This window comes from Acinetobacter sp. ABJ_C5_2 (assembly GCF_044538485.1).
GTDB lineage: Bacteria > Pseudomonadota > Gammaproteobacteria > Pseudomonadales > Moraxellaceae > Acinetobacter > Acinetobacter nosocomialis_A.
Window position 1 is genome coordinate 1 of sequence record NZ_JBIUCS010000022.1, and the last position, 50,283, is coordinate 50,283.

General features: G+C 38.4%; 46 protein-coding genes, 2 tRNA genes and 1 other RNA gene. 26 read left to right on the forward strand and 23 right to left on the reverse strand.

The genetic code is table 11. The features are described 5' to 3' along the window. Positions 1-2,015, forward strand: a 2,015-nt coding sequence (locus tag ACH8JV_RS14895) for a YadA-like family protein (RefSeq protein WP_396522131.1), incomplete at its 5' end; no start/stop codon positions are given. 56 nt (positions 2,016-2,071) lie between these two features. Further along, positions 2,072-2,854, forward strand: a complete 783-nt coding sequence (locus ACH8JV_RS14900; RefSeq protein WP_396522133.1) for an OmpA family protein — start codon at positions 2,072-2,074, stop codon at positions 2,852-2,854. A 109-nt stretch (positions 2,855-2,963) separates the two neighbouring features. On the opposite strand, the gene ACH8JV_RS14905 is transcribed toward ACH8JV_RS14900, so the two are convergent. Further along, positions 2,964-3,548 (reverse strand): 5-formyltetrahydrofolate cyclo-ligase, encoded by a 585-nt coding sequence (locus ACH8JV_RS14905; protein ID WP_396522135.1) that lies wholly within the window; start codon positions 3,546-3,548, stop codon positions 2,964-2,966. A 238-nt stretch (positions 3,549-3,786) separates the two neighbouring features. Here ACH8JV_RS14905 and ACH8JV_RS14910 point away from each other — a divergent pair, with 238 nt between their 5' ends. The 3 genes from ACH8JV_RS14910 (at position 3,787) to ACH8JV_RS14920 (ending at position 4,746) form a co-directional block, all read left to right on the forward strand. After that, positions 3,787-4,128, forward strand: coding sequence for a hypothetical protein (locus ACH8JV_RS14910; protein ID WP_311072035.1), 342 nt, complete (start codon positions 3,787-3,789; stop codon positions 4,126-4,128). A 107-nt stretch (positions 4,129-4,235) separates the two neighbouring features. Next, the gene (locus tag ACH8JV_RS14915) at positions 4,236-4,349 is read left to right on the forward strand and encodes a hypothetical protein (RefSeq protein WP_253861125.1); all 114 of its coding nucleotides are present in this window, start codon (positions 4,236-4,238) and stop codon (positions 4,347-4,349) included. Positions 4,350-4,425: 76 nt separating this feature from the next. Beyond that, complete coding sequence (locus ACH8JV_RS14920; RefSeq protein WP_396522137.1) at positions 4,426-4,746, forward strand: hypothetical protein; 321 nt, start codon at positions 4,426-4,428, stop codon at positions 4,744-4,746. 121 nt (positions 4,747-4,867) lie between these two features. Here the strand turns inward: ACH8JV_RS14920 and ssrS are convergent. From ssrS to ACH8JV_RS14935, 3 genes are all read right to left on the reverse strand, one after another. Next, positions 4,868-5,052, reverse strand: a non-coding RNA gene (ssrS, locus tag ACH8JV_RS14925) — 6S RNA. A 192-nt stretch (positions 5,053-5,244) separates the two neighbouring features. Continuing rightward, positions 5,245-5,529 carry a cell division protein ZapA gene (locus tag ACH8JV_RS14930; RefSeq protein ID WP_396522139.1) on the reverse strand — a complete coding sequence of 95 codons (285 nt, stop codon included), beginning with the start codon at positions 5,527-5,529 and terminating at the stop codon, positions 5,245-5,247. Next, positions 5,526-6,086, reverse strand: a complete 561-nt coding sequence (locus tag ACH8JV_RS14935; RefSeq protein WP_253860784.1) for a hypothetical protein — start codon at positions 6,084-6,086, stop codon at positions 5,526-5,528. Before ACH8JV_RS14935 ends, ACH8JV_RS14930 begins: the two co-directional genes overlap by 4 nt. A 64-nt stretch (positions 6,087-6,150) precedes the next feature. Between ACH8JV_RS14935 and ACH8JV_RS14940 the strand changes: the two genes are divergently transcribed. The 5 genes from ACH8JV_RS14940 to ACH8JV_RS14960 all read left to right on the forward strand — a co-directional run bounded on the left by ACH8JV_RS14940 (position 6,151) and on the right by ACH8JV_RS14960 (position 11,102). Further along, entirely contained in the window at positions 6,151-6,783 is a 633-nt protein-coding gene (locus ACH8JV_RS14940; RefSeq protein WP_031996835.1) for a UPF0149 family protein, read from the forward strand. A gap of 67 nt (positions 6,784-6,850) precedes the next feature. Next, a complete protein-coding gene (pepP, locus tag ACH8JV_RS14945; protein WP_396522141.1) occupies positions 6,851-8,173 on the forward strand; it encodes a Xaa-Pro aminopeptidase in 1,323 nt (440 codons plus the stop codon). A gap of 30 nt (positions 8,174-8,203) precedes the next feature. Then, positions 8,204-9,412, forward strand: coding sequence for a 2-octaprenyl-6-methoxyphenyl hydroxylase (gene ubiH / locus ACH8JV_RS14950; protein ID WP_311088040.1), 1,209 nt, complete (start codon positions 8,204-8,206; stop codon positions 9,410-9,412). Then, positions 9,409-10,641 (forward strand): FAD-dependent monooxygenase, encoded by a 1,233-nt coding sequence (locus tag ACH8JV_RS14955; RefSeq protein WP_396522144.1) that lies wholly within the window; start codon positions 9,409-9,411, stop codon positions 10,639-10,641. The genes ubiH and ACH8JV_RS14955 overlap by 4 nt, the downstream gene beginning before the upstream one ends. A 209-nt stretch (positions 10,642-10,850) precedes the next feature. Next, a complete protein-coding gene (locus ACH8JV_RS14960; RefSeq protein ID WP_033852997.1) occupies positions 10,851-11,102 on the forward strand; it encodes a hypothetical protein in 252 nt (83 codons plus the stop codon). Positions 11,103-11,154: 52 nt separating this feature from the next. Here the strand turns inward: ACH8JV_RS14960 and ACH8JV_RS14965 are convergent, their stop codons facing one another. Further along, the gene (locus ACH8JV_RS14965; RefSeq protein WP_396522146.1) at positions 11,155-11,556 is read right to left on the reverse strand and encodes a MerR family transcriptional regulator; all 402 of its coding nucleotides are present in this window, start codon (positions 11,554-11,556) and stop codon (positions 11,155-11,157) included. A 65-nt stretch (positions 11,557-11,621) separates the two neighbouring features. Between ACH8JV_RS14965 and ACH8JV_RS14970 the strand changes: the two genes are divergently transcribed. Continuing rightward, positions 11,622-12,263, forward strand: a complete 642-nt coding sequence (locus ACH8JV_RS14970; protein WP_396522148.1) for a cation transporter — start codon at positions 11,622-11,624, stop codon at positions 12,261-12,263. A gap of 60 nt (positions 12,264-12,323) precedes the next feature. On the opposite strand, the gene ACH8JV_RS14975 is transcribed toward ACH8JV_RS14970, so the two are convergent. Then, the gene (locus tag ACH8JV_RS14975; protein WP_396522150.1) at positions 12,324-12,926 is read right to left on the reverse strand and encodes a LysE/ArgO family amino acid transporter; all 603 of its coding nucleotides are present in this window, start codon (positions 12,924-12,926) and stop codon (positions 12,324-12,326) included. A 106-nt stretch (positions 12,927-13,032) separates the two neighbouring features. Here ACH8JV_RS14975 and ACH8JV_RS14980 point away from each other — a divergent pair, with 106 nt between their 5' ends. Continuing rightward, on the forward strand, positions 13,033-13,923 hold the full coding sequence (locus ACH8JV_RS14980) for a LysR family transcriptional regulator ArgP (RefSeq protein ID WP_396522152.1): 891 nt from the start codon (positions 13,033-13,035) through the stop codon (positions 13,921-13,923). Positions 13,924-13,939: 16 nt separating this feature from the next. On the opposite strand, the gene ACH8JV_RS14985 is transcribed toward ACH8JV_RS14980, so the two are convergent. Both ACH8JV_RS14985 and rsmI read right to left on the reverse strand, forming a co-directional pair. Beyond that, entirely contained in the window at positions 13,940-14,311 is a 372-nt protein-coding gene (locus tag ACH8JV_RS14985) for a hemin receptor (protein WP_396522154.1), read from the reverse strand. A 94-nt stretch (positions 14,312-14,405) separates the two neighbouring features. Beyond that, positions 14,406-15,242 carry a 16S rRNA (cytidine(1402)-2'-O)-methyltransferase gene (gene rsmI / locus ACH8JV_RS14990; RefSeq protein WP_396522156.1) on the reverse strand — a complete coding sequence of 279 codons (837 nt, stop codon included), beginning with the start codon at positions 15,240-15,242 and terminating at the stop codon, positions 14,406-14,408. Between the two features lie 189 nt (positions 15,243-15,431). Here rsmI and ACH8JV_RS14995 point away from each other — a divergent pair, with 189 nt between their 5' ends. The 3 genes from ACH8JV_RS14995 (at position 15,432) to ACH8JV_RS15005 (ending at position 17,489) form a co-directional block, all read left to right on the forward strand. Further along, on the forward strand, positions 15,432-15,833 hold the full coding sequence (locus ACH8JV_RS14995) for a YraN family protein (RefSeq protein ID WP_087606552.1): 402 nt from the start codon (positions 15,432-15,434) through the stop codon (positions 15,831-15,833). Positions 15,834-15,911: 78 nt separating this feature from the next. Further along, entirely contained in the window at positions 15,912-16,622 is a 711-nt protein-coding gene (locus ACH8JV_RS15000; protein WP_151818733.1) for a BON domain-containing protein, read from the forward strand. Between the two features lie 3 nt (positions 16,623-16,625). Next, complete coding sequence (locus ACH8JV_RS15005; RefSeq protein WP_396522158.1) at positions 16,626-17,489, forward strand: alpha/beta hydrolase; 864 nt, start codon at positions 16,626-16,628, stop codon at positions 17,487-17,489. 26 nt (positions 17,490-17,515) lie between these two features. On the opposite strand, the gene nudC is transcribed toward ACH8JV_RS15005, so the two are convergent. The 3 genes from nudC to dnaQ form a co-directional block, all read right to left on the reverse strand. Next, complete coding sequence (gene nudC / locus ACH8JV_RS15010; RefSeq protein ID WP_198071460.1) at positions 17,516-18,259, reverse strand: NAD(+) diphosphatase; 744 nt, start codon at positions 18,257-18,259, stop codon at positions 17,516-17,518. Continuing rightward, positions 18,259-19,902, reverse strand: a complete 1,644-nt coding sequence (locus ACH8JV_RS15015; protein WP_396522160.1) for a chemotaxis protein — start codon at positions 19,900-19,902, stop codon at positions 18,259-18,261. The genes nudC and ACH8JV_RS15015 overlap by 1 nt, the downstream gene beginning before the upstream one ends. A gap of 133 nt (positions 19,903-20,035) precedes the next feature. Next, positions 20,036-21,415, reverse strand: a complete 1,380-nt coding sequence (dnaQ, locus tag ACH8JV_RS15020) for a DNA polymerase III subunit epsilon (protein ID WP_396522162.1) — start codon at positions 21,413-21,415, stop codon at positions 20,036-20,038. A gap of 232 nt (positions 21,416-21,647) precedes the next feature. Here dnaQ and ACH8JV_RS15025 point away from each other — a divergent pair, with 232 nt between their 5' ends. From ACH8JV_RS15025 to ACH8JV_RS15050, 6 genes are all read left to right on the forward strand, one after another. Further along, positions 21,648-24,869: a LysM peptidoglycan-binding domain-containing protein gene (locus tag ACH8JV_RS15025; RefSeq protein WP_396522164.1), complete on the forward strand. Its 3,222-nt coding sequence runs from the start codon at positions 21,648-21,650 to the stop codon at positions 24,867-24,869. 15 nt (positions 24,870-24,884) lie between these two features. Further along, on the forward strand, positions 24,885-26,720 hold the full coding sequence (locus tag ACH8JV_RS15030; protein WP_396522166.1) for an extracellular solute-binding protein: 1,836 nt from the start codon (positions 24,885-24,887) through the stop codon (positions 26,718-26,720). A 29-nt stretch (positions 26,721-26,749) separates the two neighbouring features. Continuing rightward, the gene (yejB, locus tag ACH8JV_RS15035) at positions 26,750-27,802 is read left to right on the forward strand and encodes a microcin C ABC transporter permease YejB (RefSeq protein ID WP_396522168.1); all 1,053 of its coding nucleotides are present in this window, start codon (positions 26,750-26,752) and stop codon (positions 27,800-27,802) included. Then, positions 27,802-28,812: an ABC transporter permease gene (locus ACH8JV_RS15040; protein WP_396522170.1), complete on the forward strand. Its 1,011-nt coding sequence runs from the start codon at positions 27,802-27,804 to the stop codon at positions 28,810-28,812. Before yejB ends, ACH8JV_RS15040 begins: the two co-directional genes overlap by 1 nt. Next, positions 28,790-30,379 (forward strand): ABC transporter ATP-binding protein, encoded by a 1,590-nt coding sequence (locus tag ACH8JV_RS15045; RefSeq protein ID WP_396522172.1) that lies wholly within the window; start codon positions 28,790-28,792, stop codon positions 30,377-30,379. Before ACH8JV_RS15040 ends, ACH8JV_RS15045 begins: the two co-directional genes overlap by 23 nt. A 185-nt stretch (positions 30,380-30,564) precedes the next feature. Continuing rightward, complete coding sequence (locus ACH8JV_RS15050) at positions 30,565-31,809, forward strand: NADH:flavin oxidoreductase/NADH oxidase family protein (RefSeq protein WP_272402362.1); 1,245 nt, start codon at positions 30,565-30,567, stop codon at positions 31,807-31,809. Positions 31,810-31,814: 5 nt separating this feature from the next. Here ACH8JV_RS15050 and ACH8JV_RS15055 read toward each other — a convergent pair whose 3' ends face one another. After that, the gene (locus ACH8JV_RS15055) at positions 31,815-32,498 is read right to left on the reverse strand and encodes a glutathione S-transferase N-terminal domain-containing protein (protein ID WP_396522174.1); all 684 of its coding nucleotides are present in this window, start codon (positions 32,496-32,498) and stop codon (positions 31,815-31,817) included. A gap of 203 nt (positions 32,499-32,701) precedes the next feature. Next, entirely contained in the window at positions 32,702-34,816 is a 2,115-nt protein-coding gene (locus tag ACH8JV_RS15060) for a TonB-dependent siderophore receptor (protein ID WP_396522176.1), read from the reverse strand. A gap of 300 nt (positions 34,817-35,116) precedes the next feature. Here ACH8JV_RS15060 and ACH8JV_RS15065 point away from each other — a divergent pair, with 300 nt between their 5' ends. Beyond that, positions 35,117-35,704 (forward strand): DUF2726 domain-containing protein, encoded by a 588-nt coding sequence (locus ACH8JV_RS15065; protein WP_311071998.1) that lies wholly within the window; start codon positions 35,117-35,119, stop codon positions 35,702-35,704. 85 nt (positions 35,705-35,789) lie between these two features. On the opposite strand, the gene ACH8JV_RS15070 is transcribed toward ACH8JV_RS15065, so the two are convergent. The 3 genes from ACH8JV_RS15070 to pyrC form a co-directional block, all read right to left on the reverse strand. Next, positions 35,790-35,865 (reverse strand) — tRNA-Glu (locus ACH8JV_RS15070). 18 nt (positions 35,866-35,883) lie between these two features. Further along, positions 35,884-36,546: a ribonuclease T gene (rnt, locus tag ACH8JV_RS15075; RefSeq protein ID WP_204389336.1), complete on the reverse strand. Its 663-nt coding sequence runs from the start codon at positions 36,544-36,546 to the stop codon at positions 35,884-35,886. Beyond that, positions 36,531-37,565, reverse strand: a complete 1,035-nt coding sequence (gene pyrC / locus ACH8JV_RS15080) for a dihydroorotase (protein WP_001084867.1) — start codon at positions 37,563-37,565, stop codon at positions 36,531-36,533. Before pyrC ends, rnt begins: the two co-directional genes overlap by 16 nt. A 149-nt stretch (positions 37,566-37,714) precedes the next feature. Between pyrC and ACH8JV_RS15085 the strand changes: the two genes are divergently transcribed. Further along, the gene (locus ACH8JV_RS15085) at positions 37,715-38,977 is read left to right on the forward strand and encodes a diguanylate cyclase (RefSeq protein ID WP_343570064.1); all 1,263 of its coding nucleotides are present in this window, start codon (positions 37,715-37,717) and stop codon (positions 38,975-38,977) included. 60 nt (positions 38,978-39,037) lie between these two features. Here ACH8JV_RS15085 and argG read toward each other — a convergent pair whose 3' ends face one another. Further along, a complete protein-coding gene (gene argG / locus ACH8JV_RS15090) occupies positions 39,038-40,396 on the reverse strand; it encodes an argininosuccinate synthase (RefSeq protein ID WP_396522179.1) in 1,359 nt (452 codons plus the stop codon). Positions 40,397-40,660: 264 nt separating this feature from the next. Here argG and ACH8JV_RS15095 point away from each other — a divergent pair, with 264 nt between their 5' ends. Both ACH8JV_RS15095 and ACH8JV_RS15100 read left to right on the forward strand, forming a co-directional pair. Continuing rightward, complete coding sequence (locus ACH8JV_RS15095) at positions 40,661-42,691, forward strand: FAD-dependent oxidoreductase (RefSeq protein WP_396522181.1); 2,031 nt, start codon at positions 40,661-40,663, stop codon at positions 42,689-42,691. Between the two features lie 85 nt (positions 42,692-42,776). Then, a tRNA-Ser gene (locus ACH8JV_RS15100) sits at positions 42,777-42,866 on the forward strand. A 334-nt stretch (positions 42,867-43,200) separates the two neighbouring features. On the opposite strand, the gene ACH8JV_RS15105 is transcribed toward ACH8JV_RS15100, so the two are convergent. From ACH8JV_RS15105 to ACH8JV_RS15125, 5 genes are all read right to left on the reverse strand, one after another. Beyond that, the gene (locus ACH8JV_RS15105) at positions 43,201-43,800 is read right to left on the reverse strand and encodes a TetR/AcrR family transcriptional regulator (RefSeq protein WP_396522183.1); all 600 of its coding nucleotides are present in this window, start codon (positions 43,798-43,800) and stop codon (positions 43,201-43,203) included. Between the two features lie 4 nt (positions 43,801-43,804). Then, the gene (locus tag ACH8JV_RS15110) at positions 43,805-44,122 is read right to left on the reverse strand and encodes a cupin domain-containing protein (RefSeq protein WP_063098363.1); all 318 of its coding nucleotides are present in this window, start codon (positions 44,120-44,122) and stop codon (positions 43,805-43,807) included. A 791-nt stretch (positions 44,123-44,913) separates the two neighbouring features. Beyond that, a complete protein-coding gene (locus ACH8JV_RS15115; RefSeq protein ID WP_151741659.1) occupies positions 44,914-45,273 on the reverse strand; it encodes a RidA family protein in 360 nt (119 codons plus the stop codon). A 1-nt stretch (position 45,274) separates the two neighbouring features. Then, the gene (locus ACH8JV_RS15120; protein ID WP_396522186.1) at positions 45,275-46,516 is read right to left on the reverse strand and encodes a D-amino acid dehydrogenase; all 1,242 of its coding nucleotides are present in this window, start codon (positions 46,514-46,516) and stop codon (positions 45,275-45,277) included. An 80-nt stretch (positions 46,517-46,596) separates the two neighbouring features. After that, positions 46,597-47,475 (reverse strand): LysR family transcriptional regulator, encoded by an 879-nt coding sequence (locus ACH8JV_RS15125; protein ID WP_396522188.1) that lies wholly within the window; start codon positions 47,473-47,475, stop codon positions 46,597-46,599. A 115-nt stretch (positions 47,476-47,590) separates the two neighbouring features. Between ACH8JV_RS15125 and ACH8JV_RS15130 the strand changes: the two genes are divergently transcribed. Beyond that, the gene (locus ACH8JV_RS15130) at positions 47,591-49,018 is read left to right on the forward strand and encodes a gluconate:proton symporter (RefSeq protein WP_396522190.1); all 1,428 of its coding nucleotides are present in this window, start codon (positions 47,591-47,593) and stop codon (positions 49,016-49,018) included. A gap of 182 nt (positions 49,019-49,200) precedes the next feature. On the opposite strand, the gene ACH8JV_RS15135 is transcribed toward ACH8JV_RS15130, so the two are convergent. Then, positions 49,201-50,019 (reverse strand): YqiA/YcfP family alpha/beta fold hydrolase, encoded by an 819-nt coding sequence (locus ACH8JV_RS15135; RefSeq protein ID WP_396522192.1) that lies wholly within the window; start codon positions 50,017-50,019, stop codon positions 49,201-49,203. Between the last annotated feature and the right edge of the window lie 264 nt (positions 50,020-50,283).

The following is a 50,283-nucleotide window of genomic DNA, read 5'->3' on the forward strand; positions in this document are numbered from 1 at the left end:
TTACCAATGTAGCAGCAGGCACTAATGCAACTGATGCTGTTAATGTAAGTCAACTTGGTGCAGTAACTACAGCCGCGAATACCAAGACAGATGCTTTAGGTACAAGTACGGCAAGCAATCTGGGTGGTGGAGCAGTCTATAATCCGGTTACGGGCGCAGTCAGTTCACCGATCTATAGCGTGAATGGCAACAACGTGAACAACGTTGGTGACGCGATCACTGCACTGGATAAAGGCTGGACACTACAAAGCAATGGTGCCAATGCGGGTGCAGTGAAAGCTGGCGATACAGTTGACATTGGTACGGTTGCAGGCGAAAGCAACCTGAAAGTAACCAAGACTGGTAACAAGATCCAGTATGGCTTAAATCGTGATCTTAATGTTGACAGTGTAACAGCAGGCGACAGCAAGCTAGACACCAATGGTTTAACTATTACAGGTGGCCCAAGCGTAACCAAGTCTGGTATTAATGCAGGCAATCAGAAGATTACCAATGTTGCAGCAGGCACCATTTCATCTACATCAACAGATGCAGTGAATGGTAGTCAGTTACATACCCTCGATAGTCGCGTGACTAAGAATGGTGATTCTACAGCCAATATTTTTGGTGGTGGTGCTAAAGCTAATCCAGATGGTTCGATTACTAATCCTACTTACAATGTGGCAGGTACGAGTGCAAACAATGTTGGCGATGCTTTAACGGCATTGGATAAAGCAGTCACCGATGCAGGTACAGCAGCGAATGCAGGCTGGACTGTTTCAGCCAATGGTGATGCAGCGACTGCTAAAAAGATTAAACCAAATGGCAAAGTCAACTTTACAGGTGATGATAACTTAACTGTTGCTCAAAGCAGCGAAACTGATAATGAAGGTAATATCAAGGTCGCGCTGAACAAAAACTTGAAGGTTGATAGTGTCACGGCTGGTAATACAGTTATTGATACGACTGGTGTAAAAGTTGGTGATAACGTTCAGTTAGGAGCAACAGGCCTAATCATTGCGGGTGGCCCAAGTATCACTACTTCTGGAATCAGCGCAGGCAATAAGGTCATTAGCAATGTAGCTGCTGGTGTTAACACGACAGATGCAGTGAACAAAGGCCAACTTGATAGTGCAATCACGAACATTAATAACAATGTTGGTGCTTTGGCTAATAGTGCAGTTCAGTATGACAAAAATGCAGATGGTACTGTAAATAAAGATTCAGTGACATTCGCTGGTGGGGCAAATGGTACTGCACTTAAGAATGTAGCGAATGGTACTGTAGCAGCAGGTTCTAAAGATGCAGTGAATGGAGGTCAGTTGTGGAATGTTCAACAACAGGTCGACAAAAATACGGGTGATATCTCGAACCTTAAAAATGACATTAACAATGGTAAAACTGGTCTAGTGCAGCAAGCAGATAAAGACGCTGCGATTACTGTAGGTAAAGACACTGGTGGTACTCAAGTGAATGTTGCTGGAACAGCAGGTGACCGTACAGTGACTGGCGTGAAAGCGGGTGCTGTTACAGCGACTTCAAAAGATGCAGTAAATGGCTCTCAGCTTAATACGACCAATCAGGCGCTTGCTAACTATTTAGGCGGTGGGGCTGGTTATAACAATATTACCCAAAGCTTCTCAAACCCGACCTATAACGTGGGTGATAAGTCCTACAACAATGTTGGTGATGCGATAGGTGCATTGAATCAAGCTGATCAAACATTAAATACCAAAATTGATAATGTGAGCGATAAGCTGGAGCAAGCATTCTATTCAACGAATAAGCGCATTGATGACGTTGAGAAAAAAGCCAATGCAGGTATTGCTGCTGCGATGGCTTTAGAAAATGCACCATTTGTCGCAGGTAAATATACCTATGCTGTGGGCGCTGCCTATCATGGTGGTGAAAATGCTGTCGGTGTGACCTTACGTAAAACTGCTGATAATGGACGTTGGTCGCTTACAGGTGGTGTAGCGGCAGCTTCTCAAGGCGATCCAAGTGTTCGTATCGGTATTAGTGGTGTAATTGACTAATTTGACTAGGCGAGGAAGGCAAGGCCTTCCTCATTCTCCATTTCGAGAGTAAAAGTATGAAAAATACAGTTAAGGCGTTATTTATTGCTGTTCTTTCTGGCCTGGCAATGGTTGGTTATGCACAAGAAGAAGCAATATCTCAAAAAGATGTCACTTTTCCTAAAGTTTCAGATAGTTATTTGAAACAAGTAAAACGTTATGAATACCAAGATGTCGCTCGTTTAGATCAAGGCCTAAATAAAGACCAAATTCGAGCTTTACTAGGAAATCCTCAGTTTAGTGAAGGGGTGTTTGCGGTAAAAATCTGGAACTATGTATTAGATGTCCGTATTCCTAACACGAATCAGTATCAACGTTGCCAGTTGCGTATTGATTTTGATAAGCATTATCTAGCAGAACGTTTATCTTGGAAAGGTGAAGCATGTGAAGGTTTGGTTGCTTTGGGTGAAAAGAATCAGGCGCCAGCTCATAGTAATGTAATTACAGAACGTACAGCGAGTGTCTTATTTGCCTTTGATCGATTCGATGTTAATGCTATTGAAGAAAGCACTGACAGTGTTGCGAAAATTGCCGAGCAGATCAAGAAAAGCGAAACAACGACTCCTGTTATTGTTTCAGGTTTTACGGATCCGTTAGGTAAATTTAGCTATAACCAGAAATTATCATCACAACGTGCCAATACAGTTGCTGAGTTATTGGTGCAGCATGGTATTGAAGCAAGCCGAATCCAAATACACGCAAATAGTCAGACAGATTTATATAAGCAGTGTAGCGGTAACAATAGTTCACAACTTATTCAATGTTTAGCACCAAATAGACGTGTTAATATAAGTTGGTAAAACGGTCTGTCACGGCAAAGTAATCATCCCTAGGGTGGTTACTTTTTCGTTTTAAGGGACTAAAAAAGTAAAAAGATATATTTAAGGTTCTATAAATTTTCTATAAAAATCATCTTTTAAAATAATAAAAGTGCTGCGGCGTGAGTAAACCATCTAAGGGCTGATCCCAGCTTTGGCGTTCTAATGTATGTTCAATAAATTGAAACTGATGTGCCAATCCTAATCGGTAAGGTTTATGCTGAGCACTGGCCAAAGTACGGTCATAATAACCACCACCCATGCCAATACGTGTCCCATATTGATCACAAGCTAAAAGAGGCATAAGCAGTAAATCAAGCTGTGATACATGTTTTCCTCGCGTTGCCATAGGCTCTTTCATACCTAAGGGATGATGAGAAAAACGACGACTTAAATACTGGTTCTTATTGATCTTTACCCATACTAAATGTTGATTCATTGAGCAGATCATTGGTAAATAGACTTTTTTGTTCTTTTTAAAACAAAGCTTGATCAAAAGATCGGTATGAATTTCACCGAAAGCATGTAGATATAAGCCAATTTTTTTTGAAAAGTGGAAAATAGGAAGAGTATTCAGAAAATGTAATACGCTAAGCTCAGCCTGTTTTTGCTCAAACGAAGTTAAAGAACGTCTTTTAGATCTTAAATTTTTTCTAATAAAACTTAGTTCATTCATGGATAAATCTAACAAAGATTTGAGATCAGTCGTGCAAAATTATACCTATTTTTCTATAGTTTCACCGAAATTTAACTACTATAAAAAACAATCTAGTTTAATCGATAAATTAAAAATTGCTTTTCTCTAGAAAAAGACATCCCTATAAGATTTTTTAGCTTTTTTACGTATTTACAGTATTTATTTACATTTAATCAGGATAAGTATATTTAAAGATGAATATGAAAATGTGAAGTCTATGAAGCTAAAAATTTTAACAGTGATCGTATGCACGGCTTTGCTGAGTGCATGCACAAAACAGGCAGAATCTGAAGCTCCTCAAGTTGACTATAATGCTCAATTTGAAGAGTCTGACCGAAAAATTGGTGAGTTTTTAGATCAATTAGATAATCCCAAAACACCTCAAGAAGTTAAGGTTAAAATTTTATGCCATGACTATCCTGATGTATATAAAAAACAATATATGCCGGCATTAATAAAAGTTTCACCAAAGCCGTATACTGAAGAAAAATTACTGTCAGATTTGAAAAGTGCAACGGATTACTATAAAGGAACTTTAGGAATAAAATGTGATAATTAAAAATATGCTGTTTATCACATGAAAAATAATAATTGTGAATTGATTAGCATTATTTAGTTGTGCTAAATTTATTCCTGCTAATTATTTAAATTTTGATTGGATTTGAAATGCAAATCTTAAAATTTTTGCAGAGTTTTAATACGGTTGGCACCTACTTAACGCTTGCTTCTATCTTGTTAGTGGTCATGATGGTTTACTTTTATGTCATCAATCCCACCTGAACATTTTGAAAGAAAAATTTTTTTCATTTATTCGTTTTATTAAATGGACATTTAATAATAAATATAGGCTAGGGATATGAAATTTAAAATATTATTGCTAAGTTTGATTGCCTCGGGTTGCTACGCTACTGAAAACACAAATGATCCCGATATTTGTAATGTCGTAAAAAAAGTTGCTTATAACGTGATGGAAGCACGACAACAAAAAGTGCCTTCACAAGATTTACAACAAATTGCTGATGGGCTTGCAGATGAAAAGGCAAAGCAGCTTTATCAAGACTTAATTAACTCAGCTTATGCTGCCAAAGTATTTAAAACAAGTTTCTTTAAGCGTAAAGCCATCGAAGATTTTCAGACAGGGTGGTATCAAGAATGCTTAAATAGAAACGAAAAATAATATGCGTTTAATTTTTTAAGTTTAGCTAATTAATTATAAGAAATAAAAGGAATAGACTGACAGTTCTGTCTAGAGTGCTTAATTTAAATAAAAATTATATTTCTAATCATTTAATAAAAATCAATGCTCCGAAGATGCCGCTGCATGTGTCGTTACCCTGAACCCGACGAGTTCAAGGTGGACGCGACGTATACTTGCTGGGTTTCCTACTCGAAGGTAGGCATACACTCTAAATATACAGAACGCAATCCATAAGTTTAAGTATCGGCAGGGGAATAGACCCGCTGGCGAACATCCCAGAGATAGCTTAAGTATAACCTATCTTATTCAGTTGGCAATCGTCTGAGTTTATTGAACTGTAAAGTTAGTCTTCATTTGATGAAGCTTTGTACACTAAAAGTACATATAACAATCATGAGGTACATAAGAGAACCTCAATATAAAAATGCCTTGCACTATCAATGAATAGAGCAAGGCATTTTTATTATCGGAATTTGATTAAATAGTTTGTTCAACATCTTCCAAAATAGCCTGTAGTAGGCGTTCACAGTGCGTATATTCTTGCAAAGATTTATTCAAGCTTAACACTTCTTGAGTAAGCTGTAAGGCAACCATAATGACAAGTTTATTATGCTCAACGCGAGGGGCGCTACGGCGCATATCGTTGAATTTCTCATTAAGAAGTTCAGCTGCACGTTCAAGCTCATCTTTTTTATCTGATGTCGTTGCAAGCCTAAATGTTTGCTCAATCAGACGAAGCTCTACCATGACTTGTTCACTCATGATTGTGTCTCCTCACCAGCTTCAGCATTTGGGTGAGCAAGTTGCTGAATTTCTTGCGCATTTTGATCTTGAGCTGTACCTAAAATTGCTAAACGTTGAATAATTGCTTCAACTTTTGCTTTGGCAAGTTCATTTTTTTGTAACAAACGGTCACGGTCTTGCTGCAAATCATGTAACTCTTGTTGAGTTTGACGTTGGTGTGACTGAAGTTTTTCTTTAGTGACGCGTAACTCATTACGCTCAGCCAAAATTTCTTGAAAACGATTTTTTAAATCGGTCGTACTTTTTTCTAGGCGGCTGTAACGCTCTGCAAGTGTGTTAGCATCTTGATTCAATTGTTGAAATTGACCTTGTAACTGAGTGAGTTGCTCAGTTAATGTCTCAATTTCCTCTTGTTTTTTAGTGATGATGCTATTTTTTTGCACAACTTGTGCGTGATGCTCTGTTTCAGCTAGTTGTTTAGCTTCCGAGAGAGCAGAATTTTCACTCTCTAGATGATGTAAGCGTGTTTTTAAAACGCCAATATGCGCTTGTAGCCGCTGTAATTGTTCTAACATAACGAGGTCGCACAGAATTGCAATCAAAGGTAATATATACGAAGTATAGAGATTGGATAAACGAATGCAAGACGATATTTCAGGCTGGACAGAATGGAACGCTCATTTTGAAGGAATTGAAGAAATTTCAAGCCCTAGTGAGTTACATGGTTTACTAACAGGTATTGTTTGTGTGACAGAAGCACCAACGCGTGAAGAATGGACACAAATTTTAACAACACTTAATGTTCCTGATTTAAATGAAGAAGCTTTAGCGCTTTTAACTGATGAAACCGAAGATGTAGCGCATGCATTGTCGGAAGATGAATTGGACTATTTACCAATGCTTCCAGATGATGAGCATACGCTTCAAGACCGTGTACAAGCATTATCAGACTGGTGTGCTGGCGTTGTACTTGGTTTTGGTTTGGCATCCGGTCATGTACGTGCTGATGAGCGCGAATTAATTGAACATCTACAAGATGTGGCAGCAGTAGAGTTTGAAGATTCTGATAATGACGAAGAAGGCGAAAGCAGTTACGAAGAATTGTATGAATTTGTACGTCTTATTCCAGTGAGCTTATCTATTGGTAGAAAGAAAGTAACAGTTGCTGAAAGTTCATTATTGAAAAACTTTTATGCAAAAAGTAAAACTTCTGCTGTAGGCACTGCAGATCAAAATATTGTAGAAATGTTTACACCACATCGCCCAAGTTAATTGAGGCGATGTGTTATTGGCTGTGTTTAATTTTTTGACTTTAAAATTCTAAATCAAGTAGATCATTATGAAATTGCCTCAAGCTGATTTTCAACATCGCAGAAATCGTCTAGCAGAAAAAATGGGTCCAAACAGCATTGCGATTATTGCAACGCGTGAGGAAATGTACCGTAATCGTGATGCGGATTATAAATTCCGTGCCGATAGTAGTTTTTTCTATTTGACTGGTTTTGCAGAGCCTGAGGCAGTTGCTGTCATAGAAACTTTTGATGATGTTACAGACTATAGCTATAGTCTATTTTGTCGTGAACGTAATCGTGAGATGGAAATCTGGAATGGTTACCGTGCTGGAATTGATGGCGCAATTGAAGAATATGAGGCAGATGAAGCCTATGCGATTGATCTGCTTGATGAAGAAATTATTGAAAAATTATTAAATAAAGAACGTCTTTATTATCGAATCGGACACAATGCTGCATTTGACGCCAGAGTAAGCCAATGGATTAAAAAAGCAAATGCAGAGCACCGTCATGAAGCTGCTCCAGCTCAGTTAGTTCAACTTGATCGCATTGTTGATGAAATGCGTTTAATCAAGTCACCGCAAGAAATTGAGCTAATGCAAATTGCTTCAACAATTAGTGCTAAGGCACATACTCGTGCAATGCAAACTGTTCGCCCCGGCATGATGGAATATGCACTTGAAGCCGAGCTTAATTATGTATTTGGGCAAAACGGCTGTGTGCCTTCTTACAACAGTATTGTTGGTGGCGGTGCTAATGCTTGTATTTTGCACTATGTTGAAAATAACCAGTCTCTTAAAGACGGTGATTTGGTTTTAATTGATGCTGCATGTGAATATGAGTTTTATGCATCGGACATTACCCGTACTTTTCCGGTAAACGGAAAATTTAGTCCAGAACAAAAAGCATTATATGAAGTGGTATTGGCATCTCAATATGCGGCGATTGATGCAGTACGTATTGGTAATGCCTACCGTGAACCTCATGAGGTTGCGGTCAAAATTTTAACTGAAGGCTTAGTTGATTTAGGTTTGCTCAAAGGTAATGTGAGTGAGCTTATTGAAAATGAAGCATATCGTCAGTTTTATATGCATGGTACAGGCCACTGGTTAGGTATGGATGTACATGATGTCGGTTCTTATAAAAAAGATGACGAGTGGCGACAATATGAAGAGGGCATGGTCGTTACTGTCGAACCAGGTTTATATATTGCGCCAGATGATGAAACAGTAGATGAAAAATGGCGTGGTATTGGTATTCGTATTGAAGATGATGTGGTCGCAACGTCAAAAGGCCCACGAGTTTTAACTGCCGATGTAGTTAAAGATATTGCAGACATTGAACATTTAATGGCGCAAGCTAAAGCATAATTAAACGTATTCGCCAAAGGAGCAAACTCGATGCAACAACAAGTGATTATTGTAGGTGGGGGTATGGTGGGTTTGAGCCTTTCCCTCATGCTGGCGAAGGCTAATATCGCAGTCAAGCTATTAGAAGCTGTGAAATACCCAAACTATGATGATCAGAATGTTGCCCCTTACCATTCCAGTTTCGATGCACGTAATACGGCTTTATCGCGTCGTAGCGTACAGATTTATCAAAAGCTAGGGCTATGGGATGCATTACAACAACATGCCACTCCAATTTTGCAAGTTCACATTACTGAGCAAGGCAGTTTTGGTAAAGCACGTTTAGTTGCAGAACAAGAGAAAGTCGAAAGCTTTGGACAAGTCATTGAGAATGCGTGGCTCGGTCGTGTTTTATTAACTCAAGTACGCCAACAACCTTTGATTGAGCTAATTGATGGTGTACAAGTCACTGCTTTAACTCAAGACGCTGAACAGGTACATATCGAAGCTCAGCGTGGTGATGAAGTCTTAAAGCTTGAGTCAAAATTATTAATTGCAGCAGATGGGCGTGATTCTTTCTGTCGTCAAGCAATTGGTGTGGGTGTTGATGTCCACGACTATGATCAAGTTGCGATCGTTACGACTGTTCAAACTTCAAAGCCACATGAGCATGTAGGGTTTGAGCGTTTTAGTGCTTTAGGGCCTTTGGCGTTGTTGCCTTTACCGGGTGAATACCGTCGCTCAGTGGTATGGCCTGTTAAAAAGGGCACTGAAGATGAGTGGTTAGGCGAAGAAAACGACCAACACTTTTTAGATGCTTTGCAAAAAACCTATGGTGACAGAGCGGGTAAATTTGAAAAAACAGGTAAACGCTTTAGCTATCCGCTTTCACAAGTGCTTGCGCATAAACAAGCGGTTGGACGCGTTATTTTAATGGGTAATGCAGCACACACCATTCATCCTGTTGCAGGGCAAGGTTTTAATTTATGCCTACGTGATGCAGATGTGTTGCTACGTTATTTGGTAAACCAGTTAAGCACATCTGATGACATTGGTAACCCAGATAATTTACTTGCCTATGAACAAGCCCGTTTATCTGATCAACAACGAGTAATTAAGTTCTGCGATACTGTCGTTCGTGGTTTTAGTAACCAAAATCCATTATTAAAATTAATTCGTAATACGGGATTAATTGCATTTGATGTAATTCCGGGTGTTAAGCCACTGGTAGCGAACTATGCAATGGGGCTAAAAGCATGAGCGAAGTGTTAGATGTCGTTATTGTGGGTGGTGGACTAGTTGGTGGCTTAACTGCTTTATTACTTGCACAAGGTGGTGTACAGCCTACGGTGCTTGATGCTGCCCCTGTACTTGATGTTGAAAAAACATTAAGTGTGATGAACCCACGTGTTTTAGCACTTAGCCAAGCGACCATTCATTTACTTAAAACAGTGAATGTTTGGGATGATTTAGCACGTCAAATGCCTTATACCGGCATGCAAGTGTGGAACCTAAATGGCTATGGTGAAATTAATTTTGGCCATGAGTCTGTACAAAGACCAATGCCAGAACAAGCCTTGGGTTCTATGGTTGAGCCGAGCGTATTGAATGTTGCCATTCAACAAAAAATGCTTGAGCAGTTAACCGATTATCGTACTCAAGTTCGTGTTACCCGTATTGAGCAAGGTGTTGGGTCTTGGCATATACAACTGGCTGATGGATCTACACTTAAAACTAAACTGCTTATTGGTGCTGATGGTGCAAATTCATTTGTACGTGAACAAGCTTTTATTGACCTAGATGTACTAGATTACAAGCAAGCAGCGATTAGCTGTGCAATTAAAACGTCTAAGCCCCATCACTATGTTGCTCGTCAAATCTTCTTACCTACAGGGCCTTTAGCATATTTGCCAATGGCGAGTCTTGAAGAAAGTGAAAACGGCTACTGGCAGTCCATTGTCTGGACACTACCAGATGATTATGCCGATGAATATTCAGCTTTAAGTGATGCTGAGTTTATGCAACTTCTAACTCGTGAAAGCCAACATATGTTGGGTGAAGTGCTCGATGTTCGTTCAAGAGCCCAATTTCCATTGAAAGCGCGCGCTGCAAAACAATACGTTAAAGCTGGCCTAGCCCTAATTGGCGATGCAGCTCATGTTATCCATCCGCTTGCTGGGCAAGGGGTGAATATTGGTTGTTTAGATGCTGCGGTACTTTGTGATGCACTACTGCATGATTTAGGTCGTGGCGTATGGGCGCATGAACAAACCTTAATGCGTTATGAGCACCGCCGTAAAGGACAAAACGATGCGATGATGCATAGTATGTCGGCAATTGGTTGGTTAGAAAGTTCTGAGCTATTCCCATTTATTTGGGTCAGAAATGCAGGGCTTAAGCAGGTTGAACAAATTTCGTTCTTAAAAGAGCGTTTTATGCAACAAGCAAACGGTTTAGGGGCTTTACAAAACACCCTGTATAGTCGTTAAAATAATTACGAAGTTTATGCTCTACTGGTCTAAATAAATATCAGTAGATATTTTTTAAACAATCATTTATATATCATTACCAAATCGGTCAGAAAAGATACGGATTTGACCAATTTGGCTCTTTGCTAAATGCAAAGAGATTGCTAAATTTCTGAGGTCTCAAAGACCATAGCGATGATGCAATACAAATCATTGTGGGGAGTGTAAATATGACAGATATCAATGATTATGAAGATGCAGAAGATTCTGCTGTAGATGAAGATGAAGCCAAAGCGGCTGAGAGTGGCGCGGCTGATGAAGAAGCAGGCAACTTAACTGATGCTGATCTTGCTGAAGCAGAAACGCTTACCGTAACTGCGAAACAAAAACAGCGCCAAGCATTGGAAGATGAAATTGCCGCATTTTTAGCTCGCGGCGGGAGAATTACTGAAGTTCCGCCAGATGAACATAGCGACCTTTAATAATAAAAAAGCATCACATGAGTGATGCTTTTTTATTGGCTTTTAGGTTGAGTTAAAGGTTGTTTTGCAGTTCTTTTAAAATGCCGCATTCGTCTACTGTACGGTCGGTCGAGCAGTGTTGTTTTAAATCGATGAGTGTTTCTTTTAAAAGCAAAAGTCGTTCAATTTTTTCCGATACTTCAATCAAATATTTATTCACCAAATTATCAACTTCCGTACAAGCCTGTTTCGGCTGAGCTTTCATTTCTTTTAGCGTTTTAATGTCGTTGAGAGAAATATCTAATTCGCGGCAATGCTTAATGAATAATAGGTCCGCGAGTGTTTGATCTGTGTAAACACGATAATTATTTTCTGAGCGCTGAATGCGGTCCAGCACACCTACTTTTTCGTAATAACGAATAGTATCAATTGGGACATCCGCTTTTTTTGATAATTGGCCAATAGAAAGACTCATAAGACTTGACTCTGGAGCTACTCAAGGGTTTTTAATCACTATAAAAGAGTTTTTGAGGAAATAAAATGGCTGGATGTGGATGTGCTTCAACATGTTCTCCTACAAAGAAAGTAAGCCCGCGCTTTAGAAAAGCGTTATGGATTGCTCTTGTAATTAATGCACTCATGTTTGTCGTTGAAATTGTAGGCGGTTATAAAGCCCAATCTGTTTCACTATGGGCAGATGCACTAGATTTTGCCGGAGATGCAGCAAATTATGCTTTGTCTTTAGTTGTACTCTCGATGAGCCTTTACTGGCGTGCAACCGCAGCTCTTGTTAAGGGTGTTACGATGGCTGCTTTTGGTTTTTTCGTCATTGCAAAAGTAGTATGGTCATTCTTTCATGGTGTTTCACCTGAACCAATGGTCATGGGGGCAATTGGGGTAATGGCTTTAATTGCTAACGTTTCTGTTGCTTTAATGCTTTATGCATTTAGAGATGGGGATGCCAATATGCGTTCTGTGTGGCTGTGTAGTCGAAATGACTCTATTGCCAACATTGCTGTTATTTTTGCTGCTGTAGGCGTGTTTGGAACAGGCACTGTATTTCCGGATTTATTGGTGGCCTTTGTGATTGCATATTTAGGTGTATCTTCGGGCTATGCTGTGATTAAGCAATCATTACAGGAAAGAAAACAATCAAAGGTGATGTTGGGTTCAGAAGCTTAATTTTGATTGCATAAATAAAAAGTACCATGTAAGCATGGTACTTTTTAGTGTTTGAATGCATTAGATGAGAAGTGAAATTGCAATACTCCACATAACACAACCAATAAGAAAATCTAAAATTTTCCAAGCTTTTGGATTGGTAAATAGTGGTTTTAATAATCTTGCACCATAACCCAAACTGAAAAAGAAAATCCAAGAAGCAAGAATGCTGCCCAAAGCAAAACTAATTTTATCTTCTAGCTGAGTTGCAACTGAACCCATCAGTACAATTGTGTCTAAATAAACATGTGGATTTAGCCAAGTAAAGGCCAGACAGGTTACAAGTGCTTGGGTTAGTGTCTGTTTTTGACTGCCATCAAGCTCCATGCCTTGATTCGTTTTAAACGCAGCATAAAATGCTTTTGCACCGTAGACCAATAAAAACGTTGCTCCTAAATATTTAGCGACCGAGATTAAGATAGGCGATGCTGTCATAATTTCGGCAAAACCTAATACACCACAGGCAATTAAAATCGAATCAGACAGGGCACAGATTAAACATAACCAAAATACATATTGCTGTTTAAGCCCTTGCTTTAGAACAAAAGCGTTTTGGGCACCAATCGCTACAATTAGGCCGCTACCAATACCTAAACCTTTAAAAAACACACTCAGAGAAAGCATAACCATTAAGCAAAAAAATCAGATGCGGGAATTATCTGACTTTTTATTAAGAAATAAGTAAAATTAAGAATATTTAGGTTTGGCTAAAAATAATTTAGGTTTGTATATGTTAGATAGTAAGCAATGTGAAGCTTTTCTCGCAGTTGCAGAAGTCGGGAGTTTCGATGCAGCAGGAGAGCATCTATGTGTAACTCCCTCTGCTGTATCACTACGTGTACAAGCACTAGAAAAATATTTGGGTCAGATTTTAATTATACGCGGCCGCCCTTGTGTACTCACCCAAGCAGGGCAAACCTTGCTGCAGCATTTACGTCATACAAGGTTAATGGAGCAAAATCTTTTACAAGGTTTAATGGGTAAATCTTCTGAATCGGAATTTTATAAAATTGCTTTAGCTTCAAATGCAGACTCATTAGCAACTTGGCTTTTACCCACTATTCAGCAAACATTATTTAAAGAAAAAATAGTGTTAGAGCTAAAAATTGATGATCAATCACACACGCATACTTTGCTAGAAACGGGGCAGGTTAATGCATGTATCACAGCAGAAGAGCAGGTTATGGCGGGTTGCTTAGCTCAGCCTCTTGGTAAAATGCGCTATAAAATGCTGGCATCGGCCGAATTTGTAAACCACTGGTTTAGTGGTGGAATTAACCGAGAAAATTTAAGAAAAACACCAGCAGTTATTTTTAATCATAAAGATTTAATGCATTCGGAAGTTTTATTAAAAGGATATGGTTTACCGATGCAGAGTTATCCTTATAGTTTTATTCCTGCCACAGATGCTTTCGTTAAAGCAATTCAGCTGGGTTTAGGTTACGGAATGGTACCCGAACTTCAAGTTCAACCATTACTTGAAAATGGAACACTTATTGACATTATGCCTGAGGCTCAACTGGATGTTCCTTTGTATTGGCACCACTGGAAAAGACAGTCGAAGCAACTTGATGTACTGACCGAAAAGATTGTTCAATCAGCAAAACAAATACTGCGATAAGGTTAAGAGCTTACGATTATAAAAAGTTTGTAAGGTGTTGAATATAAAACTCTATGTCTTGCGCTGAATAACCTAAAAGTTGTCCGATTCTACGGTCGAGTTCTAGGCGCTCTTCAAGTTGAGTTTCCTTTATTGATTTTTCAATACATAACACGAGTTCATTTAAATCTGCTAAAGAGGCATCTTTATAGATCAGCATAATTGAAAAAGGTACAGATAAAGACGTTTCAATATCTTTACTGAGCATAGTTAAAGTACCTTGCTCAAGGTGCTTCACAAATTCAGTAGGTAATAAGTCATAAAATAAAGCAATTGGTTTCTTACCAGACAATAATAATTCTAGTTCTTGCCCTTCATGGGGGCCAAGTTTTCCAAGCTGTTCAGCCATATCAATACTCTTGTTTTTATGATTAATATTATTATGCAAAATTCATGCGCGGGATGGCATAAAGTATTTGCCATCACCGCACTTAGTTAAAAAATTAAGATTGTGTCAGTTCAAGTGCACGTTGATAAGCGACTTTTTTCTTAATACCTGTTAGATCTGCAGCAAGTTGAGATGCCGCTTTAACAGATAAATCTTGAAGTAAGCGCTTTAAGAGCTCATCTAGTTTTTCTTGTTCCAGATCGGTTTTTTCTGCTGCACCACCAACCACAAGAACAATTTCACCTTTTTCTTGGTTATGATCATTTTCAATAAAACTGACCAAATCTTTTAAAGTCATTTTTTTAATGGTTTCAAAAGTTTTGGTAATTTCACGTGCAAAACCGACAGGGCGGTTTTCACCAAATATTTCAACCATATTTTTTACGCACTCTAAAATACGGTGTGGTGCTTCATAAAAAATTAAGGTCTGAGTTTCATTTTTAAGTTTTTCGAGTTGCGAAATACGTTGAGAAGCTTTTGATGGTAAAAAGCCTTCAAAACTAAAACGGTCACTTGGTAGGCCTACAGCACTTAACGCCGCAATTGCAGCACATGCACCAGGTACAGGTATAACTCTAATACCATGCTCTTGAGCAGCTCGAACCAGTTTGAAACCGGGGTCACTAATAAGTGGTGTGCCTGCATCACTAATCAAAGCAATATTTTCACCAGCAAGTAGCTTTTGAACTAACTGATCAATTTTATTGCTTTCATTGTGGTCATGACATGCTGTAAGTGGAGTAGATATATTATAGTGCTTAAACAATTGAGCTGACTGGCGTGTATCTTCGGCAGCCACAATAGAAACTGATTTTAAGATATCAATTGCACGGAAAGTCATATCATCTAAGTGCCCGATAGGGGTGGCTACAACAAATAACTGAGCACTCATTTGGTTTTTACTCCGTACAGATAAACAATTTTAATGGGTTAGTGTACCCGAAATTATCTTTTTGGCGTGAACAATGTCATTGGGCTTTTTTACTTTTCAAGACATCTGCTTTTGATTTGCTCAATTGAAAAAAATTAAAAACGTATAGAGCAAGCATTGAGAGTATTTACATTTCTAATGGGGAAAATTATGTTAGTCGCACAGCAGCTCGGGCAATGGGCTGAACAAACAGCATTAAAAATTTTAAAAGAACAAAATTATGAATGGGTCGCTAGTAATTATCACTCTCGCCGTGGTGAGGTTGATCTGATTGTAAAACGCGGTAACGAATTGATTTTTGTTGAGGTAAAAGCGCGAGGGCAGGGAAATTATGGTCAAGCTTGTGAAATGGTCACTTTGAGCAAACAGAAAAAAATAATTAAAACGGCGATGAGGTTTTTACAGCGCTATCCATCTTATCAGGATTTTTATTGTCGTTTTGATGTGATTTGTTTTGATTTTCCACAGAAAATTGCAAAAACAGTACAGCAAGACTTTTCGAAATTCCATTATGATCTGCAATGGATCGAAAATGCATTTACTTTGGATTAAGAGTTCATTACTCTTTTGAGCAAATTAAAACCGATGTTTATGATCAAGCCAAGAAGAGATTGATAGGAGTCTGGTGGAGTGTTGAAACGTATTGCTGTAACAGCGCTTTGTGTCGCAAGTTTGTCAGGTTGCGCAAGTTTTATTTCTGGTGGAACAGGTACAGCTCCAGTTGGAACAGATAGTGGTGTACGTAGCTTAGGTCAAGTATTCATTGACTCTTCAATTAAACGTACAGCGAATATTAACCTCTATAAGCTTGATCAGCGTTTTAAACAATCTCGTATTAACATCGAAAGCTTCCATAGCACGGTATTGTTAACTGGTCAGGTGCCAGACCCATACTTGAAACAGCTAGCAGAAGACAATGTTAAAGCGATGAGCGATGTGAAAGCCGTACATAACTATATTACGGTAGGTAACAAAGTAAGCTATAACACGATCATGCAAGATGCTGGTGTAACTGCAAATACACGTGCTCTATTAATGAAAGCGCCAGTTGTATCGGACAGTAAAGTACTCGTCCATACCGAAGATGGCGTTTTATATGTGATGGGGCGTTTAAATACAGCTGAAATTAATGACTTAAACAATGTGCTTCAAAATGTGGGTAACGTGACCAAAATTGTGACGCTTATTGATAACATTGATTTAGCACCGGCTCCGGCAGCATCGACGGGCAACACAACGACTACGCCAGTAATTAATAATGTTCTTGCTCAACCAACAGTTCAAACTCCTGTTGCAATTGATCCGGACCAAGCAGATCCAGCATCATCTACTGCACAATAAAATATGAACTTAATTGAACAATTACAAAGCAAAATTGAGCAGGCGAGAACTCTTTATAAAGAGTTCCGCCTCTATGATTTGGGGAGCTTTGCTTTAAACCGTTTTACACCAAAAGATGGTTTCGAGCAGGTTTTAAATGTGCGTTATGGCTTAAAGCCTCGCCATCGTCTAGATATTTATCGTTCTACTAAGCGTTTAGCACATCGACCACTCATTGTTTTTGTACATGGTGGTGCTTGGCAACACGGTAATAAACGAGACTATTTATTTGTTGGTGAAGCCTTTACAAAAGAAGGTTATGACGTTGCTGTCATTAACTATCAGCTTGCACCCAAAAATATTTTTCCAAGTTATGTAGATGACTTAACACACGCGTTAAATTATTTGCATCAAAATCAGGAAAAACACGAAATCTCGACAGAGAATATTGTGCTTATGGGGCATTCGGCAGGTGCATTTAATGTAATGTCTGCTGTTTATCACCCTGACTCAACTAAAATTGAATGTTTAGGTAAAATTAAGGCAATAGTTGGTTTAGCTGGTCCGTATCATTTTGATTATAAGGGTGATCCGCTTGCTGAAGATGCTTTTGATCAGGACATTTCTTATAAAGAGGTGATGCCTTATTATTTTGTAAATCAAAATAATATTAAGCATTATCTACTCATGGCTGAAAATGATCAGCTCGTAAAACAACATAATACTTTGGATATGGATCAAGCTCTTAGGGAGAAGGGGAATCATAGCCATATTGCTATTATCCCTAAAACTGGCCACATCACGATTTTGGCCAGTCTATCGAGTTTTGTAAGTCACTACTTCAGAACAAAACGAACCATTTTGCATTTTCTTGAAGAAGTATTCTAAAACTATTGAGTTTTAGAAAGCGCAGATTACTTTGCTTGAGTAATCTGCGTAATCATTGCGTGTGCAATACTGCCTTTAAATGGAATTTCAGGAAGCTGATCAAATTTAAAGAATTGTGCATCGGCAATTTCATCTTCCTGCAAAGAAATCTCGCCTGACTCATATTCAGCTTTAAATGCAATCATAAGATTACTTGGAAATGGCCAAGGCTGGCTTGACATATATTGAATATTTTTAAGTTTAAGGCCCACTTCTTCTAAAGCTTCGCGTTGAACAGCCTCTTCAAGAGTTTCCCCAACTTCTACAAAACCTGCAATCAAACCATACATGTTGGTTTTATTGTGAATTGATTTTGCTAATAAGATTTCATCATCACCTTTAGTAATGATGGTAATGATGCAGGGGTTTACACGAGGGTACTGGTGATAACCACAAGCAGGACATACCATCGCATATTCACTTGAGTGTACTTCGGTGGCATGTCCACAGTGGCTGCAAAACTTGTGGTTACGTCGCCATTCGAGCAACTGTACAGCACGACTCGCCTGTAAAAATTGCTCTTTTGACCAGTTAGAAATAAGTTGACGAATTGGAACGAGTTGCAGACCTTCTGGTATAGCTTCTTCACTCAGAAGGTCACGTGCAATGACCTGTTCATCATGAGTGAAAAGCAGATCACTTGCTAACTTTTCGACTTTGGGTAATTGAAAGTTTTGGTCAACCAATAATTGTTGGTGATGAAAAATATAAGCAAGTGATAATTCAGACATTAAGCTGCCTTTTTTTGAAGTTGTTGACTACTTAGCAATGCTACATCAAACATGGATTGTAGAACAGGCTGTTTATTTTTTAAATTGTCAACTAACATATCTAGTCCAGCTAATACGTTAAAAATACAGTGAATCTGATCATGACTAAAAGCTTGGTTCTGATCGATTTGCTGCTGTACAAATTTAGCAGTTTCAAGCAAAGCATTTTGTTGAACCGTACTTCCTAAAAATTCAGCCGCACCAGCCAATTCTTTTAATGAGCCTGCAATTGCTTCAATATTTTGGGTTTGATCGTTGGCATATAAAGTCAAACTTTGACATACAAAATCGATTAAATTTTTTGTCTCATTTAATAATGTTTCATGTGCTTCATCTAAACGATCTAAAGAAATATTAGTGTTGTTCACACGAATTTGTAGACGGTTAGATGAGTAATGACGTACCAAAATACCAATCGCGTTCATGGCAGATAAAATGCTCTTCATGAGCTGCTGAGCGTAGTTTTCATTACTCAATATATTGATTTGACTTAAACTGCTTGCTTGATGAGAAAGCTCGGCTGCTGCTTCATTTAAGTTGAGTAAGTTAAAGGTATGAGCAAGCTGCATAAGGCTGCTTTGAAGTTGCTGAGCCTTTTCTGGCGACATGTTTTGGTAGTTGTATTCAATATCATTACGAACTTTGTTCATTTCGTCTAAGATCAATTGACTTACCGTTTGCATGGTATCAAAGTCTGGACCATACAAATGTTGGCTCAGTGCTTTAAGTTGAGTGTCGGTAAGGAACTCACGACCAATGTTTAGCTGCCCACGAATTTGCTGCGCAAGCTGGTCTTCTTGTCCAATCACAATACTAATAATATCTGCTAGAGCAGTTAAGTTTGCCTCAAAGCTTTCTGGCGATGCTAAAAATAGGCCTATAGCATTTTCAAGATTAATGAATACACGTAAGCGAGCATCATTTAAAACAAGTTCATCAATGTGATTAAAGGCAGAGTTAACCAATTGCCAATATTGTTGGCTTGGTTGACCATGAGCCATGCTGACTAAATAGCTACCAATCAATTTGAATGCCTGAAAGTCTCGAGCGGTTTCAGTTTTATTTAAAAATTGATGTAAAGATAATTTATAAAGCTGATGGATAAACTGAGTTTTCTCATTAATGAGTACTTCGGGTAACGGTAACTCAAGTGAAGTTGTTGTAAGGTTTGAGGCGATCTGCTGACCAGATGATGTTAATGGTTTATTTAAGGCTTTTTCTAAATTGTTTAGAGTGTCCAAAAGAAACTGGGGTACTTCAACTTCACGTAAACAAATAAATTCAATATAGCGTTTCACCATGGTCGTGCCTTCACTTAGAGCAACAACCTCATCGGTGTTGATGTGTTCTGGCTTAGCCATAATTTTTTGCATCAACTCAGTTGAATATTGAGTAATTTTTGCCAAATAGGGGATATCAATAAGACGTAATACTTGAGTGCATTGTTTAAATTGTTCTAATGCATCATCAATACCAAAAGGGAGAGCTTGTTCTTCAATTAATGTACTTACAGCACCTTCTACCAGTTTTATTGAGTTATCAATTTCATTCTTGATAATAAGTAACGCTGTTGGATCAAATTGAATCGAATTATGCTCAGACATAAAAATTCCCCTTTGCAAAAAAAATCAATTGTTATATTCGTCATGGCTCAATATTTTGAGCTAAAAATCTATACGACTAATATAACTTAACTTGCAAAAGGGGAAACTAAAAAAACACTAGAGAATCAAAAATTTATTTTGCAAAAAGGCAAGGTTCTCCATGTTTTTTCTCAAATTCTTTGACCCAAGTCTCATGTATGTTCAACTCTTCATCTGAAGGGTAAATAACGGGTAAATCAATTTGAACTCTAGCTTTAGTGGTTTTTTGCTGGTCAATTTCACTTTGTGATAAAGCATCCATATCAAAGGAAACTTGACCACCGGTCATTGCCAAGTAAACATCAGAAAGAATTTCAGCATCGAGTAACGCACCGTGGAAAGTACGGTCACGCGCTGGAATTTCATAACGTCTAACTAAGGCATCAAGTGAGTTTTTCTGTCCAGGATGCTTATTTTTGGCTAAAGCTAAGGTATCGGTAACTTCACAAACTTCTGAAAGAGCAGGTAACCCAACACGTCTAAACTCCATATCGAGGAAGTTCATATCGAAGGTTGCGTTATGAGCGATAATTTCTGCGCCTTTTAGATACTCAAACAAAGTATCAGCAATATCTGCATAGAGCGGTTTATCTTTTAAGAAATCATCACTGATACCGTGAATGTTTTCTGAATCGCCCACTGGTTTTTCAGGGTTAATATAAATGTGAATCGAACTACCCGTAAGCTTACGGTTAATCATTTCGATTGCGCCGACTTCAATAATGCGGTCGCCATCTTGGAAATAGAAACCAGTTGTTTCAGTATCGAGAATGAGCTGACGAGGGCCTTGCAATTTAAGCTTTGCTTCTGTAAGTACAATCTGTGGATGAATGTTGCTACTTTGCTGCTTTGTTTCTTGCTCTACAGCTTCAACTTCATTTACTTCTTCGTCTACAGTAATCATCTCAACTTCTTGTGATGGTTCAAGAGCGACATCTTCATCTTCGGTTGTTTCAACCAGATCAAATCCAAAAGGATCATCTAGCAACCAGTCCTGTTCAGGCTTTTTTATATCTTGCGGTGCAGCGACAGACTGTGGTTGCTTGAGCTCTTGAGCAGTTTTATCTGCACCTAAATTTGCAAGTTGGTCTGCCATTTCATTGCCAGGATGTCCTGCATGGCCTTTAATCCAATTCCACTCAATATTTCTACCTGAGCAAACAGCATCAAGTTTTTGCCATAGGTCAGGATTTTTAACATCTTTCCAATTTTTCTTTTTCCAGCCATGAATCCATTCTGTAATGCCTTGCTTTACATAATTTGAGTCGGTCCAGATAATTAATTGTGCATCAGGAGGGCAAAAAGAAACGCCCTCAATAGCAGCCATAAGCTCCATGCGGTTATTGGTTGTGTCGGGTTCGCCGCCAAATAATTTATGTTCACCCTGTTCGGTAATGACATATGCACCCCAACCGCCTAAACCGGGATTGCCACGACATGCACCATCAACATACAGTGTGATTGTTTGAGACATAAATCGAAACCTAAACTGAAAGAAAAAGAACTGAATATGGTGTATTGTATACGCAAAAAGTTCGGTTCCATCGTTACAAAGCAAGCTTTTTTTAATTTCTTGTAACATTTCCATGCAAATGACATTAAATTATTGCCTTGTCTATCTTGCATGCTTTACTACAATGGCATCGAAGACCTAGGGTTTGTGGGCAGACCCCAAGAAATATTACGCGAGTTGTTTGGAAGTTTTTATGTATAAACCAACCACATTTGTGTGGCAGCCATCTGCAGCATCATTATTCAAAATTACAGTACTTAGCTCTGCTTTAGCTGCGTTGGGTATTACAACAGGCTGCTCTTCGACTCCGCAATCTGCAAAAACCTCGAAAACAAAACAGGTCAGTGGAGCAGGCTATCTTGATGCAAGCAGTCTAGACTCGTTAGAAGATTTACTTTCAGCAACAGATATGCGTGCTGTAGAGGGTGATCGTTTACTTATTTTAAAACACGGTGACGTTTGGAAGCGTATGGCTGTGGGCTTCAAAATGGACCTCGATCACTGGGATCCGCGTATTGAAGCGCAGCGTAGTTGGTTTATTTCACGTCAGCCCTACCTTGACCGTTTAAGTGCTCGCGCAAGTCGTTATTTATATCATACTGTTAAAGAAGCAGAACGCCGTGGTCTTCCAACTGAACTTGCGTTATTACCGGTAATTGAGAGTTCATATGACCCTGCTGCAACAAGTAGTGCGGCAGCAGCTGGTTTATGGCAGTTCATTCCAAGTACTGGTCGTATTTATGGTTTACAACAAACTGGTATGTACGATGGACGTCGTGATGTTGTTGAGTCTACACGTGCTGCATATGAGTTCTTAGGAAGCTTATATAACCAGTTTGGTTCATGGGAATTGGCTTTGGCAGCTTATAACGCTGGTCCGGGCCGTATCCAACAGGCGATTAACCGTAACCAAGCTGCTGGCTTACCAACGGACTACTGGTCATTAAAACTTCCACAAGAAACTATGAACTATGTTCCACGTTTCTTGGCAGTTGCACAAATTATTAAAAATCCACGTGCTTACGGGGTTTCATTACCGCCAATTGCGAACAGACCCCATTTCCGTGAAGTGACATTATCTGCGCCGTTATCTTTAAATGAAATTGCTTCGGTCAGTGGTCTTAGTCGTGCCGAGTTATATGCATTAAACCCAGGCTATCGTGGTGAAACAGTAGACCCTGCAAGCCCAATGCGTATTTTAATTCCGGCTGATGTAAGTCCATCCGTTGATAATAAATTGAAAGGAATGAAAGCGGGTGGTGGTTCAGGTTGGTGGGCAAATGTCACTTCGCCGTCTAAACCGACAACCAGTCCTTCAAGTTCAGTCACAATTAAAACGACACCAGCGACTCAGGTTCAGCCTGTAAGACCAACGACACCTGCTAAAACAACCAGCAGCTCTGTAACTGTAAAAGGTTCAACGCCGCGTGGTTCTGATGCTTTAGCTGCTTTTGCAGCATCCGCGGATGTGCCAAGTGCACCTCGTATTCCAGTTGCAGTAACACCTGCAACCAATGTTAAGCCAGTAAGAACAGAACCACCAATTTCAGCAGTTGAGCGTGAGAAAATTTTAGCGGCGGTTCGTGCTGAAGGTGAGAAGGAAACCGTTGAGCAAGCTTTACAGCCACAGGCCACTCAAGCTGAAAAAGATCAAGTGGTTGCTGAGTTAAAGGCAATTGCACCGCAAGGTACCGAAATTGTTGATCCTTACGATGGCAAAATTAAGTTAACTGCGATTCAGACGAGCCTGTCGGTTGCTGAACAACAAGGTAAAGAGTTAAGTAAAGGTTTTGCTTATCCGAAAACTTTAACTGAAGACGCAAGCGTTGCAAACTCTGAAGAAGCACAGCGTAATAAAGATAAGCCTTATATTAAAACTGATACCGATGTTGTTGTTGTACAGCCTAAAGGTAAGCGTAGTACCTATACCGTACAACCGGGCGATACATTAGCGATTATCGCAATGAAAAATGGGGTCAACTGGCGTGATGTTGCCAAATGGAACCAGATTGATCCTGAAAAGACTCTATTTGTAGGAACTAGCCTGTATTTGTATGATGCTAAACCGCAAGAGGTTGAGTCTACGACAAAATCAGCAGCTAAACCTGATGTATATGTTGTTCAAGCAAATGACAGTTTAACAGGTGTGGCAAATCAATTTAATTTGTCAGTAAAACAGCTTGCTGAATATAACGATTTATCTGTCAGTGATGGCTTATTTGTTGGTCAAAAGCTGCATTTGAAAGAGCCTAAAGGCAACCGTAATTCTGCTAAGGCAGAGCCTAAAGCTGTTCAGGCAAGTACACGTCGTATTGCAACAAAGAGCTATACAGTTAAACGCGGCGAGTATTTGAAGTTAATTGCAGATCGTTATGCATTATCTAATCAGGAATTGGCAGAGCTAACACCAGGGTTGTCAGCTGGTAGTAATTTAATGGCTGGTCAGAAAATTAATGTACCTGCAAAAGAAGTTGCTGCTGTTGATGAATCTGATGACAACAAAGCTTCTGGGAAATATGAAAAACTTGCAGCAGGTCCGTCGTATAAGACCGAAAGTTATAAAGTACAGCGTGGTGATACCTTATCGAGTATTGCGACCAAGTCTAAAATTAGTTTAGCCGAACTTGCAGAACTGAATAACTTAAAAGCGAGTAGCCATGTACAGCTTGGTCAAAACTTGAAAGTACCTGCAGGCGTAAGTGTTCCAGACCACTATGTTGTGCAGTCAGGCGATAGTTTGCATGCGATTGCAGCTAAATATAACTTGCAAACAAGTTATTTGGCTGATTTAAACGGTTTATCTCGCACAGCAGGTGTTCGTGCTGGTCAGCGTTTAAAATTGACAGGTGAGGTTGAAACACCGAGCAAGGCTACGACTAAAAATGCCAAAGAAGAAACACCAGATACTTATACTGTTAAATCTGGTGATAACTTACGAAGCATCGCCAGCCGTTATCATTTACAGTTAGATTATCTGACTGCATTAAATGGCTTGTCTCGTAACAGCAGTGTGCGTGTCGGTCAGCATTTAAAGTTAACAGGTGATGTACCTACTGTAGAAACAGCGAAAGCTGATACAGCAAAATCATCAGCTAAACCTGTTGCAGCAGGCAAAAATACTGAAAAGTATACGGTTAAAGCTGGTGAGTCGTTAAATGCGATTGCGAGTCGTGCAGGTATTTCAGTTCGTGAACTTGCTGAAATGAATGCATTAAAAGCAAATGCTAACCTACAGCGCGGTCAAAATATTGTGATTCCAAAAACTGTAGTGGAATATAAAGTCAAACGTGGCGACACCTTAATTGGTCTTGCGAGTAAATATGGTCTAGAAACCACTTTATTGGCGGAACTCAACAACTTAACACCGTCGACTCAATTACGTATTGGCGATATCATTAAAGTGCCTAATTTATAGAATAATTAGAACTTTATGCAAAAGTTATATTCTCAACTGAGCCTGCTAGTCGGGCTCAGTGTTTTTTCACAAGTTGTATTCTCTGCACAGCAAATCACGCCTTATATCGCAATTCATTCTAAGCCTAAATACCTTGCAATGGCTGCTATGCCTTATGCCAACCCAAATGCACCTAAAGGTGGAGTGTTGAGTCGGGCTGCGCAAGGGACTTTTGATAACTTAAACAGCATGAATGGGAAGGGAAACGCGACAGAAGGTGTAAATTATCTTTTTGATACCTTAATGACTCAGTCACTCGATGAAGTTGGGGTTTTATATCCACTTTTAGCCGAGAAAGTTTCGTATGACCCAGAAAGAACCCAATCCGTTACTTTCTATTTAAATCCCAAAGCTCGCTTTAGTAATGGACAGCCTTTAACAGCAGCAGATGTAAAATTTAGTTTTGATACGTATCAGACTAAATCTAATTTTGGTCTACAAATGTATCTTGCAGACTTAGCAAAAACAGAAGTGATCAATCCACATCAAGTTAAATTCACCTTTAAGTCTAGTCATAATCCTAAAATGCCATTTGTTGTGGCGAGCTTGCCGATTTACTCAAAAGCAGATTGGATGAACCGTGACTTTACCCGTATTACCTTGCAACCTATTGTAGGTTCAGGGCCGTATGTGGTTGAGAAGATTGATGCTGGACGTAGTATTAGCTATAAACGAACCCCGAATTATTGGGCAAAAGATTTGCCTATTAATAAAGGACGCTATAACTTCGACCAATTAAAATATGTTTATTACCGAAATTGGGATATTGCATTCGAAGGTTTTAAATCTGGGCAATATACCTTGCATGAAGAAACTAATCCTAAAAAATGGGTCACTGACTACAAGTTTCCAGCGGTAAAAGCAGGTTTAGTCACTCTATATAAATTTAGACACCATAACCCGATTGCAACCGAAAGTTATGTATTTAACACACGGCGCAAACCTTTAAACGATATTCGCTTTAGACAAGCCTTAACCTATGCCTATGATTTTGAATGGCAGAATAAAGCTTTGTTTTATGGACAATATCAACGACTACAAAGTTATTTTGAAAATAGTGAGTTGGCAGCAACAGGTCATCCTGCAAAGAATGAACTGGCCATACTAAAGCCTTTATTACCAAAGCTTTCTCCAGTCATGCAAAACGCTGTCTTGGCAGACTGGAAATATCCAGTTTCGGACGCTAGTGGTTTTAACCGTCAAAACTTATTAACTGCCAGACAATTACTTATTCAGGCAGGCTATAAAATTAAAGAAGGGCAGTTATATACGCCCGAAGGCAAGCCTGTACAAATTGAGTTTCTTATTCAGCAAGATGGCAAACAACGAACACTCATGCCATTTGTAAGAAATTTAAAAAAATTAGGAATTAATATTAATTTACGGCAAGTCGATGCGCCACAATATTTAGAACGTACACGCCGTTATGACTTTGACATGACCACCATGAATTTGCCGCAATCTTTAAATCCGGGCAATGAACAGGCTCAGTTCTGGGGTAGCGCAGCAGCCATTCAAGATGGCAACTATAACTATGCTGGTATTCGTAATCCGGTTATTGATGAAGTCATTTCAAAACTGGTCACTGCTAAAGACCGTGAACAGCAAATTACCTATACTCATGTTCTTGATCGATTACTTCGCGCAGGGTATTACCAAATTCCGACTTATGGAAAAGGTGATTATTGGTATGCATACTGGAATATGTATCAGCAACCTAAAGTGAAACCCGTGCTCTCTGCTGGTATAGAGTATTGGTGGAGTAATCCAAACCAAGCCAAAAAAGTTGCCCAATATTTACATCAACAATAAAAGCACGTACCTAAAGGAAATCCTGTTATATGGGTTCATATATTCTGAAGCGACTTCTTTTAATGATTCCAACATTGTTCATTATTTTATTGATCAACTTTGTGGTCGTGCAAATTGCGCCGGGTGGACCTGTAGAACAAGCAATCCATGAGGTAGAAAGTGGCTTAGGAGCAGGGCGTATATTAGGTACTGAAATGTATTATCAGGGCGCTAAAGGATTAAGCCCTGAAATGGTTGAGCAAATTAAAGCACAGTACGGTTTTGACCATCCTCCAGTAGAACGTTTTTTACTGATGTTAAAAGGCTATTTGACTTTGGACTTTGGACAAAGCTTTTTTAAAGATAAATCAGTAGTTGAGCTGCTTTTGGAAAAAATGCCTGTATCGATCTCGATTGGGCTATGGAGCACTTTGCTGATTTATCTTATTTCAATTCCGCTTGGTATTAAAAAAGCCAAACAACAAGGTACATGGTTTGATCGTTCTACCTCTCTATTACTTGTAGTAGGTTACGCAGTACCAAGTTTTGTCTTTGCTATATTACTTATCGTTTTCTTTGCAGGTGGATCATATTTTCACTGGTTTCCATTGCAAAATCTCGTGTCGGATAATTTTCATCAATTAAGTCTTTTCGGAAAAATTACGGACTACTTATGGCACATGACGTTGCCGCTTATTACCATGGTGTTGGGTGGTTTTGCTAGCCTAACTTATCTAACCAAATATTCATTTTTAGAAGAACTCAATAAACCTTATGTCTTGGCAGCTTATGCAAAAGGTTTAGATGGCCAGCAAGTCTTATATAAACATGTATTTCGTAATGCCATTTTAGTGGTTCTTGCTGGATTGCCAGAGGCTTTAGCAGGCATTTTCTTTGTGGGAAATCTTTTTATTGAAATTATTTTTCATCTAGATGGTGTTGGCTTATTAGGCTTTGAAGCAATTGTTCAGCGAGACTATCCGGTTATTTTTGGCGTATTGTTTTTCTTCACGCTTTTTAGCCTGCTTTTACGTCTTATTTGCGATGTGCTGTATCAATGGATTGATCCACGTATTCACTTTGATGCACAAGGAGGCAAATAATGTCTTTTATTGTGCAGTCACGGCTGCAAAAGTTTAGGCAACATAAATTAGGGTGGGCAAGCTTTATCTTGTTTAGCCTCATTTTAGTGATGTCCTTGGGTGCTGAACTCATTGCTAACGACAAACCATTGTTGGTGAAATATGAGGATGCTTATTATTTGCCTGTCGTTAGAACATATCCCGAAACCACTTTTGGTGGTGTGTTTGAAACAGAAGCAGATTATAAAGACCCTGCTGTACAAGAACTTATTAACCATAAAGGTTGGGCGATTTGGCCGCTCATTCAATTTTCTTATCAGACACCTAATTTAGACTTAGCTGTACCTGTGCCATCGCCACCTTCTAAGCAGAACTGGTTAGGAACAGATGACCAAGGGCGAGACGTATTGGCACGTATTCTTTATGGACTTAGAGTTTCATTACTTTTTGGTTTAGTTTTAACAGCTTGTGCAGCACTACTAGGCATTTTTGTGGGTGCTATACAAGGCTACTATGGTGGCTGGGTCGATCTGCTGGGACAACGACTGGTAGAAGTCTGGAATGGTTTACCCATGCTGTTTATGGTCATGATTTTGGTCAGCATGTTTACCCCAAATGTATATTGGCTATTTTTTATTATGCTGTTCTTTAGCTGGACCGTACTTGTAGGAATTGTCCGTGCCGAATTTTTAAAAGCGCGTCAACTTGACTATGTGCGTGCGGCTCAGGCTTTGGGTGTAAATGATAGTGGAATTATCTTTAAGCACATTTTGCCAAATGCCATAAACTCTAGTCTGTCGCAATTACCTTTTATTTTGACCACCAATATTATTGCTTTAACAGCACTCGATTTCTTGGGCTATGGCTTACCGCCAGATGCAGCTTCCTTAGGTGAATTATTGCTACAAGGTAAAAATAACTTGGATGCACCCTGGTTGGCTTTATCAGGATTTTTTAGCCTTGCTTTCGTGTTGTCATTATTAATTTATATTGGGGAGGCGGCACGCGATGCATTTGACCCAAGAAAATAAATTGAACTCTGATACTACCTTGCTAAAAATAGAAAACCTTTCAATATCTACGCAAGATCAGACTTTATTGGAGGGTCTCAATTTACACTTACAAGCTGGTGATACGCTTGCAATTGTAGGTGAGAGCGGTTCAGGTAAAACAATAAGCTGTTTGGCGATGATGGGATTATTACCAGAAAAATTAAAAATATCTGGTCGTATTATTATTGATTCAAAAAATATTTTAGAAACAGATGAAAAGACAAAAACACATATACGTGGCCGCCAAATTGCCATGATTTTTCAGGAGCCTTCTACGGCTTTAAACCCATTGCATCGGGTTGAAAAAATTGTCGGTGAACATTTTATTCTACAAGGTTGGTCAAAACCGAAAGCTCAGCAGCAGGTAATTCAATTATTAAAAGATGTAGGAATTGCTAATCCTGAGCACATTTTAAAACGTTATCCGCATGAGCTTTCAGGTGGACAAAAACAAAGGATCATGATTGCGGCTGCACTAGCACTTCAACCTAAGATTTTAATTGCAGATGAACCAACTACTGCGCTTGATGTGATTTTACAGACGCAAATTTTAGAACTATTAAAATCTTTGCAAACCAAATATGGCATGGCGCTGATTTTAATTAGCCATGATTTAAATTTGGTACGCCGTTATGCCGATGAGCTGATTGTATTAGACAAAGGGCAAGTGGTAGAGCAAGGTCAGCTTCAACAGATTTTTGAAAATCCTGCGTCAATTTATACTAAGCAATTGTTAGAACATGATCTTGGTTTTGCTGAACCACTTTCCCCCAGTCATAAGATTTTATCTGTTCAACAACTCAATGTTAAATATCCAATACGACGTGGTTTCTTTAACCGAATTCAGGGTTATACCAAAGCGGTCGAAAATATAAATTTTGAGCTTAATCAAGGCGAAGCATTAGGCATTGTAGGTGAAAGCGGATCTGGAAAATCTTCATTGGCTTTAGCTCTGGTTCGATTACTGAAAAGTGAGGGGCAGATTAATTTTCTAGAGCAAAATATAAACCGTCTAGAACAAAAAGCTTTACGTAAGATCAGGTCAGACTTACAGATTGTTTTCCAAGACCCATTTGGTAGTTTAAACCCGCGTATGACAGTAGGGCAGATTATTGCTGAAGGTTTAAAAGTGAAAGCAGTGGCTGATAACGAGATCAAACAGCAAGTTGAATCTGCTTTGGTAAAAGTTGAGTTGGCTGAAGACTTTCAACATCGCTATCCGCACGAGCTTTCGGGTGGACAACGTCAACGCGTTGCTCTAGCACGAGCTTTAGTGGTTCAACCTAAACTTTTAATTTTAGATGAGCCAACGTCCGCCTTAGATCGAACCACGCAAAAAGCCATGATTCAATTATTGCGACGTTTACAACAAACAGAGCACCTCAGCTATATTTTTATTAGTCATGATTTAAATGTGGTCAAAGCACTGTGTCATAAAGTGATGGTATTACGGCATGCAAAAGTTGTTGAATATCAGCCGACTGAACAGTTATTTAATGACCCTAAAACTGAATATACTAAGCAGTTAATTACGGCAAGTCTTTAATTTGTTTAAATAAGTTTGTGTTTTATAAGCATAAATATTATTTAAATTTTTAATGCAAAAAGTTGCATTTCTCTATACTTTTTAAATTTGACATGTGCTATTGTCAGTTATCGATTTTCCCTTGACATGACCTATAACTCATCTAAATTAGAGTAATTGCTCTAAAGTATTAAAAGAGGTTAACCATGAGCCAGATTGCACAACCAATCACAATTCGAAATACCACATTTAAAAACCGGATTATTAAAGGTGCAATGAGTGAGGCACTTGCAAACTATGAGGGGCAGCCAAATGACTTACATTTGGGCTTGTATGGTGCATGGGCTAAAGGTGGTTTAGGCTGTGCGATTACTGGGAACGTCATGGTCAATTTCGAAGCCAAAAACGAACCAGGCGTGGTGGTGATTGAAACTGAGCGTGACCTAGAGCGTTTAAAAGAATGGGCAGCGGTCGGTAAACAATATGGAATGGTACAGCTTATTCAATTGTCTCACCCAGGTCGTCAGTGCCCTAAAGGCTTAAATAAAGAAACAGTTGCACCTTCAGCAGTTCCTTTTAGTCCAGCTTTAGCGACTATGTTTGGCACTCCACGTGCTCTTACGCATGAAGAAATTTTGGATATTATTAAACGTTTTGCGAACGCTGCTCGTATTTGTGAAAAGGCAGGTTTTGAAGGAGTACAGTTACATGGTGCACATGGGTATTTAATTAGCCAGTTTTTATCACCATTAACCAATAAACGTACAGACCAGTGGGGAGGTTCAGTTGAAAACCGTACTCGCTTTTTACTAGAAGTTTATAAAGCGGTACGTGAAGCAACTTCAGAGAATTTTATTATTTCAGTGAAGCTTAACTCTGCTGACTTCCAGCGTGGTGGTATTAGCGAAGAAGATGTAATTTCGGTATTTAAAGCCGTTGATGAAGCAGGGATCGACTTAATTGAAATTTCAGGTGGAACTTACGAAGCACCTGCAATGGCTGGTGCCAAAGCTGATAAACGTAAGGCAAGTACTATTGCACGTGAAGCATACTTTCTAGATTTTGCTGAAAAAATCCGTCAGCATGTTAAATGTAAGCTTATGGTGACAGGCGGCTTCCGTACGGTCGAAGGCATGAATGCTGCTTTGGCAAGTGGTGCATGTGACTTTATTGGTATTGCTCGTCCACTTGCAGTTGAAACAGATTTAACTGACCGTTTAATCGCAGGCCAAGATGTTCGCTACGCCGTAAAACCAATTAAAACAGGTTTACCTTTTGTCGATAAAATGGCAATTATGGAAATCATTTGGTACGCAGCACAATTTAAAGCAATTGGGCAGGGTAAAAAACCAAATCCAAAACTATCGCCTTTAATTGTGTTTTTAAATTACGCGAAGGGCAATATTAAGGCCGTTGTTCAGGGGCGCGTGAATTCACGTAAATCTGCATAAATAAATTACCAAGCAATAGCCCAGTAAGTCTGAAACGTAGAAGCAGACCATTGACCTTTAATTAGAGCATTTTTAAAGGCAGGTCTGTTTTCTATCTGGGTCAGATAACGCTGTATATGTTTAAACTGGCTGTAATTTGGTGAGCAAGCCAATAATGGAAACCACATCAAAATATCAGCAGTAGTAAACTGATCTCCGGCAAACCATAAGTGACGTTCTAAATGTTTATCGATCATACTCATGTGTCGTTCTAATGATTGATTGAGATAGCCTTGATCAAATCCATATTTTAAAAGCTTAGGAACGAAACGGACCAGAAAAGGTGTGCGCTCTGCGATTTGGTGAAAGATTTGTTTAAGTACCAGATCTGGAATGAATGTCGCCTCACAGTAATTTTTCCAATAATAAAAATTTTGAAGTTGTTGGTTTAATAAATTGTTCTGTCCCAGTTGTGGGTGTAAATGAGAGAAATAATCTAGGATTGCTGAGGTTTCAGCCAAAATTGCAGTTTGTCCTTGTTCAATAATTTCGAGCGTTGGAAATTTTGATAGTTGATGCGGTGAGTTATTATTTTTGTCTTCATCTGAATGATATTTAGTGATGAGCTCATAGTTGAGTCCTAATTCTTCTAAAAACCAAATAATGCGTTGAGAGCGTGAATTTTGTAAATGAAATAATCGAATTTGCATGTCATGTCAAATTATAGTTTTGATCTGTTTTTAGTATAGGGTAGAACATAGTTTAAGTATAATAAAATATTATAAATCATAAATTTATAATATTTTATATGAGAAAATAAAAGCCACTGTATTTTTAGACAGTGGCTTTCTTAATGACTGCTATCCCTAGTGAGATCTTACACGGTAAAAGGCTGATGTTTGGTTCTTTTAATTTAGAACGTATAGCTTATACCTAATTGAACAGTACGTGATTCACCAGGATAGGCATATAAATTGAAAGCACTTTCATCATAAACTCTGTCAAAAATGTTCTTCACATCTAAGTTAAGGCGTAATTTTGGCGTTGCCTGATAATAAGACACGAGGTCGGTAACTGCATAGCCTTTCATGGTGTAGGTACTATTGGCTGTTTGACCTGCACGTTTATCAATATATTTTTGATTGATACCTAAGCCCAACCCTTGTAAAGGCCCATCCTGAAATTCATAAATATTTAAAAGATTAAAACTATTTTTTGGAATGTTGGCTAGAGCCGTTCCTTTTTGCAAGCTATTGTCTTTAGTTACTTCTGCATCTGTATAGGCATAGCCACCAATAATTTTCCAAGCAGGTGTAAGTTGACCAGCAATATTTAACTCTATACCACGGCTACGAATTTTACCTGCTGCTACTTTATAGGCTGAATCAACAGGATCTAGGGTTAAGACATTTTCTTTATTGGCGTAAAAAATAGCGGAATCAATTGATAACATATTATCAAATGCTTGCCATTTAAAGCCTAACTCGTAAGCTAAGCCTTCTTCGGGATCAAACCCGTCTCCATTACGGCTAGCACCAGTGTTTGGCTTAAAAGATTTCGCAGCATTACTGTAGATGGAAAGATCGTCACTGGCTTTATAGATTAAACCTAAACGTGGAATAAACGCGTTATGACTGGTATTCCAATTCGCGGTATTCGGTAATAGGTTCTTATAGTCATGCTCATAATGTTCAAAACGTAAGCCTAATAGCGCGCTTAAACGCTCATTTAAATCGACTTGGTCTTGTACAAAAAGGGCAGTGGTTTTTAAGTTTTCACGGTCATGTGTGGTTACACGATAAAGCTCAGGTAGAGGTTGCCCTAAAACAGGGTTGTAGATATTAATAGGATAGCTACCGACATCTCCACTTGAGCGAATAATGTATGACTTATAATCATAGTTTTCATATTCAAGCCCAGTAACTAAGGTGTTTGCTAAACCCAAAAACTGGAATTTACCTGTTAGATTAATTTGAGCATCGGTATCTTGCCACTTTAGTTCACGGTAGTTGTAATTTCGACCTAGCGTTTCCCCGTCTTTTTGAATTCCATTTGCTTCTACTGCATAGCCATGTAACTTGCCATTTAAATATTGCACACCAGCATTGAGCTTCCAGTCATTTCCAAGCTCGTGTTCAACTCTTAATTGAGCCATATTGTTATCATTGTAAAGTCGGTTGTTGTCTTTACCCGTTTCCCATAAATAAGTGTCTGGTGAACTGATAAAAGACTTCTGACCTGCATAGCGTGTTTGGCCACGGTCAAGCGGATGTTGGTTTCTTAAAATATCGGCTTCAAATGTAAGTTTTGTTGCGTCGGAAGCCTGCCATTGAATGACTGGAGCAATGCCATAACGTTTAGATTCAACATGGTCGCGATAACTATCACCACCTTCTGCAATCACATTGAGACGATAGCCAACGTTTTCCGCATTAGGTACAGTACCTGTTGTATCGACAGTAGTGCGATATAAACCTTCACTACTGAGCTGTGCCCCTAAAGTGGTTTGTTGCTCAGACTTTGGTGTTTTAGAAATTAAGTTAAACGTACCACCTGGGTCACCACGTCCATATAAGCTAGAAGAGGGGCCACGTAAAACATCTACACGTTCAATGGTGTTGCTATCTGGCGCATTTGGATAACCACGGTTAATTGGAAACCCGTTTCGATAAAACTCACCACTGGTAAACCCACGCACGTTAAAACCAGTTAGACCTTGACCACCAAAGTTATTAGCACGAGTCACGCCGCCAGCTAAATCAAGCGCGTCAATTAAACGAGTAGCGCCAATATCTTCAATTACTTTTTGGGTGACCACACTGACCGACTGAGGGGTATCTTTTAAAGCAATTTCACTGCGTGTTGCACTACTCGAGCTATCAACTTTATAAGTTTGATCTGATGCCTGTTGGGCTTTAATTTTAATAGTGGCAAGAGTAGTTGAAGAAGTGTCTGTATCTGCAAAAGCAGAGGAGATACAGCATAGTTGAGCAATGCTCAGGGAGAGGAGGCGAAGCTTAAGATCCATTTAAAACCTTGTTGATAATAAATATCAGTATAAAAATAAGAATTATTATAATGTAACTGTGTGTAAAAGGAATATGGAATCAGTGATAAATTTGCACAAGTGTATTTTATTTGGAAATATCAATGATAAAAATTAAAAACAAAAAAGATAGGGTTAAAAAATTATAAATTACAGTCTAAAATAGAGCATTAGATACATAGAACAATAGCTTTTAAAATCATATAAATAATTTATAGCTAGCCGTTTTTAATTGTATTTTTAAAATCAAAATAGTTTTTATATTTATTTAGGGGAAATTCGATGTTTGCGATAGTTGGCATATTTTTAATAGCCATAATGATATTGGCGATTTTAAGTGTTTTAAAGAAAGGGGAAAGCAAGAATAGAAATGCAAAACGTAACCCAATCAAGGGAAAGCGTATCATTACTATGAATGAACAACCTACTTTTATGAAACTAAAGGAAGCTTTGCCGGAACATATTATTTTGGCGCAAGTTGCTTTCAGTGCTTTTATGACAGCGCAAGGATACGCGACGCGTAATTTATTTAATCGCAAAGTTGCTGATTTTGTTGTGTTAGATAAAGCATTTAATATCGTTGCTATTGTTGAACTAGACGATTCTAGTCATAAAGGGAAAGAAAAGTTTGATGCAGAGCGAGATACTTTAATTCAAGAAGCAGGTTTTAAAGTTATACGCTATAAACGAACACCAGAACTGGCACAAATACATCGTGATTTTAATATTGCATCGAGTTCATTAGCTCAAGTCCCAATAGAACCAGATTTAACAAAAACAAAGTTAATTGCTGATGCAATAATTATTGAGAGAGATGAGCCAACTATGCAACCTGCACAACATATTAATGAAGTAAAGTTGAAGTCTTGATTTTGAAAATACGGAACTTATCTCATGGATAAAATTTGAAGTGAGATAAAATAATTTGAAGCGATGATTCTTTGTAGAAAGAATATGGCGTCCCTACGGGGATTCGAACCCCGGTTACCGCCGTGAAAGGGCGATGTCCTAGGCCTCTAGACGATAGGGACGTTGAGGATGGCGGTATCTTAAGAAGCCGCCACCAAACTGTCAAGGAGATAAGGCGACAGTTTGTTCAAAATATAGCAAAACAGTTCAGCAGTCTTCTGAGTATCGTATAAAGCAGAGTGTGCTTCTTTACCATCGAACTCAATTCCAGCTTGAATACATGCTTTAGCAAGCACAGTTTGTCCAAACATAACGGCGCTTAGCGTAACCGTATCCATAACTGAAAAACTATGGAATGGATTTTGGTTTTTCGTGCTTGTACGTGCAATTGCTGCTTGTAAAAAACCAAGATCAAAATGCGCGTTATGGCCTACAAGTACTGCATGAGTACAATGTTGTTGTTTACGAACTTCATTGACCGATTTAAAAATACGACGTAACGCAGTTCGCTCATCTTCAGCCATTGCAATACGCATTGGGTTGAATGGATCAATACCAATGAAGTCTAGCGAACGGCGGTCGAGGTTAGCCCCTTCAAACGGGTTAATATGTGCATGAAATGCAGGACCAGGGACAAATTGTCCCTGAGCATCATACACAATTGGAATGCACGCGATTTCTAGCAATGCATCTGTCTGGGCATTAAAACCTGCCGTTTCAACATCGACAACAACAGGTAAGAAGCCACGAAAACGTTGGCCAATGACCGGGACAGAGGTTTCTTGTGTCACACTTTTCTCCATTGCAGCGTTTTCCCGGCATGCAGCGGGATGATTTTTTGATTATCTAAATAATCAAAAGATTCTGGAACGAGGTTATCTTCTTTAACCAAAGTAATGGTAGAAGTATTACGCGGTAGACCGTAGAAGTCTGCACCAAAGTGGCTAGCAAAACCTTCTAGGCGCTCTAATTTACCGACTTGGTCAAATGCTTGTGCATAAAGCTCAATTGCATTTGGTGCACTATAGCAGCCTGCACAGCCACAAGCATTCTCTTTTGCATTTTGTGCATGAGGGGCGCTGTCTGTACCTAAGAAAAACTTAGGATTACCGCTTGTCGCCACTTCAAGTAAAGTCGTTTGGTGCGTTTGACGTTTTAAAATTGGCAAACAGTAGAAATGCGGTTTAATACCACCAACCAACATATCATTACGGTTAAATAATAAATGCTGAGGAGTGATTGTTGCTGCAACATTACGGTCTTGTTCTAAAACAAAGTGTGCAGCATCACTTGTTGTGATGTGTTCAAGCACAACTTTAAGTTTCGGGAACTGTTTCAATAATGGTGATAATACCTCATCTAGGAAGCGTTTTTCACGATCAAAAATATCTACATGATTGTGAGTCACTTCACCATGAAGCAATAACGGCACTTGATGCTCTTCTAATTGCTCAATGACTGCATAAACTTTGCGAATATCACTCACACCATTGTCTGAGTTTGTAGTCGCACCGGCAGGGTAAAGTTTAATTGCATTTACATGTTCTGATTCTTTAATTTTACGAACTTCATCTGGTGAAGTGTGATCAGTAAAATAAAGCACCATACGAGGGTCAAAATTATTGCCTTCTGGAACATGAGCAAGAATGCGTTCGCGATAAGCTAAAGCTTCTTCTACTGTTTTTACAGGCGGCACAAGGTTAGGCATACAGATCGCGCGAGCGAATTGTTTAGCCAAATCTGGAACAGTACGTTTTAATGCTAAACCATCACGTAAATGTGCATGCCAATCATCTGGCTGGAGCAGGGTAATAGAGTTCAAGGCAGTTCAAACTTCGAAATAAAACAAATGATAATCGATAAAGTGTGAAAATGGTAACGAGAATTACGGACAAATGGCAAAATAAAGCGCAGGGAGCTTTAAAAATTAATGTTATATTTTGTTAACGCGAAATATGTAGGAATCGACTAGTGGCGAATAGGGGAAATGTTCATCAATTACTCAAATCTAAAGAAGAAATCGAGTACTTGGTCACTCTACATACCCATCGTTACGCCAATATGCCTTTGCCAAAAAAACTTGAAAAAAAATTCTGGTGTTTAAATCTTGACCGCACTCGGCAAAATATTTCAAAGTTTCTAGCAAGCGGTGTACTCACTTATTTAATTTTCATTTTGTTAGCCCTTCCAACTGACTACTTAGTGATAGGCAAGCCTTATATTACTTTGGACTTTGTTCATTGTGTATTAAGTGCCATGAATATTGCATTCGCACTTTTACTATTTTGGATTTTTGCCAGATTCAAAAAACTTTCTGAGCACTTTTATTTTGCGGCCTGCGGCATCGTTTTCTTTAGCATTATTACGAGTGCTATGTTGTTGCTGAGTGTTGGAAATATGGCACTTAAAAATCAGTCGATGTTGCTTCTTTCTTTTTTATATATGCTTGGGTTTATCTTAAGCGGGATCAAACCACTCCATATGCTGTATGTAGGTTTATCCGCAGCAATACTGGTTTTTGTTTTTCTTAATTTATTAAACGTAAATTGTGATTATATCGCGCTGGGTCGTGCTTTATTTGGTACTTGTATTTTAGGTTTTTCAATTAGCACGATGCTTATCTCAAGAGAGCGAAGTCTTTTTTTAAATAACCAACTTGCTGAAATTAATGAACAGATTTTACGGATAGAAGCATCTGAACTACTGCATTTAAGTCAGCAAGATGCGCTGACTCAAATTTCAAACCGTCGTACCTTTGATGAAATGTTTGATTTCTTCTATTACCGAGCAAATCAAGAGAAACGTCCTTTAGCTGTTTTATTTATTGATATTGATTTTTTTAAAAACTATAACGATTTTTATGGGCATCAGATGGGGGACAAAGTCATCTCATCTATTGCTTCTGCAATTAAAAACTCGATTCGTCATGTCGATTTTGTTGCGCGTTATGGGGGTGAAGAGTTTGTCGTACTGTTACCTGAAACACCTGCACAGGGTGCTTATTCAGTGGCAGCAAATATTTATAAAGCCATCGAACGGCAAGCTATTCCTCATGCCGCTTCATTAGTGTCGAAGTACGTCACTATCAGCTTAGGGTTTACCGTATATACGGGCGGATTAAAGATGGGACAAGATAACTTAATTCATGCAGCAGATCAGGCTTTATATCGGGCAAAGCAACTCGGACGGAACCAAATTTATTATCAACCTTTACAAGTTGCCGAAATTGCCTAACTTAACTTTAAATATAAAAAAGCCACCTATAGAGGTGGCTTTTTTGACGTCATAAGAAAATTATTTTTTCTTAATGTCTAATTGAGGGATTGCAGAACCTTGACCGATTGAAAGCAAGCCAGCATCTGTATAGATACCTAGTTTTGCACGTGTATCGGTAATGTCGAGGTTACGCATAGTCAACTGACCAATACGGTCCATTGGCGTAAACATTGAATCACCTTTTTCCATTGTTAAACGTTCAGCTTCGTACGTTAAGTTTGGAGATTCAGTGTTCATGATGGTGTAGTCATTACCACGACGAAGTTCAAGCGTCACTTCACCAGTAATCGCTTTAGCAACCCAACGCTGTGCAGTTTCACGAAGCATAAGCGCTTGAGAGTCGAACCAACGGCCTTGGTAAAGTAAACGGCCTAAACGTAAACCGTTAATGCGGTATTGTTCGATTGTATCTTCGTTATGAATACCCGTAACCAAACGCTCGTAAGCAATATGAAGAAGGGCCATACCCGGTGCTTCATAAATACCGCGAGATTTCGCTTCGATAATACGGTTTTCGATTTGGTCAGACATACCTAAACCATGACGACCGCCAATACGGTTTGCTTCAAGAATAAGTTCAACCGGATTGTTAAAAGTTTGACCGTTTAACGCAACAGGTACACCTTCTTCAAAACGTACAGTGACTTCTTCAGGTTTGATTTCAACTTCTTCTTTCCAGAAAGCAACGCCCATAATTGGGTCAACGATTTTGATACCAGCATTTAGGTATTCAAGATCTTTCGCTTCGTGAGTCGCGCCCAACATGTTTGAGTCAGTTGAGTACGCTTTTTCTTTTGACATTTTGTAGTCAAAACCATTATCGATGAGGAACTGTGACATTTCTGCACGGCCACCAAGCTCATCAATAAAGTTTTGATCTAACCAAGGCTTATAAATTTTAAGATTTGGGTTAGTCAACAAACCATAACGATAGAAACGTTCAATATCGTTACCTTTATAAGTTGAACCATCACCCCAGATGTTTACGTCATCTTCTTTCATAGCAGTAACTAACATTGTACCTGTTACTGCACGACCGAGTGGAGTCGTATTGAAATAAGGAACGCCGCCTGTACTGATATGGAATGCACCACACTGAATTGCAGCAATACCTTCAAGCGCCAATTGTAAGCGGCAGTCAATTAAGCGAGCTTTTACAGCGCCGTATTGTTCTGCTTTCTTTGGAATTGCATCGTAGTCGTCTTCATCTGGCTGGCCTAAGTTTGCAGTGTATGCATAAGGCTCAGCGCCTTTTTGTTTCATCCACAATAAAGCAGCTGAAGTGTCTAGACCACCGGAGAAGGCAATCCCAACTTTTTTGCCTACTGGTACATGCTGCAAGATAGTTGCATTATCAGTCATTGCTAATCCTAACATTTATGAAAAAGACCCCGTTGAGGTGGTCTCGAGAATTCTGAATGGCGGCTATTGTAGCACTATTCATGGTGCTTTTTTTGGCAAAAAAAGCATTAATTCACTTGTTATGATTGGTATTTATTATTTGAAGAAAACATAGGATTGTCTTCTTTATATATAGATTGACCATAATCTCGAATAAAAAATAATTCTTGGTCATCCAAAATCGTTAAAAAAGTATTAAAGTACTATGCAACAAGTTGCAAAAAAATATTGGGACGCAGCATGACAAGTTACGCCAATTTATTAAAACCATTACATTTGGGCTTCACTACCATTAAAAACCGTGTAGTTATGGGTTCTATGCATACGGGATTAGAAGACCGCTTTTTTAACTATCCAAAACTGGCAGCTTATTTTGAAGAGCGTGCAAAAGGTGGGGTTGGCCTGATTGTGACAGGCGGTATTTCTCCGAACCGTCAAGGCTGGTTGGCACCTGCGGGTGGAACCATGAATAGTCTCTTTGATGTTCCTCAGCACCGTTTGGTAACCCATGCTGTCCATAAACATGGCTCTAAAATCTTAATGCAGATTTTGCACGCAGGGCGTTATGGTTATCAGCCATTTGTGGTGTCTTCAACAGCAATTAAATCACCAATTTCACCATTTAAACCGCGTCAGCTTTCTGAAAAAAATATTCTCAGCACAATAGAAGATTACGCACAGTGCGCTGACATTGCTAAAAAAGCAGGTTATGACGGCGTCGAAATTATGGGGTCAGAAGGATATCTGATTAACCAGTTCTTAAGTCGCCATGTAAACCAGCGTACTGACCGTTGGGGCGGTGAAATCGAAAACCGTATGCGTTTTCCGGTTGAAATTGTGAAAGCAATCCGTGCGAAAGTAGGCGAAAAATTTATTATTTGCTTCCGTTTATCGCTACTCGACCTTGTACATGACGGTAACACCATGCAAGAAGTAGTCACTGTTGCTAAAGCTTTAGAAAAGGCGGGTGTCACTTTATTAAATACGGGTATTGGTTGGCATGAAGCACGTGTACCAACCATTGTAACGTCGGTACCTCGTGCAGCATTTGTCGATTACACGGCTCATGTAAAACAACATATTTCAATTCCAGTCATTGCATCTAACCGTATTAATATGCCTGAAACTGCTGAAGAGGTTTTGGCAAAAGGCAAGGCAGACATGATTCAAATGGCTCGTCCTTTATTGGCCGATGCTTTTTGGGTAAATAAAACTGCGACCAACCGTGTTGATGAAATTAATACTTGTATCGCGTGTAACCAAGCGTGTTTAGATCATGCATTTAAAAATAAGCGTGTGTCTTGTTTGGTTAACCCACGTGCAGGCCATGAAACAGAACTGGTCTATTTAAAGACTAAACAGCCAAAACGTATTGCCGTTGTAGGTGGTGGTGTAGCTGGTATGTCTGCTGCAACTGTGGCGGCAAGTCGTGGTCATGCAGTGACTTTGTTTGAAGCCAATAAAGATGTAGGTGGTCAGTTCAATTTTGCCAAGGTTGTACCAGGTAAAGAAGAATTCCACGAGACAATTCGCTACTTTAAAGTACAGCTTCAAAAAACAGGGGTAGATGTACGTTTAAACACTCGTGTAAATCGTGAGCAACTTGAGCGTGAAGGTTTTGACGAAGTTATTGTGGCAACGGGTGTAATACCACGTGCTTTAAAAATTGAAGGAAGTAATTCACCACAAGTTCTTTCCTATGCTCAAGTTTTACAAGGTGCAGAAGTTGGACAAAAAGTTGCAGTGATTGGGGCAGGTGGTATTGGTTTTGATGTATCTGAGTTTTTACTTAAACCACCACATCAGCCACAGCCTCAACCTTTAGCAGAGTGGCAACGTGAATGGGGTGTAGACCCAGATCCGAATTATATTTCTGAAGGTGGTATGCAGCCACCTGTGGTTGAACCAGCAATACGTGAAATTTATTTACTACAACGTAAAACAACATCTCTCGGTATTGGTCTTGGCAAGACTTCAGGTTGGGTACACCGTGCACAACTTAAAAAGCATGGTGTACGCATGTTACGTGGTGTGCAATATAAAGCAATCACTGATGAAGGGCTTTGGATTGAGCATAATGGTCAAGACCAGCTTTTACGTGTAGACACGGTTGTGGTGTGTGCAGGTCAAGAGTCGGTAAAAGACTTAATGCCAAAAGAAGGTGAGTCGACTATAGCGAACTACCATATTATTGGTGGAGCAAAGCTCGCAGCAGAGCTAGATGCGAAGCGTGCGATCAAAGAAGGAGCAGAATTAGCTGCTCGATTGTAAAATTGATGAAACAATATGCACTTGAACACAAAGCGGTGATATTTTTCTTGAATAAAATGAATAAGCTTTGTATTCTTACGCACATGGAAGCGTGGCAGAGCGGTTTAATGCACCGGTCTTGAAAACCGACGAGGGTGTGAGTCCTCCGTGAGTTCGAATCTCACCGCTTCCGCCAAATTCGAAAAGCCCCTATTAAAAGCAGGGGCTTTTTTCATATGTGTATTTAATACTTAATTTTAATTAGTATCATCAATATGTTGGTTGAAGCTAAATAGCATGATCAACAGATACTATATTATTATTTACGTGCCATGATGTGCAGTACCCAAAGCGGAAAATAAACTTTCCAGCCTGCATGTCGGCTGTGACTATAAGAATGGCTATAAGCAAGAAATCGATAACCATCTGCTGTGTATAAGATTTTAATTACAGGCTCTTATCCTTTAAATCCGAGCATTTAACCAATAACAATTAAAGCGCAGATTCTAGAGCTGTTAGAGCCTGTTTTTTTATTTAACGGTTGTGAGCAACATAATGTTGAGGAAAGATTTAGCTTTTGAGCGAAAGTGTGTACATGGGCTCTCATCAACTAGAGAGGTGGCCATGATACCTTCGAGAGAAGCAAATATGATTTCAGCCATGTCTCGCTCTGTTTCAATAGGTTGAGGTGATTTTTTTTTTGCTTGGCATAAAGTATCTTCTAACCAATCGATATTCTGTTTGGCGAACAACCTCAATTCACTTACACATGGCTCTTGCTGGAAAGAGGCTTCTCTCACCATTACCATATATAAGCATAGACGTTTTTCGTCGTTCAGCATCTCGGCGAAAAGTTCAGAATATGCATGCAGTTTTTGGGTTAAGCCATCCAGTTTTTCAATTTCCTGCAATCGATAGAATTGCTCTTCTCTGTAGTGTTGAAGTGCAGATCGTGCCAGATCATCTTTAGACTCAAAATGGTAGTAGAGACTAGGCGCCTTTATTTGTAAGCAGTCAGCGATTTGTCGCATGCCTAGTCCGCTGAATCCATGCTGTTGAAACAGATGAATTGCGGCTCCTAGTATTTTTTCTCGCGTCAAAGGTGTATGGTTTTTTGTAGAGGAGGTCATAATATTATTCCGTCAGTTCAATACCGCCATGATGAGTAATGAACAAGAGAGTGTTCTCTACGGCAAATGCCTTATGTTCGTCAGTACCTTGAACTTGTAACACATCTCCAGCCTGCATTTCGACATCGTTGAAGCGAATCACACCTTCTAAAACAATGATCTGTTCCCATCCAATATGAGTGTGTTTTGGAAAACTTGTTCCAGCCTGAAATTTTGCTAAATAGCTTTCAATACCGTCTTCACTAATCCAAGTTCGACAGGTTTGAACTCCTGGGATATTACTATCAGTCCAGGTACGATCTTTTTGACTAACTAAAATCATTTATAACTTCTTAGATAACTGAATTTTAAATAATCTAACTAACGTTTGTTAGAAAGTCAATGTGAAGTAAATTTTTAATGTGGAATAGTAGATATTTATGAGTGTTTTTGCGGAGTGAGCTCAGAGATATTTGAACAAATTGCTAGATTCTATTACTTAAAGTTGTAAAGTTTTCCTTAAATAATACATCGAGTATTTCCAGAACTTTACAATTACAAAATTGGGGGCGTCCTCAGGCTAATCTTAAAGAGTGTTAAGATTTAGTATTTTAAAATGTTGATATAAATCGCATTTTGGTTATATTTGAATAGATGTAGAGTATTTTTTAAAGATTATTTTGGTTCGCGAAAAGTTATATTAACATCTAGCCAAAATGGTAAGAGAACAATTTTCATCATTGAATTTTAATTAGTATTGTTTAGTTAATATTTACAATTTCGTTTTTAATAAATTTCATCTAAAAATTATTTGAATATATATTGTATTTTCTCATCAAATCATTACAGTAGATATTGTTAGGCTCTACTTTTTTACTATTTCAGGCTCAGTGGTTTTCACTAGACCCATTTCAAGTTTTTGGAATGGGTTTTTTTATTTTAAAAATGTCTTTTGAAAATTTATTTTGTCTCAACCTAACTAACTGGTCAGATTAAAATCAATTCGTAAAGTATTTAGTAAGGATGAGGTGATCAGCGTTACCTCTAAAGATGTGCAACATCGAGTTGATGAGTGGTTATAATTGAGAGTGAGTTAATCAAGCTAGCAAATTTACTAGCTTGACTTTAAAAATATTATTTAACACTCGCCGTAACCATTACTTCTACTAATACTTGTGGACGTGCCAAATCTGCTTGAATAGCCGCGCGTGCTGGTGCTGCTCCATCTGGTAACCATGCTTCCCAACATTCATTGAACACTGCAAAATCTTCGGCAATATTTTTAATCCAAATTTGTGCAGTTAAAATACGGCTTTTATCACTACCAGCTTGTTCAAGTAAAGCATCAATTTTTGCTAGAACTTCTAAAGTTTGTTGCTTGGCATCAGCATCTAAAGTTGTTGGAACTTGACCCGAAACATACACTAAACCGTTATGAAGCACACAACCTGATAAACGTGCATTTGTGTCAATACGTTGAATGTCATGACTCATTTTATTTCTCCAGAGATAAACCATCTAATGTAATTGGTGATGTTGCTTGGCTAATTAACTGACTAATGACCATGGCACAACCAGCAGCTAATGTGAAACCTAAACTACCTTGGCCAATATTTGCCCATAAATTCAAATATTTCGTACGACCCAGAATGGGTAAACCGGTAGGGGTGGATGGACGTAAACCACTCCATTCTTGTGCAGTATTTACACCCAATAAATCGGGAAATGTTTTTCGTACCGTATCTTTCAATGCATTTATACGTTCTTTTCGAATGTAGATATCTTGATAGCCAATATCGACCATTGCGGCAATGCGAAGCTGATTCCCCAATTTTGCATATACAATTTTATTTGCATAATCGGTTACGCTCATATTGGGTACAACATTGGTTTTTTCTGGGAAGGGTAGAGTCAGGCTATATCCTTTTAATGGATAAACTGGGACTGAAATACCTACCATATTAAAAAGTGCAGTACTGCTATTGCCCGCAGCAACGACAAATTCATCTGCTTCTATACGTCCTTGATTTGTTTCAATCGCAGTAATTTTATTATTTTCTGCAAAAAAATCTGTCACTTCATGTGTATATAAGCATGTGAAGTTACGACTCTTTTCTAGTGCTTTATACAAAGCTAAACAAAATTTGTAGCAATCTGCTGTTTCATCATCTGGTGTATAAATTGAACCCACTAATGTAGATCCAATACCTTTCAATGCAGGTTCAAGTTGAACGGTTTCTTCCGGTGAAAGCACTTTTTGTACAGTTGGATCTATCGTTAATGCTGCTTTTTTAAATGCTTTTTCATTGCGATGAATAATCATTTTTCCTGATTTTACCCAGTCAAAATCATCAATTTCATCACGCCATTTAGACATAATACTTTGACTATATAGGGATAACCGTAAAATATGATTGCCGTTCACAATATTGTCTTTACGATTACATGCCATGAGGAATTGGAATAACCACGACCATTGAAGAGGTGAAAAATTCAATTTAAAGTTTAAAGGCGAATGGGCTTTTCCTAACCATTGCAGCGCCTGAAACGGAACGCCTGCATCCGCTAAAGGTGCAACATAGCGATAACTGAGTTGACCACCATTTGCAAAACTTGTCTGGCAGCCAATCTTGTCATTCGCTTCCACTATTGTAACTTTATGACCTGCTTGAATAAGTGCATAGGCTGTACTTAAACCAATGACTCCACCACCAATGACAACGACATGTTTTTTCATTCTTCCATGCTATATTTGCAACACACATTTGTATTAAAGAAGAAGAAAAAGGGTTAAACAAATGAGTTTTTACATAGTACTCATAACTTTTGGTTAATCGATGGTGTCATCGAAGCAATTTCTCTTTTTATTAATTCAATAAAATCTTCAGTCGCTTTGGTTGTACTTACATTGGCATTTTTTAAAATATAAATTGTGGTATACAAACTTGGTTTTATTGGGTGAATCATGTGATTTGGTAAGGAGTGTGCAGCAGTATAAATATCGGTAATGCTACAGCCTAAACCTTCACGTACCAGTTCACTCGCCATATAGTAGGTTTGTACATTCACAATACTTTTATTAAATGTTCTGTACTTTTTTACGACTTGCATGAGGGAATCTGCGTAGGGTTGAATCCACCTGTTTTCATCAATTGAATGAATATCTTGATTTGAGTCAATAGGTTGAGAATCAATATAAACCAGAGGGATTTCCAGAACAGGTGTGGCAATAATGCCATGCTGAGTATGGGGCTGGAACGTCACCGCAATATCAATTTCACGTCTTAATAATTTTTGCTCTAGTGCTTGAGTATGATCTGTACCAATATTGACAAAAACATCTCGGTATTTTTTTAAAAATTTTGCAGTTAACTTGGGGATGAGACTCAAACCTAAACTGGGTAAACATCCGAGTGTGATTTGACCTTGAGTATTTCTCGCCAAATTATCCGTCAACTTATTTAATTCATTTATTTTTTCATAAATTGGCTTAATTTCATCATACAAAGTATAGGCTTCTTTGGTTGGCTGTAATTTTCCTTTGACCCGTTTAAATAGTGCAAAACCAAGCCGTTGCTCTGCATGTTTGAGCAATTTACTTGCGGCAGGCTGTGAAATACATAACGATGATGCAGCCTCTGTGAGTGAACCAAAAAGCATGACTAAATAGAATATCTCTAGGTGTCGAAGATTCATAAATGAGCACATAACTAATAGTTATAGGTAATCTATTAGAATTCATTATTTAATGTCAATGAACCCTTGTAAATTGGTATGAAATTCAATGCCCAATGATCAAGGAGTGATACATATGTCAGTTGAGCAATCTTCTATAACAATACCTAATATAAGGACACCTAAAAATATTGCCCTTATCACCATTATTATTCTTAGCTTTGCTTTAGCATTTTATGCAAAAGGCCTACCAATAGAGGAGGTCGGTTTAATTGGGTTATTACCTATTTTTGCTTTAGCTCTCTTAACTGTTATCGGTCTCGATATTGTCCTTGCTGTTATTATTGCGATTATTATCAGTGTGATAATGACATCTACCAGTGTATTTGAATTAGGTGGAATTCTTGCAAAGTCTACGGGCTCATTTATTGCGACTGTAGGTCTTATTATTATGTTGGGAGCCGGGGTTGGTGAAGTTGCCAACCGAACAGGCGCAGCGAAAGAATTGGTCAAATTTATTGTCCATAAAGTCGGGCTTTCAAGTATTCCTCGCGTGAAACTTGGCATCATGATTTCATCAGTTGTTATTTGTGGTTCATTGGGTACTATGGCAGGTGGTAATGCCATTATTGTTGCTGTCATTATTCCCATTGCTGCAGCAGTTGGTTTAACGCCGCCTACCGTTGCTTTGCTTTTGATGACGGCAGGCTCTGTCGGTCTCTTTATAGGACCTTTTACACCAAGTACAGTGACTATTTTAGAGTTGGGAGGCTTGACCTACCCGCAATATTTGAGCACTTGTGCCATACCTATGAGTGTTGTCACACTTCTTACAGGTTGGTTCATGTCTGGCTATATCCAAAAGTGGACTTTCGGAAAATATACCTATAATGAAAATTTCTTAGAACCTTCTGAAAAAATAGAAAGTGCCTCTGAATTGAAAAGAAGTAAACGTGCAGCGATTGTATTTATTGGCACAATTATCGTGATGGCAATTCTTGGAATTATTTTTAAAGCAGGCTTTAGTTTTGCAATTATTGTGATGCTTACTGTTGCCACTTTAACAGGCCTCGTTGCGGGTTTTAGTCCTAAGCAGATTTTAGAAGCACTCTACGAGGGATGCGGTAAATTGGTCTGGATGTTTATTCTTTACTGGTTATACAATCCAATTTTAGTTCTTGTTGAAAAACTCAATGCTTACCAAACACTATTAGATCATGCGACACCGTATTTGGTCGACTTAAGTCCTGCTATGCTGTGTTTTGGTATTTTCTTATTTAATATTGTGGGGCATATTCCAGGGGCAGCTGTTGCACAAATGACCTTTACCAATAAAATTTTTGGACCAATTTTACTGGCAAATGGGGTTCCACCTGTAGCGGTTACAGCAGTTTTATTATCAAGTTCCCAAGTAGACTGGTTTGGTCCTTTCCCATCTTCTGATATGTTTGGTCAAATGGGTTTAGCACGTTCAAGTCAACTGAAATACATGCTCTATGGTGGTTGGGCCATAGTGATCGCAAATATTTTACTCTTTGCGGTATTGTTTCAGATTTTGAATTAGCTCCTACAAATTAAAGCTATTTCTTATTTAAATGAATTTTAGAAGCCTTTTAAACTAGAAAGTTTAAGGGGCCTTATTTTTACGACAATAACAACTTCATCTAAGAGAGTAGGAGTTCAAAATTCAATCTATTCGCTTTTAATAAGAAGAGAACCCTTTACAGTCCAATCTAATCAATATTTTTAAAAATTATAATTTCTGATATTTTTTAAAAGATAATGATCTTTATTTTTCTCAATTATGAAATTAAAGTTAGCTTTTCGCATGGAAATTTTTTTTAAGGTTTGGACTATTTCATAGGGAATAGGAGAATATTTCTTAATACCATTAATTTCATAAAGCCCTTTCGACTTTCCATTATCTGTTTTTATACCATCCAACTCTCCATAAACTATTGTGAGTTCTCTTTTATATTCCATTAAAAAACGCCAAATTGATGATGAATAAAAGCTATAGGGTTTGGAAATTTCATCTTTAAATTCATTTCCATACATTTTTTTGACTGCTTGATCTGAATATATTGCTGGGCATAACAGAATCAATCGATCAATTTGAAATTTTTTCGCTAAATTGATTGCAATATAACCGCCTAAACTATATCCAATAACAATATCCACTTTTTTTAGAAGGCTGTAAAAAACCATACTTTCATTTATGTTCTGTGATAAAGATGATTTCGTTTCACTTGTATTATTTAAACCACTTAAATTGAATGAAAGCATTCCAATATTTTTACTTCTAAGTAGATTTTCCAAAGGACTTAAAGAACTTAAATCAGAGTTGCCGCCATGTATCAGTAAAGCAATTTTCTGTGGAAAACCATCACAATAATTGAATTTAGCTTCTAATTCATAAGTACCAAAGTCATGTAGAAAGAAGAAAGAATTTTCTTTTTCAGTAGGTGCATTATTTTTTAGCTTATGCGTAGGAAAATTCGTTACTTTAGAAATAGGATTAGAAAAATATCTATCTACAATTGATATAATTTCTTGTTTTTCCATAACTCATATTCCTATTAGAAGTGTTGAGAGTGCTCGTTTGTATAAAGTAAAATTGAGAGCATAATGACTTCATAATTATATTTTTAAAAGTATAAATTATACTGTTTTAATAAATAAAAACCTCTGTTTAAAAATAAAAAATCACTGAGGAAAGAAGTGTAACCAAAAAATATATTGTGTAGAGATTTGCCAATGTAACCAATAAATCTCAAATGTTATATTTGTTTTAGACTCTAGATTAATTGTTTTTTTACTTTGTCTTAT

Bases quoted from the DNA above. Each gene is read 5' to 3' on its own strand.
- ACH8JV_RS14995 (WP_087606552.1), top strand. From the start codon at position 15,432: ATGTTAGTCGCACAGCAGCTCGGGCAATGGGCTGAACAAACAGCATTA.
- ubiH (WP_311088040.1), top strand. From the start codon at position 8,204: ATGCAACAACAAGTGATTATTGTAGGTGGGGGTATGGTGGGTTTGAGC.
- ACH8JV_RS14930 (WP_396522139.1), bottom strand. From the start codon at position 5,529: ATGAGTGAACAAGTCATGGTAGAGCTTCGTCTGATTGAGCAAACATTT.
- ACH8JV_RS14905 (WP_396522135.1), bottom strand. From the start codon at position 3,548: ATGAATGAACTAAGTTTTATTAGAAAAAATTTAAGATCTAAAAGACGT.
- ACH8JV_RS15110 (WP_063098363.1), bottom strand. From the start codon at position 44,122: ATGATTTTAGTTAGTCAAAAAGATCGTACCTGGACTGATAGTAATATC.
- ACH8JV_RS15125 (WP_396522188.1), bottom strand. From the start codon at position 47,475: ATGAATCTTCGACACCTAGAGATATTCTATTTAGTCATGCTTTTTGGT.
- nudC (WP_198071460.1), bottom strand. From the start codon at position 18,259: ATGTCTGAATTATCACTTGCTTATATTTTTCATCACCAACAATTATTG.
- ACH8JV_RS15050 (WP_272402362.1), top strand. From the start codon at position 30,565: ATGAGCCAGATTGCACAACCAATCACAATTCGAAATACCACATTTAAA.
- ACH8JV_RS14940 (WP_031996835.1), top strand. From the start codon at position 6,151: ATGCAAGACGATATTTCAGGCTGGACAGAATGGAACGCTCATTTTGAA.
- ACH8JV_RS14900 (WP_396522133.1), top strand. From the start codon at position 2,072: ATGAAAAATACAGTTAAGGCGTTATTTATTGCTGTTCTTTCTGGCCTG.
- ACH8JV_RS15060 (WP_396522176.1), bottom strand. From the start codon at position 34,816: ATGGATCTTAAGCTTCGCCTCCTCTCCCTGAGCATTGCTCAACTATGC.
- ACH8JV_RS15105 (WP_396522183.1), bottom strand. From the start codon at position 43,800: ATGACCTCCTCTACAAAAAACCATACACCTTTGACGCGAGAAAAAATA.
- rnt (WP_204389336.1), bottom strand. From the start codon at position 36,546: ATGGAGAAAAGTGTGACACAAGAAACCTCTGTCCCGGTCATTGGCCAA.
- ACH8JV_RS14980 (WP_396522152.1), top strand. From the start codon at position 13,033: ATGTTAGATAGTAAGCAATGTGAAGCTTTTCTCGCAGTTGCAGAAGTC.
- ACH8JV_RS14935 (WP_253860784.1), bottom strand. From the start codon at position 6,086: ATGTTAGAACAATTACAGCGGCTACAAGCGCATATTGGCGTTTTAAAA.
- ACH8JV_RS15055 (WP_396522174.1), bottom strand. From the start codon at position 32,498: ATGCAAATTCGATTATTTCATTTACAAAATTCACGCTCTCAACGCATT.
- ACH8JV_RS14955 (WP_396522144.1), top strand. From the start codon at position 9,409: ATGAGCGAAGTGTTAGATGTCGTTATTGTGGGTGGTGGACTAGTTGGT.
- ACH8JV_RS15005 (WP_396522158.1), top strand. From the start codon at position 16,626: ATGAACTTAATTGAACAATTACAAAGCAAAATTGAGCAGGCGAGAACT.
- ACH8JV_RS15015 (WP_396522160.1), bottom strand. From the start codon at position 19,902: ATGTCTGAGCATAATTCGATTCAATTTGATCCAACAGCGTTACTTATT.
- rsmI (WP_396522156.1), bottom strand. From the start codon at position 15,242: ATGAGTGCTCAGTTATTTGTTGTAGCCACCCCTATCGGGCACTTAGAT.
- argG (WP_396522179.1), bottom strand. From the start codon at position 40,396: ATGTTAGGATTAGCAATGACTGATAATGCAACTATCTTGCAGCATGTA.
- ACH8JV_RS14975 (WP_396522150.1), bottom strand. From the start codon at position 12,926: ATGCTTTCTCTGAGTGTGTTTTTTAAAGGTTTAGGTATTGGTAGCGGC.
- ACH8JV_RS14970 (WP_396522148.1), top strand. From the start codon at position 11,622: ATGGCTGGATGTGGATGTGCTTCAACATGTTCTCCTACAAAGAAAGTA.
- ACH8JV_RS15135 (WP_396522192.1), bottom strand. From the start codon at position 50,019: ATGGAAAAACAAGAAATTATATCAATTGTAGATAGATATTTTTCTAAT.
- ACH8JV_RS15045 (WP_396522172.1), top strand. From the start codon at position 28,790: ATGCATTTGACCCAAGAAAATAAATTGAACTCTGATACTACCTTGCTA.
- ACH8JV_RS14960 (WP_033852997.1), top strand. From the start codon at position 10,851: ATGACAGATATCAATGATTATGAAGATGCAGAAGATTCTGCTGTAGAT.
- ACH8JV_RS15040 (WP_396522170.1), top strand. From the start codon at position 27,802: ATGTCTTTTATTGTGCAGTCACGGCTGCAAAAGTTTAGGCAACATAAA.
- ACH8JV_RS15095 (WP_396522181.1), top strand. From the start codon at position 40,661: ATGACAAGTTACGCCAATTTATTAAAACCATTACATTTGGGCTTCACT.
- ACH8JV_RS15030 (WP_396522166.1), top strand. From the start codon at position 24,885: ATGCAAAAGTTATATTCTCAACTGAGCCTGCTAGTCGGGCTCAGTGTT.
- dnaQ (WP_396522162.1), bottom strand. From the start codon at position 21,415: ATGTCTCAAACAATCACACTGTATGTTGATGGTGCATGTCGTGGCAAT.
- yejB (WP_396522168.1), top strand. From the start codon at position 26,750: ATGGGTTCATATATTCTGAAGCGACTTCTTTTAATGATTCCAACATTG.
- ACH8JV_RS14910 (WP_311072035.1), top strand. From the start codon at position 3,787: ATGAAGCTAAAAATTTTAACAGTGATCGTATGCACGGCTTTGCTGAGT.
- ACH8JV_RS14985 (WP_396522154.1), bottom strand. From the start codon at position 14,311: ATGGCTGAACAGCTTGGAAAACTTGGCCCCCATGAAGGGCAAGAACTA.
- ACH8JV_RS15025 (WP_396522164.1), top strand. From the start codon at position 21,648: ATGTATAAACCAACCACATTTGTGTGGCAGCCATCTGCAGCATCATTA.
- ACH8JV_RS14920 (WP_396522137.1), top strand. From the start codon at position 4,426: ATGAAATTTAAAATATTATTGCTAAGTTTGATTGCCTCGGGTTGCTAC.
- ACH8JV_RS14965 (WP_396522146.1), bottom strand. From the start codon at position 11,556: ATGAGTCTTTCTATTGGCCAATTATCAAAAAAAGCGGATGTCCCAATT.
- ACH8JV_RS15115 (WP_151741659.1), bottom strand. From the start codon at position 45,273: ATGAGTCATGACATTCAACGTATTGACACAAATGCACGTTTATCAGGT.
- pepP (WP_396522141.1), top strand. From the start codon at position 6,851: ATGAAATTGCCTCAAGCTGATTTTCAACATCGCAGAAATCGTCTAGCA.
- ACH8JV_RS14915 (WP_253861125.1), top strand. From the start codon at position 4,236: ATGCAAATCTTAAAATTTTTGCAGAGTTTTAATACGGTTGGCACCTAC.
- ACH8JV_RS15130 (WP_396522190.1), top strand. From the start codon at position 47,591: ATGTCAGTTGAGCAATCTTCTATAACAATACCTAATATAAGGACACCT.
- ACH8JV_RS15065 (WP_311071998.1), top strand. From the start codon at position 35,117: ATGTTTGCGATAGTTGGCATATTTTTAATAGCCATAATGATATTGGCG.
- ACH8JV_RS15120 (WP_396522186.1), bottom strand. From the start codon at position 46,516: ATGAAAAAACATGTCGTTGTCATTGGTGGTGGAGTCATTGGTTTAAGT.